Origin of the sequence: Limnohabitans sp. Rim8 (assembly GCF_945901735.1) — a bacterium.
In the GTDB taxonomy this organism is placed as follows: domain Bacteria; phylum Pseudomonadota; class Gammaproteobacteria; order Burkholderiales; family Burkholderiaceae_C; genus Limnohabitans_A.
On the sequence record NZ_CAMDLM010000029.1, the window covers coordinates 1 to 51,223 of the forward strand.

Consider the following 51,223-nt stretch of genomic DNA (forward strand, 5'->3'; position numbering starts at 1 on the left):
GGAAACCTTCATGGCCGCGCCCTTCAACCCACCTGCAGACGGCATCGCGCTGGACGGCCTGACCCGAGGCTGGGCCCACATCGAGCGTGCCACGCGCAACGGCCAAGACCGTGATGCCCGCCTGAACATGATGAGCGCCAGCATGCAAGGCGCCATGGCATTCCAGAAAGGCCTCGGTTGTGTGCACTCGCTCAGCCACAGTTTGGGCGGCGTGAATCCACGCCTGCACCATGGCACTTTGAACGCCATGTTTTTGCCTGCGGTGGTGAAGTTCAACGCCGCGGCTGAAAGCGTGCAAAAAGAAAACCGCCTCAACCGCATGGCCCAGGCCATGGGCTTGCACAGCGGCTCGGACATCCCCGACGCCATCCGGGACATGTGCGCCCGCTTGGGCCTGCCGGCAGGGCTGGGCGCGATGGGTGTGACCGAAAGTCTGTTTGACGCCGTGATCACCGGCGCGCTGGCCGATCATTGCCACAAAACCAACCCCCGCATCGCCTCGGCCGATGAATACCGCGACATGTTGCTGACCAGCCTTTAAGTCAGCCCTGTAGGAGCGGTCTCTGACCGCGAGTGGGTCCACTGGCTCATCTTTCGCGGTCGGAGACCGCTCCCACAAATAAACGCCCATCGGCTTGCCTGTAGGAGCGGTCTCCGACCGCGAAGCATTAGACCCAAATGGCATCCCAATGCGGGTATTGCCCCGTTTTGACCACCAAACCTGCCCTCACGGGATTGGACACCACATAGCGGGCCACTGACGGCAAGTCTTCCTCTTGACGGATGGCATGGTCATGAAAACCGTTTTGCCAAATGGATCTGCCGATGCGCAATGCGCTCAATGTTTTGACGTTGCGCATGCACACCGAAAGAGTCACTTGTGGGCCCAGCTGCATCAGCCAATGCAAGTGATCGGGCATCACCACAAAAGCCAGGGTCTTGGCGTGCTCAAGCCTTTGCTGATCGCGCAACACGCCAATCAATGTTCGGGCGTTAGGGAAATCATCAAACACCGGCACCCTGTTTTGGGTCACGGTGGTCAAAATGTAAATTTGGCCCGATTGCGAATGTCGCCCTGAACGCAGCCTGTGGGCATGCGCTTGTGAGTTCATTTTTACCCTCCCTGAGCAAAAATTGTGGCACAGCAGCTTATCTTTGAGCAATAAAGAATCCTCTATTTCACACTCAGAGGCTTCGTGAACGAGTGTTGGCCCAGACGGCATCTCGTCTGGATTTGGTGACTTTCGCGGTCGGAGACCGCTCCTACAAATCAAACGCCCATTGGCCCATACCCATCAAACGCCCATCGGCCCATACAAAACACTCATCGGTCCATACCCATCAAACGGCCATCGGCTCCTTCAGAGGCATCCGAACGGCCAAGCGGATTTCATGGGGTGGGCAAGCTTTTGCGTTGCCTTCGCGCCTTCGCTTTTTCAATGGCTTTGGCCTTGGCCAAATGCCCCCGCAAAGCCGCACCCCAGGCCGACTTGGCCCAGTGAACGGCCTCTTCTGGGGCATCAAAAACCGCATCCGGCGCAGCCCAATACGACAGCGCCACGACCTTGCCCTTCATGGCGTAAGTGAAGGGTGCCAGGCCCAATGCCTCAAACTCTGGGCGGTTGACTTCATCGGCCTTGAGGTACAGCCGCTGGTCCATCACGATGGCGAACATCAGGCCCTCGTGGTACAGACCATGCCCGCCAAACATGCGGCGGGCCGATACGGGGGCCCAATCTTCCAGCAGCTCTTGCACAAAGGGAATGAAATCGCTCATGAGCGGAATCGGTTTCAGGGCGCGTCGTGGCTGGGCATCTTGGCCCCCACATGCAACTCGCCCCGCGCTTCGGCCAGCTCGACCTGGCGCTGACGCTCAGCCAGTTTTTCCTTTTGTTCGGGCGTGCGCTGGTCATGACAATAGGCGCAGCTGACGCCCAACACGTAATGCGGTGACTGCTTGTCTTGCTCACTCAGCGGCCAGCGGCACGAGCGGCACAGCTCGTGGTGGCCCAACCCCAAGCCGTGGCCCACGCTCACGCGCTCGTCGAACACAAAGCATTCGCCTTCCCAAGTGCTTTGCTCAGGCGGGATTTCTTCCAAGTACTTGAGGATGCCGCCTTCGAGGTGATACACCTCGTCAAAACCGCGCATTTTCATGAGCGCAGTGGATTTTTCGCAGCGGATACCACCGGTGCAGAACATGGCCACTTTGGTCTTTTTGGCGGCTTCGCCTTGCAGGTTTTCCTGAGCGTCCAGCCAAGCGGGCAGCTGCACAAAGTTTTTGATGTTCGGGTTGACCGCGCCCTTGAAGCTGCCAATGGCCACTTCGTAGTCGTTGCGCGTGTCGATGACCACCACCTCCGGGTCGGCCAGCAAGGCGTTCCAGTCGGCCGGTTTGACGTATTGACCCACCGTTTTGTTCGGGTCCAGCTCGGGCACGCGCAAAGTGACGATCTCTTTTTTGAGCTTGACCTTCATGCGGGTGAAGGGCGGCTTGGGGCTCCACGATTCCTTGTGCGGCAGGCTGGTCAGTCGCGGATCGGCGTGTAAAAAGGCCAGCACCGACCTGACCCCGATTTCCGGGCCAGCAATCGTGCCGTTGATGCCCTCCTGCGCCAGCAGCAGCGTGCCCTTGACGTCGTGGGTCTCGCAACAGGCTTGCAAAGGCGCCTGCAAATCGACGAAGTCGGGCAGTTCGACGAATTTGTAGAGGGCGGCGGTGAGGAAAAGGGGTTCGGTCAACATGCCGTGATTATCCTCTTTGACATCAGGGTTATGTCGAATAAGTGGTCAAAACCACATCAGCAGCCTCTTGGCGCAGAGGAATCAGGGCTTGGTAGGCGGCAGAACCATGCCAAGCCTGCGCATCGTCCGCGGAAGGAAAACGGATCACCACAATGTCAGGGTGTGGGTTAACGCCCGAAAACGTTTGAACCTGTTGTCCTCGAAACACGAGTTCTCCGCCAAAAGGCTGTACCGTGGCCAGAACTTGTCCTCGGTATTGGGCCCATTTTTCTGAATTTTTAACCATCATTTGACCCACGACATAGGCTTCAGGCATAGGACTTCCTCACAAGGGTTGAACATGCAACAAACGGGGGGTTTGCAACCACGCCCCAAATTCATCCGCCAATTGCTGGCTGGCTCGGGCCGCCGCAGTCCACACCTTCACCCGGCCCGCCAAATCGCGGTCATAGGTCATGAAATCCTTTCGGTCGGGCAATTTCCCGTTCGGCAGGGTTTTGACCCACTCGGGGTTGGGGGCCAAGACGATGGTGTCGTCCAGAAAAGGCGTTGCGCCGTGTCGCCACTTGAGCGCTTTGTCCAGCCAACCGGGCACGACGTTTTGCTGAAAATGCGGGTACAGCACGATGGACCGATCAGGCCCCTTGATTGGCGAGGTCCAGTTCAGATGCAAGTGGTAATCGGTGATGCCACCATCCCAATACGCACCATCCGGTGCCCCAGGGATGTCGTGCACGGCTTTCAGGGCGAACGGGATCGAGCAGCTCGCCTGCAGCGCTGGCATGAAGTTGCCTTCAGTCAGGCCGACTGCGCGGGTTCGAAAGTCTTGCGCGTCAAAAGGTAAGCTTGCGCCCTGCCCTGAAAAAACCACCCGCTCCAGCCAGCCACCCAGGGCGCGGCGGCTCAAGGCGTTGCTCAAAAAAGCCCCGGCGTAGCCCAGCGGTGTGCCCAGCGGGTGTTCGCGCTGCAAAATGTGCCGCCCTCGCGAGGTGACAATGTGCAGTTTGTAGCGCGGATGGCTCAGCGCCTCAGCGATGCGGCCGCCGTAGAACGCTTGCAAGCTATGACCAAACGCCTCGCTCACCTGCCTAGCACTCACACGCTTTTGGCCCGGCAGCGGTTCGTATTGCTGGTGGATGTAGTCGTGCTCCAACCGTTCAAACGCCGAAACCGAATCATTCAAGCAAGCCGTGGCCATGCGCCACGCGCCAATCGATGCCCCCACCAGGTCCACGGCTTGGCTGCTTTGCGCCAGCCACTCGCCAAAGATGAAGCGGTCCAGAGGACCCAGAATCAGTCCTTTGGGGCCGCCCGCCGCACCCGGAATAACGCCAATGTGCTCAGGCCGCAATCCGTGTTCACGGATGTGGGCCAGGGCCTTGGGGCCTGCGTGGATGTGGAGGGCTTGCATGGGGCTTATTTCTTCAACCCTTGCAGTTTGGCAAAGGCACTGGCCATGGCCGAACCTGCCGCGGCGGGTGGCGAGGTGTATACCCCAACCGATCCTCCGCCACGCTGGCGGTTGTCCCGCCCGGCCCCTTCAAATTTATTGTCTCTGGGACCATCGCGTCTGGCGGGAGCGGCATCGAGCTTCATGGTCAAGCTGATGCGCTTGCGGGACACGTCGACCTCCAGCACTTTCACCTTGACGATGTCGCCGGTCTTGACCACTTCTCGGGCGTCGGTGACAAATTTGTTGGCCAGCTGGCTCACATGGACCAAGCCATCCTGGTGCACGCCCAGGTCAATGAACGCGCCGAACTGCGCCACGTTGCTCACGGTGCCCTCCAGCGTCATGCCTTCTTTCAGGTCCTTGATGTCTTCCACGCCATCGGCCAGGCGGGCGACCTTGAAGTCGGGTCGCGGGTCGCGGCCGGGTTTTTCCAGCTCGCCCAGAATGTCCTTGATGGTGATCGCGCCAAATTTGTCGCTGGCAAACAGCTCGGGGCGAAGGGTTTTGAGCACATCGCTGCGGCCCATGATCTCCTGGATTGGCTTGGCGATTTTGACAATGATCTGCTCCACCACCGGGTAGGTTTCAGGGTGAACGCCCGTCATGTCGAGTGGGTTGTCGCCACCCCGAATGCGCAAAAAGCCTGCGCTTTGTTCGAAGGTCTTGGCTCCGAGGCCTGTGACTTTCAGCAAGTCTTGCCGGGTCTTGAACACGCCGTTGGCATCGCGCCAGCGCACTACGGCCTTGGCCACGCTGCCCGACAAGCCCGACACGCGGGTGAGCAATGGGACGCTGGCCGTATTCAGGTCCACGCCCACCGAGTTCACGCAGTCTTCGACCACCGCGTCCAGGGTTTTGGCCAGCTCGCTCTGGTTCACGTCGTGCTGGTACTGACCCACGCCAATCGCTTTGGGGTCGATCTTGACGAGCTCTGACAGCGGGTCTTGCAGGCGGCGGGCAATGCTGGCGGCGCCGCGCAGGCTCACGTCCACATCGGGCATTTCTTGTGAGGCAAATTCACTGGCCGAGTACACCGAAGCGCCCGCTTCGCTGACCACGACTTTCTGAATCTCCACGCCGTCGCGCAGCTTGGCCAGTTGTTTGATGAGGTCACCGGCCAATTTATCGGTCTCGCGGCTGGCGGTGCCGTTGCCAATGGCGATCAGGTTGACGTTGTGCTTTTCGCACAGCTTGGCCAGAGTAAAGAGCGAACCCTTCCAGTCCTTGCGCGGCTCATGCGGGTAGACGGTGGCGGTGTCGACCAGCTTGCCGGTGGCGTCCACCACGGCCACCTTCACGCCAGTGCGGATGCCCGGGTCCAGGCCCATGACCACGCGGGGGCCTGCAGGCGCGGCCAGCAGCAGGTCGCGCAGGTTGTCACTGAACACTTTGATGGCGACTTTTTCAGCGTCTTCACGCAGGCGGGTGAACAGGTCGCGCTCAGTTGACAGGCTGAGCTTGACGCGCCAAGTCCAGGCCACGCATTTGCGGATCAGGTCGTCCGAGGGGCGCGCCGCATGGCTCCAGCCCAGGTGCATCGCGATTTTCCCTTCGGCAATGCTGGGTTTGCCGGGTTCTGGCTCGACGGGAAGAACAAGCTTGGCGTCCAGCATTTCGAGGGCCCGGCCCCGGAACACGGCCAGCGCACGGTGGCTGGGCACGCGGCCAATCGGCTCGTCGTAATCAAAGTAATCGCGAAATTTGGCGACGTCGGCGTTGTTCTCGTCCTTGCCGCCGGCCAGCTTGCTTTTGAACAGGCCCTCGTTCCACAGCCATTCGCGCAGGGCCTGCACCAAAGACGCGTCTTCGGCCCAGCGCTCGCTCAGCAAATCGCGCACGCCGTCCAGCACGGCGGGCGTGGTCGTGAAGTCTGCCCCTTCAATGGCGCCGGGGGCCAGCACAAAGGCCTGCGCTTGGGCGTGCGGGTCCAGCGTGGGGTTGGCAAACAACAGGACTGCCAAAGGCTCCAGCCCGGCTTCGCGGGCGATCATGCCCTTGGTGCGGCGCTTGGGCTTGTAGGGCAAATACAGGTCTTCCAGCTCTTGTTTGGTGAGCGCAGCGTCGATGGCGGCCAGCAGCTCTGGCGTCATCTTGCCCTGCTCGCTGATGCTCTTGATCACGGCAGCACGGCGGTCTTCCAGTTCGCGCAGATAGCCCAGACGCGACTCCAGCTCACGCAACTGGATGTCGTCCAAGCCATCGGTCACTTCTTTGCGGTAACGGGCAATGAAAGGGACGGTGGCGCCACCGTCCAACAAGTCCACGGCGGTCTTGACCTGGTCAGGGCGGATGCGGATTTCTGCGGCCAGTTGGGCCAGGATTTTTTGCATGTCTCAGGTCACATCCAGATGGGAGAGCGGGCAAGTTTGCCACAAGCCATCCGTGATCCTGTTGGAAGGTGACACCAAACTGTTAATTCTCAGTTTTCGTATTCATAAACCATCAAAAAATCAATTTAACAAATAAATTCGAAATTTAATTGACACGAAATGATAAAATTGTAAAATAAACGTAAATTCACAATGAAAGGAAATAAGGAGGTTCTTGATGAATTTGCTGTTTAAAAACCTATGGTTGACGATGAAGCATTGGTTCAGTCTGGCATCCATCGGAGCAGTCCTGCTGATTTTGGCAGGTTGTCAGACGATGGGTGGCGGTGAGATCCCTGCGTCAGAGTTTGACAAATTCACGCCCAAGACCGTGGACAAGAGGATCATGAAAGAGGTGAATCTGCGCTGGGAAGTCCGCGAAGATGTGGTTCAGTACTGTGCCAAATCCATCGGCATGGGCCGCGAGCAGGCCTACATCACCCCTCCAGTGGCCTGCGCAGTTTGGCATGTAGCCACCAAGGAGTGCGTGATCATCACAGGCAAACAAACCTCTCATGTGGCTTTGGGCCATGAAGTGCGCCACTGTTTTGAAGGCCACTTCCACAAATAAATCCTGGAGACTGAGAGCTTGGGGTGCTCAGTGCTTTGGCTTGCTCTGGCTCAAGTGCTGCGCAAGGCTTGGCGAAGCCCTTCGCCCACCTCGGGTTTGGCCGCAAAGGGATCGGGCGGGTTGTGGCCCATCACGATCGCTTCCATGCGGCTTTGCACGTTGCCCAGCCCCAGTGGGTGGTTTTACTGTGCATGGCCCGCTGTCGGTGCTGGGCACAAAGTCAGCGCACGTTAACCCTTGCCCGGATGTAGCGTAAATTAATAATCAATGCCCTGGCCGCAATTCGGTCCATGGCCGCGGGCCTGCCGGGCATAGCGTAGGGTGAGTTTTTGGGCATTGGCACCGACTCATGATGTGGATCATCGGCTTCAATCATGGCATCACTGAGAGCAGCTTGGTGCTGGCGACATTCCTTGATGAGTGCGTCAATGGTCGCAGCGGCCAACCTTTGATGGCCACTGGTGAGCGCGGGAATCAGTACATCAAACTGGCGATTCAATCGGACCTGCATTTCTACGTTGACATGTTCATATTTCAGCCATGTTTGTGTGTGGGCTTGCAAACTGCGGGCCAATTGCGCAGCGTTGTACGGATTGGGGATTGGAATGACGGGAGCCAGAACCGGAACCAAGACGTGATCACGACTTTGGATTTCTTGGATTTTGTTATTCCAAAATGGCGTCTCGGGCAAATGGTCCAGCCCCCAGGGCTCTTCGGTCGAACCGGTGAGCTTGGCTCTTGCCACGCCTGGCAATTCGGGCCTGAGCACCATGAAACCATCTTGTGAGCGACCTATGGCTATTCCATCCGGATCGCTGTCTTTGAGCCCCGGGGTCCAGACCAAACTGGTCTGGCCAACTTGCTCATCCACCCTGAGCGCGGCGGTCCAGCCCCTAGGGGCTTTGAGGATGCTTTTTTCAAAGTTGCGTTTGACTGCAAGTTGATCCCATTGCTGCTTATCTTCAATTTCGGGATCTTTGAATGCAGAGGCAGTCACTGGAGGGAGGTTTGGTACTTTGTAAATCAGTGGTATGCCCCAGATTCGGAATGAGTCCACCAGTTGTTTGGCGTCGCGCCGATTGGTCACCTTGTAGCGATAGACCCAAGTGCCCGACACTTGGCCACTGACGGTGCTTTGTATGGCTGGAGATACCGCATTTTGCTGAACGTAGGTTTTGCGGACCCATTGCAGCGTTTCCGGGTCTTGGTATTGCAAAAGCCAGGTGTTTTTGGCTGCATTGTTGACGCCGAGGGAAGTGCTTATTCCGCAGCGCCCACAGGATGGCCTTCGGCAGTGTGTGCAGATGCTAAAACATGGCGATCATCTGAATCAGGCAGCTCCAAGCCTACCGCCAACGCTGTACACGCAGATGTATGAACCACCCAATCGGTAGCCGGCTAACGCGCGCCCCTCACTCTCCACCGCAATAGATCCATCCGGTCCTGTCCGAAGAACGGCTCGTCCCTCAACACAAACAGCGGCACCCCCCAGTGCCCGGCGGCGCGCTGCTCCGTTTCATGGCGCTCAATGAGCGCGTCATAGGTCACCGGGTCTCGCGCGATGTCGCTTTCCATCTCAGCTAGGCTCATACCGGCGCGCGCAACCGCGTTGGCGAGATGACTGCCCGAGTTCCAGCCGTCGATTTGGCCGTCCCAGAGCATCGTCATCACCTCCTGCGCCAGCCCATGCGCGCGGCCGTGCGGCGTGGCCCACGCACCCAGGCGTGTTAGGCGTCGAATGTAGGGTTGTTCGGCCGAAATCGCGAGTGTGCCGTCGTCCTGAACGATCGGATCGGGCCGTGGACGTCGGAACGGGATACCGTGGTAGGCGGCCAAGCGTTGCGTATCGCGTAAAAGATAAGGCCGCTGCAGTGGCGCGTTGCGCTCAAAGTACGACGGCAGTCGGATCGCGAGCGGCGTCACGAACTTCACGTTCCAGCGGACTTCGCCTTCCGCCTCCATTTCCTTCATGCGCTTGAGCGCGATATAACTATAGGGGCTTCTAAACGAAAGGTAAACGTCCACGGTAGGCGCTGAAGCGGTCATCTGTTGTCCTTGTAAAAGCTGTAAAGACGGCGTGGGTTGTGTACGAGCACCTGCTCACGCGCCTTGGGATCGGGTACCCAGTCGGCGAGCAGGTCTAAAAGTTCGGCGACGTTCATCATCCGGTCCCAGTGTGCAACATGGGGCCAGTCGGAGCCCCAGACGCAACGCGTGGGGGCAGCGTCAAGACAGGCCTGCGCGAGCGGCAGGGTGTGATGCCACGGCGCGCTGTCTAGGCGGTACGCGCCCGATAGCTTGACCCAAGCACCGTCGGTCAGCAACGACAGCATGGTGCGCACGCCTAGCCCGTCGATTCCCTCGCGCGCCGGGTAGTGCCCCATGTGATCAATCACGATGGGTACGGGCAGCGCGGCTAGCGCCTGCGCATAAACCGCGAGCGTGCGGGCGTCCACCAGTAGTTGCAGGTGCCAGCCCAGTTCGCGTGCAAGCGCCCCGTAGTTATTCAGCTGCGAGAGGCCGATGCCACCACCATAGAGAACGTTGAGCCGCAGCCCCACCACGCCGGCATCTCGCGCCGCCTCGTACTCGGTAGAGGGCAGACCCAGCGGCATAACCCCGATGCCTCGCAAGCGCTTTGGGCGCCGACGCAATGTCTGGAGCATCAGCCGGTTGTCCGTGCCATGCACGCTCACCTGCACTAGCACGCCGTTCGCCATGCCGGTGTGGTCGAGCATGTCGAGGTGGCCGCCTCGGACGCGGCGGGTGGGGTGTATGAGCGCTCGTTGACGAAGGGATGCGCCCACGGCTGGCCAATCACGTGCGCGTGGCAGTCCACCGCACCCTCGGGCACTTCGAAGCGCGAAGGAGCGCGAGGATGGGGGTCGGGCGGCGGGCATGACGGTGCGGGCGGCGCGCTTGTAGGTACATGTTTCATGCCGCCTTCCTGTCGCCGCGCGATGCGGGCGGGCACTCAAGAAGCGCCTTGATCTCGCGCTCGATCATCCAGAGCCTATCCTGGCCCCAGGTAACCCAATCGCCAAGACGGTAAGTAGGTGCCGCGTATTGGCCGAGCTGCTCGAGCTCGGCGCGGTTTCCTGCGGCCCAGTCTCGCCAACTCTCGTCCGCAAGGTGGTGGCGCAGCGCGGTCCATTCCAGCCCCGCTCGCTCGACGAGCTGGCGCAAGCCCGCTTCGGTCGCAGTGTCGATGCCGTCAGCCCAAATGCCCTGCATCACAGATAGCAGGTACGGTTCGAGCCGGCCGGCTTCGCGCGCGGGCTCGACCAGCGCCATCGCTCGTTCCAAGCCAGTGCCATACGGGTCGCAAAAATTGCCAAAGCGCATGCCGTGGCGTAGCGCCTCGCGCGCCGGATCCGCCCGGAAATACGCGGCCTTGATGGCGGGGATGGTAAATCCCGCCATCTTCATCGGCAGGATCAGGCGTGGGATGATGCGCACTGGGTAGCGCCGCTGCAATTCAAAGCAGCGTTCGGCAGCGAGATACGCGTAGGGGCTGCGAAAGGAGCAAAAGAAATCTATCTCCAGCGGCAGAGCCTGCTTTGTTTCGGTGCCAGCGTCGCGACCGGCCGCTACGTCCCAAGGCCGGCGGCGCAGCAGACCCACGCTGGCGTCAGGCCGGCGCCGGCCCGCGGCGAGCAGGTCGTGCTCCAGGTGGGTGAGCCGGTCCACACCCCAATACCAGTTGTCGCCTAAGGCGATCATGGCGCTGTTGTAGTGGCCACTTTCGAGTTGCCGCTGTTGATGGGCCTCAAGCGCCGCATTCGCCTCGGATTCTGGCACGGCTCCTTCGCAAAGGGCCTTCACCCCGGCGGCATCGCCGGCAAAGAGCGCATCTCCCAAGCGCCGCGCCAGCGCGAGGTAGCTTGGCGCGTCGTGCTCGGCGGCCAGCAGCCGTCGGCTCGCAAGGGCTGTGAGCGCCTCGGGCGGCGGCTGCCCGTTGCTGGTAAAGTCGAGTTCGCAGTGCCGTGCGAGGTCGTGCGCGTCCCGAATCGCATGACTCGCGACGAGGTCGGGTCGCGGGAAATGCTCGCGGGGCGCAAGTGGGACAGTGATGCAGCGTAGCGAGACGTCGTAGACGGCGACTAGGCGCGGCAACATTTGCAACAGCAGGTGGCTCCAAGGGTCGTCCGGACGATGATGAAATCTCAACTCCACGCCAGGCTCACTTCAGCAGCAGCTGAGCGTCCCGCAGCACTAGGCGGTTGCGCGCGGCCTCGGCAAGCACGCCGGCCTTGAAGTCGGCGCCCGGCGCATACGCTCCTTGCACACCCAGCGTCTTGAGCGTAGCTAGGTACTGTGGCGCCTTCACGGCTTGCGCACACGCGGCCTCAAGCGTGTCACGTGCTCCCGCATCGGTGCCCTCCGGCGCGATGATGCCGCCCGAGACCGAGCGGATCACGGGGTATCCCAGTTCCGTGAGCGTCGGTGTGTTGGGTGAGGAGTCGACCCGTTTGTCCGCGGCCACAGCCAGTCGGCGTAGTTGGTGCGTCTCGGCCACTGCGCTGGTGCCGAAGTACGCCTCCACTTGCTTGCCCAGCAGCGCCATCACGGCCGGTGCCTCGCCCTGGTAAGGGATGTGCGCCATGTCAATGTTCGCCTTACTCGTGAAGTCGAGCGCGGCCAAGTGTGGCAGCGAGCCCCCGCCCACGGTCGCGTAGTTGAGCTTGCCGGGATGTTTTTTCGCAAAGTCGATCAGCGTCTTGGCGCTGTCAAAGGGTGACGCCGGCGCGACGAGCAGGTACACAGGCACGTCAAAAGTGCGGCAAACATAGTCCAGCGAGTCGATGCGGTAGCTGACCTCGCGCATCTGGGGCAGTGTCGTGAGTGCTGCAACTGCAACGAAGCCGGTGGTGTAACCGCTTTTGGGTGCCATGGCGACTGTGGACACGCCGATCGCGCCGCCGGCGCCGGCCTTGTTCTGAACCACCACCGGTTGCTTCAAGGCCTCAGACATGGCCTGTGCGAGCGAGCGGCCCATCATGTCGGTGAGGCCACCTGGCGGGAAATTCACAAACATGTTGACTGGCTGCATGGGAAAAGTCTGCGCGCCCGCGACGGCTGCGGATAAGGCCAGTGCGGCCACGCCGATTGAGGAAAAAATACGGTTCATGGGAGTCTCCTTTTTTACGGTAATGTTCTCCCGATTAGGGGAGATGGGCGATGAATTTTGTCGTGAGATAGGCTTGTAAGCCTTCGGTTCCGCCTTCGGAGCCGTAGCCGCTTTCGCGCACGCCCCCGAAAGGCGCCTCGGCCAGCGAGACGCCAAAGGTGTTGATGCCCACCATGCCGGACTGCAGGCCGTCGCCCACTGCACGCGCCGTGCGCGCGGAGTCGGTGAAGGCATAGGCGGCCAGGCCATAGGGCAACGCGTTGGCGCGCGACAGTGCTTCTTCAACCGTGTCGAACGCGGCCACCGGGGCGATGGGGCCGAAGGTTTCCTCGCGCATCATGCGCGCGCTGTCGGGCATACCCGTGACGAGTGTCGGCGAGAAAAAGTAGCCGCGCTCGCCGATGCGGGCGCCACCGGTCACGAGCGACGCGCCCTGCGCGAGCGCATCCTCGACAAAGCCGTCCATCGCCGCCAGCCGCCTGGCATTAGCCAGCGGCCCCAGCGTTGTGCCGCTGTCCAGGCCCGAGCCGACGACGGCGCGGCCTGCAAACTCGGCAAAGCGCTCGACGAAGCGCGCATGCACGCCGCGCTGCACGTAAAAGCGCGACGCGGCCACGCACACTTGGCCGGCGTTGCGCAGGCGCGAGGCCGCGCAGGCCTGCGCGACGGCATCGACGTCGCAGTCGTCGAACACCAGCACCGGCGCGTGGCCGCCCAGTTCCATGGTGCAACGCTTGGCACCGTGGCGCGCCGCGAGCGACGCCAGTTGCATGCCCACCTGGGTCGAGCCCGTGAAGGTGATCTTGCGGATCGCCGGATGGCGGATGAGAAAGCCAGACACTTCGGCCGGCACGCCGAAGACAACGTTGAGCACCCCCACAGGCAGGCCCGCGTCGACGCAGGCGCGCGCCAGCTCCAGTGCGGTGGCGGGCGTCTCCTCGGCAGGCTTGATGACGCAAGTGCAGCCTGCGGCTAGCGCACCGGCCATCTTGCGCGCCGGCGTGAGCGCGGGGAAGTTCCAGGGCGTGAATGCAGCGACCGGCCCGACGGCTTCATGCTGCACCCAGTGGCGTGCGTTGGGCTGGCGCGGCGGAATGACCCGGCCGTAAATGCGCCGCGCCTCTTCGGCGTACCACTCGAAAATTTCGGCGGCGCCGGTAACCTCGCCACGCGCCTCGGCCAGCGGTTTGCCTTGCTCCAGCGTCATCACATGGGCGATCAGCTCGGCCCGTTCGCGGATCAGCCGCGCGGCTTCCATGAGAATGCGCCGGCGCTCCATCGCACTGGTGCGCGACCAGGCGGGAAAGGCAGCCTGCGCGGCCTCGGCAGCGCGCGCTAGGTCGGCTTCGCACGCGAGCGGCAAGTCGCCGAGCGACGACTCGGTCGACGGGTCTATCACGGCTTCGGCGTGCGCGCCGCTGCCGCGCGTCCATTCGCCGGCGATGAGCATGCGCAGGTCGTGAAAGCGAGCCTGGGCCTGTGTCTTGAGGGAAGTAGGAGTGGTCATTGTTCTTGATGTGTCGCAGGAAAAAAAGGCGCTCGCGTTGTCAGGCGCGGGCGATGGGTAGCGGGCTGTCGTCGGCCAGGTCTTCCATCTCCTGCACGAGCTGGAACATGAGGCAAGCCTGGTCGGCTGCATGGCGCGGGTCGTCCCAGAGGTTGCTCATCTCGAGCGGGTCGTTGTGAAGGTCGTAGAGCAAGCCCCAGGCAACGCCCCGGTAGACGGTGAGGCGCCAGCGGTCGGTCACCAGAGTGCGCATGCGCACTGGGCGATCAAAGCCGAGAAAGACGCGCTGGTTGTCCTCCTCCACGACGATGCCCTGCCGCACCGAAGTCGCACGTTCCTCCACCAGCGGCAACAGGCTGCGCCCTTGCATACCATGCGAAGGCGCAAGGCCCGCACGCGCAAGGATAGTCGCGCCGATGTCCACCGTGCCGGCGAGCGCATCGCAGGCGACGTTGCGACGCGTGCCCTGTGGGTCGGCCCAGATAAACGGGACGCGGATCAGGCCGTCGTAATGGATCGGCCCCTTGAACATGAGCTGGTGGTCGCCCATGTAGTCGCCGTGATCGCTTGTGAATACCACCACGGTGTTGTCTGCCAGCCCCAGTCGCTCGAGCGTCGCGAGGATCTCACCGACGGCGTCGTCAATCATCGTGATGGAGCCGTAGGTGAGCGCGATGGCTTCGCGCACGTCCCTCTCGTTCACGGCTTGCAGCATCCATGAATCGCGGTCGGCGCGGCCTTCGTCGCGCTCGGCGATGAGGTGTGCAAGGGGTGGCGGCGGCACGCCGCGGCTGGCTTCAAACGCGGCGGGCAGTGGCATCTTCGCCGGATCGTACATGTCCCAGTAGCGGCCGGGCGGCGTGAACGGATGATGCGGGTCGTTGAAGGAGCAGTGCAGGAAAAATGGCTGTCCGCCCCCGCCCGCCTGATGCCGCTCGAGAAAGCCAAGCGCCTGCTCCTTGATGTACGAGGTGGAGTACAGCGCTTCGGGCACGGCCGTGCGCCAGGCCTGAAGCGCGCGGATGCTCTCTTGCGGCAGCGCGTTCTGCGGCCCGACGAGCTTGTCCGCGCCAGGGTGGCGCGCCTCGCGCCAACGCCCGTAGTGGCCGTGCGCACCGTCGGCATGCGACATGGTGAGATGCACCTCCTGGAAGCCGTAGTAGGGCAGCTTCAGGTCATGGTCCGGGTTGTCCTGCCAGCGGTTGATGCGCTCCTGGTCGTAGTCGCGCGGATCGGGGCCGTGCCACACGTCTTTTAGCGTGGGCGGAGGCGGTATTGCGCCCTCTGTACTTTTCTTCAGTATCGGGCCATCACCCAGCATGGGCTGCAGATGGATCTTGCCGCTGGAGGCCGTGTGGTATCCGGCCGCGGCGAGCAGCTCGACGAAGGTGGTTGCGTCCTGCGACAACGGGATGCCGTTCGAGCGCACGCGATGCACCGACGGCATGCGCCCGGTCATCAGGGTCGCGCGGTTGGGCATGCAGGCCGGGTTGGCCACGTAGAAACGGTTGGATCGCCAGCCGCGCCGGGCCAGCGAATCGATGTGGGGCGTTTGCACAATCGGATTGCCGTAGCAGCCCAAATGATCGGCTCGATGCTGGTCGGTGATGATTAAGAGGAAGTTGGTTGTCATGACGCAATACGGTGGTCGCCGTGAATGTTGTCCAGTGTGAGCGGGCAGTCGAGCACCTGCAACGTTGGCATGCTGCCAAAGCGCGCGCGGATCGCTTCGTTAAACGCAGGCGTGAAGAAGGCTTGCGCATCGCCGGGGCTGGCCCAGAGGTAGATGCCCCCAGCGAACAGGCTGCCCGGCTCTAGGTAGTAGTGCTTGGACAGCAGGCCCTGGGCGGCGCGGTAGCGCGGCAGGCTCTGCTCGAAGAGCGCGGCGATCTCGTCGCGCTTGATTGGCGCGGTGATTTCAAAACGGGTGATGGTCAGGTGCATGGGTCTTCTTATTGCAGAGGTGGTAGGGCGACAGTAAGCGCGGTTTCGAGTGCGAGCCCGACCGGCACCATCTTCGGAATCGTTACGTCGACAAACACGCGAAGGCGCTTGCGCAACGCGGCATCGACTGTGGCGGGCGCGGGCACGGGCATCATGACCGGGTGCACGCGTGCGATGGTGCGTGAGGTGTCGACGGTGAAGGCCAGCGCACGCGCGATGTCACACCGCGAATCCAGTTGCACGAGTGCCGCCTCCACATTGCCGAGCAGTGCAGGCCAGATCGCGAGATGTCGGTAAAGGCTAGCGACGATGGCGGGTTCATCCGGTTCACCGAGGCGGTTGAGGCGGCGAACCGTTTCGCTGTCAACCGGGCTCATCGCTGCCCAGGACGGAATCGCGGGTAGCGGGATTGCGGGACGTGTTGCCGCGCCGGCACTGCTTAGGAGCGCCGTGCCGGGGACCGGTGATCGGGCGCCTTCGTCTATCAGGTGGCGGAACGCCATCAGGTTGCGGCTGTTGTTGAGGTTGTAGACGTTTGCGAGCCGTGCGGCGCCAGCGAGGTCGGACGAATGACCGGGCACGAATTCGAAGGCCCTTGGCCATGCTTCGAAGGCTTGCTGCACGCGCTCGCGCAGCAAGTAGGCCTGCGCATCGATCTCACCCGACTTGAAATGCGGTCCAAGGTTGGCCCAGGCCCATTCAAGCGCACCCGGCACCGTTGCGAGATGCCGATAGACCAAGTTGACTAGATCGACACCCAGCACTGCGCGAATGTCGCTATAGAGCGCGGCCACCGAACCGGTCGCCGCGCTTTCTGCGATCTCGGCCAGCCCCTGCGACTGGTGTTCGTGGTTACTGTGCATTCGCGCCTACTTTTTTGATGAAGAACACAGTCGGATGTTAGGATTCAAGCTTCCAGCTGAAAAGAATATATTAAAGACCTATTCAATCTGTAAAACAGATCGATCATCAGCGTACACATGGACCACCGTCAACTTCGCTACTTCGCCAAGGTCATCGAGGCCGGTAACCTCACGCGGGCCGCAGCCGCACTGCATATCGCGCAGTCGGCCGTCAGCATGCACATGCGACATCTCGAGCAGGAGCTGGGCGTGGCCCTGCTGGTGCGCAGCCGCGCGGGCGTAAAGCCCACGGCCCAAGGCCAGTTGCTGTACGAGCATGCGCGAACCATCTTGCGGCAGTTTGAACAGGCGCGGCAGGAAGTGGTGTCACTGGGCAAGGAGCCGCACGGCGAAGTGGCCCTGGGCATCCCCGCCACCGTGGCGCCCGTGCTCGTGCGGCCGCTGCTCGAACATCTGCACCGGCGCGCGCCCAAGGTGACGCCGCACATCGTCGAGGCCATGAGCGGCTACCTGCTCGAATGGCTGCACAGCGGCCGATTGGATGCCGCCATCCTGTTCGACTCGCAGCAGCTCTCGGGCCTGCGCCGTACGGTATTGGGCGTAGAGAACATGTACCTCGTCGGCCCGCCAGACGCCTTTGCCGAAGGTCAGGTGGTGACGATGGCAGAGCTAACGCGCTACCCGCTCATCATTCCGGGTCGCATGCACGGCATGAACCTGCTGATCCGCCGAGCCGCGAGCCAGGCTGGTGTTACGCTGCATATCCGCGTGGAAGTGGATTCAGTTGCGGAGATGGTGAGCCTCGTCAAGGGGGGCTACGGCTATACCGTGCTTGCGCGCATGGGCTTTCACCGTGAACTGGAAGAAAGCAAGGTGAGCGTCGCACACATCGAAAGCCCGCAGATCGAACGCACGCTCATTAGCGCGACGGTCGAGTCACGACCGCTGACACAGGGCACGGTGTTGTTGATAGAGGGGGTGGAGACGATCTTGCGTGCTTTCACAAGTGGGCAGCGGTGGACTCATGGTGGGGACGGGTCTGACGCCCATTAAGCTTCCGTTTAGTAGCTCCCGGCGTGCCGCATCTTGAAAGACATAGGATTCCAAGCTGGCCATTTGGTCGCTGCCTCCGGCTGCACAAATTAGCTTTCATCCCCTCTAACTTCGCCTAGCGAATAGTCCTAGATCCAGGGATCCGCCCAAGCTGTAACCCTCAGACGAATTTAGGTTCTTGCCCGCCCGTTACGCCGACAGGCGACCGAACAACGTGACACTGGTCACGCTCGTGGCCTTGCCTATCATTTCCATGGTGATCACCTTCTTGCGCTCCTGCTGAAATATTCAGCAGAGCAGTTGAACACCCTGGTCAATTTTGAGTCGGCACTCCTAGGTTTAGATGGTCAGTTTTCGGTCGGCGTCAACACGTAATGGTGCAACAGCGAAAAAGGCACTTGGGCCGCCCGTTCTTCACAAAACTTTTTGTAGAAAGACTTCTGTTTACCCGCAGAGACTGGGTTCTGTGCACGGGTAAAAGAAATGTCTATTTCGCGCCCTTCCCGATGCCCCGCGTGGGGGGCTTTCCAGTCTGCTCGGATGTCGTAGCGACCGCCCCACGGCAGGCTTGCATCGTTCAAGGCCACAGTGCCCCAGCCATATTCCGAAAAAGCATCTATTAAAGTACGCAGATTCTTTCGGGAAAAATCAGTCAAATAATATTGATTGCGGTGATATCGGCCATTTCCCGCGTGTGTGTGGTCCACACTGGTCAAAGCATACACATACGAGCCATCTTGTTTTCGGGGAGAAATTGGCGAAATGGGCAACAGACCCGGCACTTTGACATCGATATTGGCACTGACCGTCGGGTTGGCACAAACGCCGCAGTTGGCCGTGATCGTGTGCGTGCCCGCCACATCTGGCGCTTTAACCCGAATTTGAATGTCGCCATTGGCATCGGTGAAACCGCTGTAACTGCTGAGTGTCCCCAATGGGCGCTGGTTGTCATGGTGTTCGTGCTGACCAGAATGGGCTAAGACATTGATGGCGAATGTAATAGGTACACCTGCAAGGGGTGCACCTGCCTTCTTGACGTTTGCAAGCAAGGGGGCATCTGTATAGCCAGATAAACCTAGGGGTTTCATACATGACCAGTACACCCCAGCCGATGCTCGGTTTCATGTGTTCCCTCTCTTTCACACCATGCTGCGCGACTGTGCAAAGTGAAAGCGATCAATTCAGACTGTTGATCAAGCTTTTCATCCAGACTGGAACATTTGCTCTGGTGCTCCATATTGGACGATGTTCACGGTGTCAATTTCTCATATCCAGAAAAAAAGTTAAAGAGAAAAAATCAAATTAATACCAAGGAATACACTTGATCCAAGGATGTCAAGTCCGGGTAGAGGGCACGCTTCGACTACTGATGCAAGGCCCGGCGCAGTCCTTCGCCCAATTCAGGCTTGGCGGCAAACGGGTCGGGCGGGTTGTGGCCCATCACGATAGCTTCCATGCGGCTTTGCACGTTGCCCAGCGCTTGCGGGTGGCTGTAGATGTAGAACTGGTCAGCCGCCACCGCATCGAACACTTTTTGCGCCACGTCGGCGGCCGAGACTTTGCCGCTTCCAACCGCTTTGTCGCTTTGCGCTTGGCCGATGAGTTGGCTGGCGGTAGGTTGTTCGGCAGGCAGGTCGGCTGGGCGGTTGCGGTGGCTTTGGCTGATGCCCGTGGGCACAAAATAAGGGCACAGCACGCTGGCGCTGACCTGATCAGACACCAGCTGCAAGTCTTGGTAGAGCGTTTCGGTCAAAGCCACCACGGCGTGTTTGCTCACGTTGTAGATGCCCATGTTGGGTGGCGTGAGCAAGCCGGCCATGCTGGCGGTGTTGACGATGTGGCCCCGGTAAGCCGGGTCGGCTTTGGCGGCTTCGAGCATCATTGGCGTGAACAGGCGCACGCCGTGCACCACGCCCCAGAGGTTGACGCCCAGCACCCATTCCCAATCGGCGACTGAGTTTTCCCAAACCAGGCCCCCGGCCCCCACGCCTGCGTTGTTGAAGACGAAGTGCGGTGCGCCAAAGCGCGCTTTGACGTCAGCGGCAAGTTGTTCCATGGCCTGCGCGTTCGACACATCCACCTTGCAGGCCAACACCTGAGCGCCTTGGGCGATCATTTCGGCAGCGGCTTTGTCCAGCGCGTCTTGCTGCACGTCCACCAGCACCAGGTTCATGCCCAGTTGGGCGCCAATGCGGGCGCATTCCAGACCAAAGCCTGAACCGCCACCCGTCAATACCGCAGTTTTGCCTTTGAAGTTGTCGATCATGCAGATGCCTTTTTGAGTGTGAACCCGACACGCGGGAAGTGAACATGCACCGTGCCCGCACGCTCATCGCTGCGGCGCAGGGTGAAACGGGTGCGTGTGGCTGCGACCAGCTCACCTTCGGTGGGCTCCAGGCCAAAGTGGTCGGCCGCGATCACCACGCGGTTGCCCAAGGCGATGGCGTGCTCGTCTTGAAACGTGTCGCTTTGCAGCGCGGTGGGTGTTGCACTGCGGGCCAACGCCAAGGCTTCGTCGGCACTGCATTTGCCAGGTGTGCCATGACCGATGGCTTTCATGCGGGTCATCCAGCTTTTGACTTCGGGCGTTGCATCCAAAATGCCCGCCAAGGCTGGCGTGCGGTCTTGCGTGAACCACAGCGGGTGGTAAACCGCAAAGTCGGCCACACCAGGCTGTGCGCCAAACAAAAAGTCTTGCCCGTGCAGCATGCTGGCGATCCGGCGCAAGTAGCTTTTGTAAGTGCCAGTAGCGTCTGAGGACGCCATGCGGGCCGCGCCACCGCGCATGGCCGTGCGATCGGCCACAAAGGCCTGCACGCCCTCGGCGGGCGCGCCTGCAAAGACCTGCGCCACACCCGCAGGCTGGAAGTTGTAGGCCATGGACGCCGTGAACAAGGCACTGTCGGCCCACTGCGCCACGATGCGTGCTGCACCTTTGACGGCATCAGGATAAATGGTGGGCGCGGGGGCCAAGTGCTCCAGCACATCGCAGATCAGTGCGGTGTCACAGTAAATGTCCGCACCGATCTGCAGAACCGGCGTTTTGCGGTAGCCCCCGGTGAGCGCCGTCAGATCGGGCTTGGGCATGATCATGGGAATGAACACGCTCTTCCAGGCCAGTTGTTTGTAGCCCAGGATCAGCCGGATCTTCTCGGCAAACGGCGAAGTCGGGTAATGGTGCAGGATCAGATCGGACATGGTGCAGGCCTCAGACCAGCTTGACCAATTGTTTGCCGAAGTTCTTGCCTTTGAGCAGGCCGAGAAATGCCTCGGGCGCCGCGGCCAGCCCTTGGGCCACCGATTCGCGGGGGCGCAGCTTGCCGGTACCGATCAGGGTGCCGAGTTCTTGCAGCGCTTCGGGCCAGATTTCCATGTGCTCGCTGACGATGAAGCCTTCGATCTTCATGCGGTTGATCAGGATCAACGCTGGGGTGGTCATGGGCAGCGGCGCGCCGTCATAGCCCGCGATCATGCCGCACACCGCGATGCGGGCAAACGCATTGGTGCGCAGCATCACCGCATCCAGCACCATGCCGCCGACGTTTTCAAAGTGGCCGTCGATGCCGTTCGGACAGGCTTCGCGCAGCGCCTTGGACAGCGAGATGTAGTCCTTGTGCTCCTTGTAGTCGATGCAGGCGTCAAAGCCCAGCTCATTGACCACGTAGTCGCACTTGTCCTTGCCACCGGCAATGCCGACCACACGGCAGCCGCGTGCCTTGGCTAAAGCACCGTAAGCACTGCCCACCGCGCCGCTGGCCGCGCTGACGGTGACGGTCTCACCCGCTTTGGGCGCGATGATCTTGCACAGGCCATACCAAGCGGTCACACCGGGCATGCCCACCGCGCCCAGGTAGTGCGACAGCGGCACATGGGTGGTGTCGACCTTGCGCAAAGCACCGATCACGTTGCCATCAACCACGCTGTATTCCTGCCAGCCGCCCATGCCCACCACCGGGTCACCTGCTTTGAACTTGGGGTGCTGGCTCTCTACCACTTCGCCCACGGTGCCACCGATCATGACTTGCCCCAGAGGCTGGGGCACCGCGTAGCTCTTGCTTTCGTTCATGCGGCCACGCATGTAAGGGTCCAGGCTCATGAAGTGGTGCTTGACCAGCACTTGACCGTCTTGCAATGCCGGAATGTTGGTTTCAATCAGTTTGAAGTTGGCCACAGTGGCTTCGCCCTGGGGGCGGTTGTCGAGCACGATTTGGTGGTTGATGGGCATGGTGTTTTCCTGGTTGATCAATGGTGAAATGGTCTTACATCACGGTCAGAGACCGCTGCTACAAAAATGGGGTATCGCGATCGAAAACCGCGCTTGCCAAACAACCCGTAGGAGCGGTCTCCGACCGCGAAAGCGTAAAAAAAGGGCATAGGGCTCAGTCGGTGGCGGGTTCTTGCGCCAAGCGCGGAGCCACGTATTTGAAGGTGCCGGTCGCCGTGGCGCACAACTGGCCTGTGCCGTCGAAGATGCGGCCCTCGGCGAAGGCCATGCTGCGGGTGCGGTGCTGCAGATGTCCTTTGCCCACCAGCGATTCGCCAGTTGGCACTTTGGCGGGGCGCATGAAGCTGGTTTTCATCTCGATGGTGACCACGCCCATCTCGGGGTCCACACTGCGTGCTGCAGTGGCCATGATCACATCCAGAAAAGTCATGACCGCACCACCGTGGGTGACGTCAAATGAATTGAGGTGTTCGGGGCGCGGCGCGAAATGCAGCTCGGACTCTCCGCCTTCGAACTTTTCCAAGGTGAAGCCCAGGTGCTCCACGAACGGAATGTGGGAGCCAAAAGGGATGCTCATGTCCAGACTCAAGTGGCGCTCAGCCGCCAATGATGGCGCTCACGCCACCGTCCACCGCCAGCCATTGGCCGGTGATGTGCTTGCCAGCCTCCGAGGCGAACAAGACCGCCAAGCCCTTAAGGTCCTCGTCATCGCCCAAACGGCGCAGGGGCGCGGCTTGCGCCATCTTGTCGGCCCCGATGGTGTCCAGCAGGCCTTGGCTCATCCTGCTGGGGAAAAAACCAGGGCAAATGGCGTTGACAGTGATGCCGTGCTCGCCCCACTCTCCCGCCAATGCGCGGGTGAAGTTGATGACGGCACCCTTGGAGGTGTTGTAGGCGATGGTTTTCATCGCGGCCGGGTTGCCGGCCAGACCGGCGATGGACGCCACATTCAAAATGCGGCCCTTTCCTCGCGGGATGAAGCTTTGTTTAGCCACTTCTTGCGACAACAGAAAATAGCCGCGCACGTTCAGGTTCATGACCTTGTCCCAAGCGGCCACGGGGTGGTCTTCGGCGGGGGCACCCCAGGTGGCGCCAGCGTTGTTGACCAGGATGTCGATGGGCCCCATGCGTGCCATGGTTTCAGTGGCCAAAAGGCGGATGTCTTCTTCTTTGCCGCAATCGGCAGCGATCCAGCGGGCATCAATACCGGCAGCTTGCAGCTCGGCTGCGGCTTCTTCCAGGTCGGCCGCCTTGCGCGAGCTGAGCATGATCTTGGCCCCGGCTTCGCCCAGGGCGTGGGCCATTTGCAAGCCCAGGCCGCGCGAGCCACCGGTGACCAGGGCCACCTGTCCAGTCAGATCAAAAAGTTGTTGAACAGTGCGTGCCATGCCGGAGCTCCTTTTATTCGACGATGAAATCCATGCAGCGGCGCTCGTGCAAGAGCGCTTTCATGAAAGGCTTGATGGCCAGATGATCGGGGTGATTCTGGTAAGCCGCTAGCACCTGCGCGTCATCCAGCAGCATGTGCAGCACCAAATCATTCGTGCAGTCCATGCCGGGTGAGGCCGTGGCTACTTCAAAAGCGCGGATGCCGGGCACGACCTGCGCACACGACAGCAACAGGGATTTGGCTTTTTCGAGATTGGCAGCCTTGTCGGCCCCTTCCGCCTGCGCGTGCAGGTTCCACATCACGATGTGCCGGATCATCAAAAGGCCTCCTCGGGCAAGTCGGCGCAAGTCGGGTCCCGGCTGGACACCACATTGAGCCAAGCGCCGATCTTGGGCAATTCGTAGCGAAAGAAATAACGGCAGGCGGCGCGGCGGCCCTGCGCGGCAGGGGTCTCGTTGCCCTCCAAGCTGGACGCGACATCGAGCCAGATCCAGGCGATCACGGTGTGGCCAAAGGCTTGCAAATACGGCACGGCATTGGCCAGGGCCTGGGCGGGTTCGGCACCATCCCAAGCTTGCTGGGTGGCTTGGCCGACTTGCTTCAGGGCAGCGCCCAAGGCCGCAGCTTCAGGCCCCCAGCTGCCTTCAGCCCTGGCTGCCGTGGCCAGCATGCGTTCGGCCAGCAGTTGCAAGCCACGTCCGTTTTCCATCAGCACCTTGCGGCCGAGCAAGTCCATGGCCTGAATGCCATGCGTGCCTTCGTGGATCATGTTCAAGCGGTTGTCGCGCCAGTACTGCTCCACCGGAAAGTCGCGCGTGTAACCGTAGCCGCCGTGAATCTGGATGGCCAAGCTGTTGGCTTCCAGGCACCACTCGCTGGGGAAACTTTTAACGATGGGCGTGAGCACTTCGAGCAGCAAGCGCGCCTCATCGGCGTCTTCAGGCGCACCGGTGTGCAGTTCATCCACCAAGCGGGCGCAGTACAAGGCCAGGGCCAAAGCGCCCTCGCTGTAGGCCTTTTGCGCCAGCAGCATGCGCTTGATGTCGGCGTGTTCGATGATGCGAACCTGCGGGCGGCTGGCGTCTTTGCCCCCTGCCCCGCTGGGTCGGCCTTGCGGCCGGTTTTTGGCGTAGTCGAGGCTGGCGTAGTAACCCGCCATGCCCAGCATGGTGGCGGCCATGCCCACGCCGATGCGGGCTTCGTTCATCATGTGGAACATGCAGCGCAGGCCCTCCCCGGGTTTGCCAACGAGGTAGCCCACGGCACCGCTTGCGGCGCCGGACCCGCCACGCACGGGGTACTTGCCCTCACCAAAATTCAGCAGTGTGTTGGTCGTGCCGCGCCAGCCGCATTTGTGGTTCAGGCCCGCAAGGGCCACGTCGTTGCGCTCGCCGGTGAGTTGGCCCTGTGTGTCAAGCAATTTTTTGGGCACGATGAACAACGAGATGCCTTTGACGCCCGGCACCAATTGGCCATCGGCACCGGGGATCTTGGCCAGCACCAAGTGGATGATGTTTTCACTCAACTCGTGTTCGCCTGACGAAATCCACATCTTGTTGCCCTTGAGGCGGTAGCGTGGCCCCAATGGGTCAGCTTCAAAGCCTTCACCATCGGGTGTGGCACGGGTCGTCACATCGCTCAGCGACGAACCGGCTTGCGGTTCGCTCAGGCACATGGTGCCCGAAAAGCGCCCATTGAATTCGTTAGCGGCAAACACCTGCTTTTGCAAATCGGTACCATGCACCATCAGCAAATTGGCGTTGCCACTGGTCAGCATGCCCGAACCGATGCTGACCGAGGCCATCGCAAAAAAAGCATTGGCTGCAGCCTCCACCGTATAAGGCAGTTGCATGCCTCCAATCTCGTAGTCTTGCGCAGCGCTCAGCATGCCCGATTCGGCATAGGCCTTGTACGCATCGTGCGTAGCCTGCGGCAAGATGACTTTTTCGCCGTCAAAGTGCGGCTCTTGCGTGTCCACCAGGCGGTTGAACGGGGCGTATTTCTCCCGCGCAATGCGCTCGCAGGTATCGAGCACGGCGTCAAAGGTTTCGCGTGAATGGTCGGCAAAGCGCTCGCGGCTTTGCAGGCTTTCGACCTTCAACCAGTCGTGCAGCAAGAAATCAACGGTGGGGCGAAGTGACATGGCAAATGGGTGGTTGAGGGTTTAGGTTCTTCCAGTTATGGGAAGTGGGTTGTGGGTTGAGCTTTGAGCGTTCAGCGTTCAGCGTGAATACAAAGACTCACGCACAACACTCAACGCAGCACGCTCAACGCTCAACGCTTAACGCAGCACGCTCAACGCTCAACGCTCAACGCAGCACGCTCAACGCCAAATCACAGCACTTCAAAAATGCCACACGCGCCCATACCGCCGCCAATGCACATGGTCACGGCCACACGCTTGGCACCACGGCGTTTCCCTTCGATCAGTGCGTGGCCCGTCAGGCGTTGGCCCGACACACCGTAGGGGTGACCCACCGCGATCGCGCCGCCGTTCACGTTCAAACGGTCGGCTGGGATGCCCAGCTTGTCGCGGCAGTACAGCACCTGCACGGCAAACGCTTCGTTGAGCTCCCACAGGTCAATGTCTTGCACGGTCAGACCCAAACGCGCCAGCGCCTTGGGCACGGCATACACGGGGCCAATGCCCATCTCGTCAGGCTCGCAACCGGCCACAGCAAAGCCCAGGAAACGACCCAAGGGCTTGAGACCGCGTTGCTCGGCCAGTTTCTCGTCCATCAACACGCAAGCACCCGCGCCGTCCGAGAACTGGCTGGCGTTGCCCGCTGACACCAGCCCGCCAGGCAGCGCAGAGCGCAGGCCGCTGATGGCTTCTACGGTGGTGCCTTCGCGCAGGCCTTCGTCCACGCCCACAGTCACTTGCTTGGTGGTCATGCCCATGACCTTGTCGATCACGCCTTGCGTGACGGTGATGGGGGCGATTTCGTCGTTGAACAAACCGGCAGCTTGTGCAGCGCAGGCCTTTTGTTGGCTGGCCGCACCATAAGCGTCCATCACATCGCGACCGATTTTGTAGCGTTTGGCCACTTGCTCGGCGGTTTGCAGCATGTTCCAGTAGATCTCGGGCTTCATCTTGGCCAGGGCCAAGTCCTGCAGCATGTGGGTGTTCGCTTCTTGCTGTACGCAAGAAATGCTCTCCACACCGCCAGCCACATACACCTGGCCTTCACCCGCGATGATGCGCTGCGCCGCCAGCGCAATGGTTTGCAGGCCCGACGAGCAAAAGCGGTTCACGGTCATGCCAGAGACCGATATGGGCATGCCGGCCCTGAGGGCGATTTGGCGAGCGATGTTGGCACCCGTGGCCCCTTCAGGCGTGGCGCAGCCCATGATCACGTCTTCGACTTCGGCGGCATCAATGCCAGCGCGGGCCACGGCATGTTGTACCGCATGGCCGCCCAAAGTGGCGCCGTGGGTCATGTTGAATGCGCCCTTCCAGCTCTTGGCCAGAGGGGTGCGGGCGGTCGATACGATAACGGCGTTGGTCATTTTGAATCCTTGGTTTGGCTCGTTGAGCGTTGAGTGTTAAGCGGCGGTCAAGCAGTTAACTGGTCTTATGAAACTGGACAACGAACACTCAACTCTGAACGCTCAGTTGAATGTTTTGCCTTCGGCCGCCAAGCGCACCAACAAAGGTGCGGGTTGCCAGAATTGGGCGTCGTCGAGTGGGTTCTTGGCAAAGCGCTTCATGGCTTCGACCACGTTGAACAGCCCAATCGTGTCGGCGTAGTTCATCGGGCCACCGCGCCAGAACGGGAAGCCATAGCCGGTGATGTAGACCATGTCGATGTCGCTGGCCTTGCTGGCGATGCCTTCTTCCAAGATGTGGCAAGCCTCGTTGACCAATGAATACACCAAGCGCTGCACGATTTCTTCGTCGGAAATCTTGCGGGGCGTTAGCCCCAAAGCGGCGCGGTGTTTTTCGATCATCTCGACCACCACGGCGCTGGGAATCGCGTCACGTTTGCCGGCTTGGTAGTCGTACCAGCCTGCGCCCGTCTTTTGGCCGTAACGCCCCATTTCGCACAGCAAGTCAGCGGTTTTGCTGTATTTGAGGTTGGGTTTTTCGGTGTAACGGCGCTTGCGAATCGCCCAGCCGATGTCGTTGCCAGCCAAGTCGCCCATGCGGAAGGGGCCCATGGCAAAGCCGAATTTCTCAACCGCCTTGTCCACTTGGGCTGGGGTGCAGCCTTCTTCGATCAGGAAACCGGCTTGACGGCTGTACTGCTCAATCATGCGGTTGCCGATGAAGCCATCGCACACGCCCGAGACCACCGAGGTTTTCTTGATTTTCTTGCCAATGGCCATCACGGTGGCCAGCACGTCTTTGCCGGTCTGGGCGCCACGTACCACTTCGAGCAGCTTCATCACATTAGCCGGGCTGAAGAAGTGCATGCCGATCACGTCTTGAGGGCGTTGGGTGAAGCTGGCAATCTGGTTCACATCCAAGGTGGAGGTGTTCGAGGCCAAAATCGCACCAGGCTTCATCACTTCGTCGAGCTTCTTGAAGACAGCTTCTTTCACGCCCATCTCCTCAAACACGGCTTCGATCACCAGATCGGCTTGGCCAATGTCGTCGTAGCTGAGCGTGGTGCTCAGCAAGGCCATGCGCTGCTCGTATTTGTCTTGCTTGAGCTTGCCTTTTTTGACTTGGGCTTCGTAGTTCTTGCGGATGGTGGCCACGCCACGGTCCAGCGCGTCTTGCTTCATCTCCAGCATCTTGACCGGGATGCCCGCATTCAAGAAGTTCATCGAAATGCCACCGCCCATGGTGCCAGCACCGATGACGGCAATCGACTGGATGGCCCGCATGGGGGTGTCTGCCGGCACGTCCGGGATCTTGGACGCCGCACGGTCGGCCATGAAAATGTGACGCAGTGCGCGGCTTTCGGGAGTGAACATGAGGTTGGTGAAAATTTCACGCTCCAAAACCATGCCCTCTTCGAATTTCTTTTTGGTGGCCGCTTCGACGGCGTCCACGCACTTTTCAGGCGCAGGCAGGTTTTTCGCCATGCCTTTGACCATGTTGCGGGTGAACTGGAAGTACGCATCGCCTTGCGGGTGCTTGCAAGGCAGGTTTTTGACCAAGGGCATGGGCGAACCATCGGCGTGGGCTGCGGCCACTTTGCGGGCCATGGCCAAGGCTTCTTCTGGCAGGCTATCGGCCGATTGGGCCATCGCATCAAACAGCTTTTGGCCAGGCAGCATGGCCAGCATCTCGCTCATGATGGCCTCGCCGCTGACGATCATGTTCAGCGCCGCTTCGACACCGATCACGCGGGGCAAGCGCTGCGTGCCGCCCGCGCCGGGGATGAGACCCAGCTTGACTTCAGGCAAGGCAATGGAAGTGCCCGGCGCGGCAATGCGGTAGTGGCAACCCAAAGCCAACTCCAAGCCACCGCCCATGGCGACCGAGTGGATGGCCGCCACAACCGGCTTGGCCGAATTTTCGCAAGAGCGGATCACGCTCAGCAAATTGGGTTCCTGCGTCGCCTTGGGCGAGCCAAACTCACGGATGTCCGCACCGCCCGAAAAAGCTTTGCCGCCACCGGTGATGACGATGGCTTTGACGGCCGCGTCGTTGTTGGCTTTTTCCAGCCCGTCGGTGATGCCGACGCGGGTGGACAGACCCAAACCGTTGACGGGTGGATTCATCAGGGTGATGACCGCGACATCGCCATGCACTTTGTATTCAGCTGTCATGCTGGACTTCCTTTGCGTGATAAATTAAAAAAGAACGACCGTTCGTTTTTGAACATTGTAGACATAAAAAAACCCTGCACGGCAAAAAATTGTCGCACCAGAGACGGGGCTAAGTTTGGATCAAACCTCCAACCATTCCTTGCGAATGTAGGTGTTGGCCCGCAGCTCGTCGGGCGTGCCCATGAAGACAATGGCACCATGGCCCATGACCAAGGCGCGGTCCGAAATGCGCATGGCAATCGTCAGTTTCTGCTCGATCAGCAACACCGAGACCCCTTTGGCTTTGAGGCTGAAAAGAAATTGGCCGACAAGCTCGACAATTTTGGGCGCCAGCCCCTCGGTGGGTTCGTCGATGATGATGAGATCGGGGTCACCCATCAGGGTTCGGCACAGCGTGAGCATTTGCTGCTCACCGCCCGAAAGCACCCCGGCTTCGTTGTGTTCGCGTTCTTTGAGGCGCGGAAACATGGCGAACATGTCGTCAAACGACCAACGGCCGTTTTGCCCATTGCGTTTTTGGCCCAATTGCAGGTTTTGGCTCACCGTCAGCTTGGGGAAAATCTCGCGGTTCTCGGGCACATAACCTACCCCCAGGTGGGCGATCTCATAGGCTTTTTTGCCCTGAATGGGCTGGCCTTTCCAGTCGATGCGGCCTTCGCACTCGACCAGACCCATGATGGCCTTGGCGGTCGTGGATCGGCCTGAGCCGTTGCGCCCAAGCAAGGCCACGATCTCGCCCTGCCCCACCTCAAAATTGACGCCATGCAACACATGGCTTTTGCCGTAAAAGGCATGAAGGTTGTCGATTTTCAGCATCAGTGGACTCCTGCTTGGCTGTCTGCGACCGGAGAGCCCAAATAAGCCTCCTGCACTTTGGCATTGGCCCGCACCGCCTCAGGCGTGTCAAAGGCGATGACTTCGCCGTACACCACCACCGCGATCTTGTCGGCCAGGCCAAACACCACGCCCATGTCGTGCTCCACGGTGAGCAGGGTTTTGCCCACGGTGACGTCCTTGATGAGCTGAATGAAACGCGAGGTTTCGCTCTTGCTCATGCCGGCCGTGGGCTCGTCCAGCAAGATCACATCCGCGCCACCCGCGATGGTCACGCCGATTTCCAACGCCCGTTGCTCGGCATAGGTCAGGTTGACCGCCAGCACGTCGCGTTTTTTGTCCAGATGGATCATCTCCAGCAACTCGTCGGTGCGTTCGTTGGCGTCTTTCAGGCCCGACAGGAATTTCCAAAAGCTGTATTTGTAGCCCAGGCTCCAGAGCACCGCGCAGCGCAGATTTTCGAACACGCTGAGCTTGGGGAAGATGTTGGTGATCTGGAAGCTGCGCGACAGCCCCATGCGGTTGATTTCGTATGGCGTCTTGTTCTGGATGGTCTGACCAGCCAGCAAAATATCGCCACTAGAGGGGCCAAAGCGGCCACTGATCAGGTTGAACAGTGTCGACTTGCCCGCGCCGTTGGGGCCGATCACAGCCACACGCTCGCCTGCATGGACGGCCAGATTCACGCCACGGATGATTTCGGTCTTGCCGAAATTCTTGCGCACGTCCCGGAGTTCTAAGGCGTAACTCATAAGGCCGTTTCCCTTCGCTTGATTTCTTTTTCGATGTCGGTCTGGATCACGCCCCAGTCGCGGGCGAATTGTCGCCTGGCCAGCTCGAACAGACCCAGGCCCGTCAGCATGACAAACGCCGAGCCGAACCAGCTGTCCAGGCTCTTGGCATTGAGGGTGGCGCCCATGAACTTGACCGTGTCCCCCAGGGCCGAATTGAGCTGCAGGTGGTAGACCATCTCGATCATGGCTCCCGCCCCCGCCAGCATGACGGTGGCCGTGAGGCCCAGGCCCAGGTAACTGGTCCAGATCTGGCGCAATTTGCCAAACTTGGCCACCCGCAGGTTCATCATGATCAGGCTGGCAATGCCGCCGGGCGCGTACATGACCATGAACAAGAACACCAGGCCCAAGTACAGCAGCCAGGCTTTGGTCAGTTCGGACAACAGCACAAAAGCGATGATCATCAGCACCGCCCCGATGATGGGGCCAAAGAAGAAGGTCGCACCGCCCAAAAAGGTGAACAGCAAATAAGCGCCAGAGCGCCCTGCCCCGACCACCTCGGCCGTCACGATCTCGAAGTTGAGTGCACCCAAACCACCCGCGATGCCCGCAAAAAAGCCCGAGATGATGAACGCCATGTAGCGCACGCGCTGGGTGTTGTAGCCGATGAACTCGACCCGCTCGGGGTTGTCGCGCACCGCATTCAAAATGCGTCCCAGCGGCGTTTGCGTGAAGGCGTACATGAGCGCCACACAAACAAAGGTGTAGGCGGCAATCAGGTAATAAACCTGGATTTGCGGGCCGTAGGTGATGCCAAAGAAAGGCTGACCCGCCACCCGGTTGCCTGACACACCCGCCTCGCCCCCGAAAAACTCTGAAAACATAAGCGACATGGCGAACACCAACTCGGCCACGCCCAGTGTGATCATGGCGAAGGTGGTGCCCGATTTGCGGGTGGTGACCCAACCGAGCAAGATGGCAAAGCCCATGCCGGTCAAGCCGCCAACGATGGGCAGCAAACTGACCGGAATGTTCAATTGGCCGCCGCTCACCGAATTGAGCGCGTGGATGGCCATGTAAGAACCCAGTCCGGTGTAAACCGCATGGCCAAAACTGAGCATGCCGCCTTGGCCCAGCAGGATGTTGTAGGACAGGCAAGCGATGATGGCGATGCCCATTTGCGCCAGCATGGTGGTCGACAGGTTGCTGGTGAACACCAAAGGCGAGACCACCAGCACCAGCGCGAACAGGCTCCAGATGACCCAGCGGCCGACGTTGTAGGGTTTGAATTTGTAAACAGCAGCCATGTCTTCAAGTCTCGCGTGTACCCAACAGACCCTTGGGCCGGAAGATCAGAATCAGCACCAAAAACAGGTAGGGCAAGATGGGCGCCACCTGGGACAAGGTGAGTTTGGCAAAGGAGTTTTCTTGGGTGGCTGCCGACAAAGCCCAGCCCATGTCCTTGGCCAATGTGAGAAAAGAGTAGTCAATGGCCACAGCAAAGGTCTGGATCACACCAATCAGCACCGAGGCCAAAAACGCGCCAGACAAAGAGCCCATACCACCCACCACCACCACCACAAATATGACCGAGCCAACAGTGGCGGCCATGGCCGGCTCGGTCACAAACGTGCTGCCGCCAATCACACCCGCCAAACCGGCCAAACCTGTACCTGCACCAAACACCAGCATGAACACGCGGGGTACGTTGTGCCCCAGCGACTCGACCATTTCGGGGTGGGTCAATGCGGCCTGAATGACCAAACCAATGCGGGTGCGCGTGAGCAACAGCCACAAAGACACCAGCATGAGCAGCGCCACCAGCATCATGAAGCCCCGCGTGGCAGGAAACGGCGAGCACACCACACGGATGGTCGCATCGGCTGCACTGCACATGTCGGCAGGCGCGGCACCCCAGATGAGGCTCAAGCCATGGGTCGAGTGATTGATCAAGGTGAAAGCTGAACTGCGCAAAATTTCGGGCGGCGGAAAATCTACCGCTGTTCGGCCCCAAACCAACTGAACCAACTCCAGCACCACGTAGGACAAGCCAAAGGTGACGAGCAATTCAGGCACATGGCCAAAGGGGTGGACCTTGCGCAGCGTCAGGCGCTCGAACAAGGCACCACAGGCCCCAACGAGCAGCGGGGCAATGACCAGCGCAGGCCAAAAACCGACCCACTGCGAAAGGGTGTAGCCAAAATAGGCACCCACCATGTAGAAGCTGGCGTGCGCAAAGTTGAGCACACCCATCATGCTGAAGATCAGCGTCAGCCCGGAGCTGAGCATGAACAACAACAGCCCGTAACTGAGGCCGTTGAGCATGGAGATGATGAAAAACTCCATCACAAACCTTCCAGACCCTTGGGGTCTAAAGCATTACCGAAAGTGGAATTGCGCATGCAAATCCGGTCTCAATGGGGCCGAAAACCCATAAAAAAGCCCGATGAACCCTCAGGTGATCGGGCCTTGGCCCATCCGCCCAACCCTGAGCCACCCTTTCGGGTCGCTCAGAGATGGGCGGCGGCAGGCGTCGCGCCTCAACCAGGACGCTTCATCTGGCAGCTGGTGGGCGTGCTGGACACATACGATGGGAAATCTTTCACGGGCGCCAGCGTCATGCCGGTGTTTTCCGGGCTGTAGGGGAACTTTTTGTCCGCTTTTTGCCAGACGGTCATGTACAGAGGTTGCTGCAACTGATGGTCTGCTTTGCGGATTTCGACTTCGCCGTTGTGGGTCGAGAATTTCAGACCGGACAATGCCGCGGCCACTTTGACCGGATCGGTGGACTTGGCTTTGGCCATGGCATCACCCAGCGCCTGGTAAATCCTCACCACGGAGTGGGTGTAGAAGTCGTCGTTGAACTTTTGTTTGAATTCGGCGGACCATTTGTCCATTTGGCCGCCCATGTTGTAGTGGCCATAAGCGATCTGGTAAACGCGGCCAGCACCGCCTTGGCCCAAAGCGGTGGGCGTTCCCGTGACGCCGGTGTAATAAGTGTAGAACTTGCCATTAAAGCCACCTTCGTTGGCCGCCTTGACCAGCAGCGCCAGGTCAGAGCCCCAGTTGCCAGTGATCACAGTGTCGGCACCCGAAGCTTTGATCTTGGCGATGTAGGGCGAGAAGTCGCGCACCTGGGCCAGGGGATGCAGGTCTTCGCCCACGATCTTCACGGCCGGCATCTTGCGCGCAATGTTTTCCTTGGCAAACTTGACGACCTGATGGCCGTGCGAGTAGTTCTGGTTGAGCAGGTAAACGTTCTTGATGTCTTTCTGATCCTTCATGAAGGTGGTCATGGCCTCGATCTTCATGGAGGTGTCCGCGTCAAAGCGGAAATGCCAGTAGCTGCACTTGCTGTTGGTGAAGTCTGGGTCGACCGCAGAATGGTTCAGGAAGATGATTTCCTTTCCGGGGTTGCGCTCGTTGTGCTTGTTCACGGCCTCAATCAGGGCGCCCGCAACCGATGAGCCGTTGCCTTGGGTGATGTAGCGCACGCCTTGGTCCATGGCGGCCTTGAGCGCGTTCAAGCTTTCAGCGGGGCTGAGCTTGTTGTCGATGCCGATGACTTCGAACTTGACACCGGCTGGGTTGGTTTTGCTGAATTTTTCGGCAAAAAACTGGAAGCTCTTGAGCTGGTTGCTGCCCACGGGGGCCATCAGGCCAGACAAGGGGTCGATCCAAGCAATTTTGACGGTTTCGCCCTTTTGCGCATAGGCGCCCAAGGAGCAGGCAGCCAAGGCGGCTGCGGCGATCAAACGGGTGGTGGTTTTCATTCAAGGTCTCCTGCGTTGTGAATCTGAACACGTTTAGCGTAACCGCTGAAATCACGAATGGGCTCGGGGTTTGCACCTAAGGCATATCACCCAAGCGACTGCCCTGCACAACTTGTCTGAGCGCGGGCTTGCTGGGCATCAAAGTCCGGGCAAAACGTAGTCGGCCAATTGCTCGCGCAATTTGGTCTTGAGCATCTTGCCGGTGCCGCCCAAAGGAATGGCGTCGACAAAGACCACATCGTCCGGAATCTGCCACTTGGCGGTCTTGCCTTCGTAAAAAGCGATCAGCGCTTCACGCGTGACCTCGGCCCCGGGCTTCTTGACCACGCACACTATCGGGCGCTCATCCCATTTGGGGTGGCGCATGCCGATGCAGGCGGCCATGGCCACGGCCGGGTGGGCCATGGCGATGTTTTCCACATCGATCGAGCTGATCCATTCGCCGCCGGACTTGATCACGTCTTTGCTGCGGTCGGTGATTTGCATGAAGCCATCGGTGTCGATGGTGGCCACGTCACCCGTTGGGAACCAACCGTCCACCAAGGGGTTGCCGCCTTCTTGTTTGTAGTACGACTCAATGACCCAGGGACCTTTGACCAGCAGATCACCTGCGGCTTTGCCATCGTGCGGCAAGGCTTTGCCCTCGGCGTCCACGATCTTCATGTCAATGCCGAAGATGCAGCGGCCTTGCTTCATGCGCAGCTTCATTTGCTGTTCGGCTGGCAGGCTCAGGTGCTTGTTTTTCAGGGTGCAGACCGTGCCCAGCGGGCTGAGTTCGGTCATGCCCCAGGCGTGCAGCACATCCACGTTGTAGTTCTGACGGAAGGCGTCGATCATGGCGGGCGGGCAAGCCGAGCCGCCAATCACGGTGCGGCCAAGTGTGCTGAACTTCAGGCCTGCGGGTGCCATGTGGCCCAGCAGCATTTGCCACACGGTGGGCACGCCGGCCGCAAAGGTCACGCCCTCGGCCTCGATCAACTCGTAGACCGACTTGCCGTCCAGCGCAGGGCCAGGGAACACCAGTTTGGCCCCCGCCATGGCCGCGCTGTAGGGGATGCCCCAGGCGTTGACGTGGAACATGGGCACGACCGGCAAGATGGCATCGCGGGCAGAAATGCACATGGAGTCGGGCAAAGCAGCGGCGTAAGCGTGCAGCACGGTGGAGCGGTGGCTGTACAAAGCGCCCTTGGGGTTGCCGGTGGTGCCGCTGGTGTAGCACAAGCTGCAGGCGGTGTTTTCATCGAGCTGCGGCCAGGCGTAGGTGCTCGGCTGCTGGCCCATCCAGGCCTCGTAACTCACCAGGTTCGGGATGCCGGTGTCCGCAGGCAGCTTGCCTGCGTCGCACAAAGCCACATAGTGGGTGATGGTTTTGCAATGGCTGTGCAGCGCCTGCACCAAGGGCAAAAACGTCATGTCAAAGCACAACACCTGGTCTTCGGCGTGGTTGGCGATCCAGGCCATCTGCTCCGGATGCAGGCGCGGGTTGAGGGTGTGCAGCACGCGGCCCGAGCCGCTCACGCCAAAGTACAGTTCCAGGTGGCGGTAACCATTCCAGGCCAGCGTGGCGATGCGGGTGCCCTGAGGCAGATTTTGCGCATCCAGTGCGTTGGCCACTTGGCGCGAACGGCGGGCCACTTGGGCCCAATCACTGCGGTGGATGTCACCTTCGACGCGACGCGAAACGACCTCGCTGTCGCCATGGTGTTGTTCGGCAAATTCAATCAACGCAGAAATCAAAAGCGATTGCTGTTGCATCAGTCCCAGCATGGGGTGTCTCCTGTCAGGTGGGTGGTTCTCAATCGGTTCATTGTGCACCCGAGTTCCACGCCAGTCGGGCCTAAAACCCGCCAAACCGCGGGTGCTTGTCAAGGGCGTGACAATCCATCCCCATGTCATCTTCCCCTTTGGCCCCGCCCGTCAGTCATCCGCACGACTTGCCTGTGTTGCACTGGACGCACCGCCTGGCCCAACTGGGTCCCCGATTTTTCACCCCCTTGCAGCCCACACCCGTGGCCGCGCCGCGCTGGGCCGCGCGCAACGAGGCTTTGCGCGCCGAGTTGGGCTGGCCCAACGCGCTGTTTGACGACGATCACTTGCAAGCCTTTGCGGGCAATGCGCTGATGGTCGGCTCTCAGCCGCTGGCCACGGTTTACAGCGGGCACCAGTTTGGCCAATGGGCAGGCCAGCTGGGCGACGGCCGCGCCATCTGGCTGGGTGAAGCCCAATCGGCGCAAGGCCCACAAGAAATCCAACTCAAGGGCGCGGGCCGCACGCCCTATTCGCGTGGCGGCGATGGCAGGGCCGTGCTGCGCTCCAGCATCCGCGAGTATTTGTGCAGCGAAGCCATGCACGGTTTGGGTATCCCGACCACCCGGGCCCTGAGCTTGGTGGCTTCACCCGAGCCCGTGCGGCGCGAAACGGTGGAAACCGCCGCCGTGGTGGCCCGCGTGGCCCCCAGCTTTTTGCGTTTTGGGCACTTCGAGCATTTTTCGGCCCAAGGCGACACGGAAAGCCTGCGCGTTTTGGCCGACCACGCCATGACCCACCACCTGCCCGAATGCCGCGAGCGCGCTGCGCTGTGGCAGGGCAATCTGTATGCAGCCTTGCTGGACGTGGTGCAAGAACGCACGGCCAAACTGCTGGCGCAGTGGCAGGCGGTGGGTTTTTGCCACGGTGTCATGAACACCGACAACATGAGCCTCTTAGGCCTGACGATCGACTATGGCCCTTTCCAGTTCATGGACGGCTTTGATCCCGGTCACATTTGCAACCACTCGGACCACCAAGGTCGCTACGCCTATGGCCGCCAGCCGAATGTGGCTTACTGGAACCTTTACTGCCTGGCCCAGGCCCTGGCCTCTTTGATCGACGACCAGGAGATGACGCTGCAGGTGCTGGAGGGTTACAAGACCCTGTTCCCGCGCTGCCTGGGCGACGCCATGCGGGCCAAACTGGGACTGGTGGGCGAATTGGCCCACGAATCCGAGCGTGAAGCCGACTGGACTTTGGTCGAAGACGTGATGCAGCTCATGGCCGCAGAAAAAGTGGACTTCACGGTGTTCTGGCGACAACTGAGCCAAGCGGTGGTGCAGCAATCGACAGCTTCTGCTTTGACCGATGCGGGCTGGAGCGCCGTGACCGACTTGGTATTGGACCGCCCTCGCCTGCTGGCCTGGCTGGCGCGCTACACCGAGCGGGCAGGTCAAAGCCACTTCGCGGCCATGGGCCAGCAGATGCTGCGCACCAACCCCAAGTTTGTGCTGCGCAACCACCTGGCCGAAATGGCCATCCGCCAAGCCCAGGCGGGCGATTTTTCAGAAATTGAGACCTTGCACAACTTGTTAAAGTCCCCCTTTGACGAGCATCCAGGCTTTGCAGCCTATGCCGACCTGCCGCCCGACTGGGCGGGTCAACTGGAAATCAGCTGTTCATCATGACCAAAATTGAAAAATCCGCACAAGCGTGGCGCGAGCTGCTGGCCGCCAAAGACGCTGAGCCTGTGGCCTTTGCCGTCACACGCCAAGCCGCCACCGAGCGCCCCTTCACCGGCAAATACGAAGGCCACTGGTCCAAAGGCACTTACAGCTGCATCTGCTGCGATGCGCCCTTGTTCAGCTCCGACACCAAATTCGACGCTGGCTGCGGCTGGCCCAGCTTTTCGCGAGCGGCCAGCGACAACGCCATCGAAGAGCGTGTGGACGTCAGCCATGGCATGCGCCGGGTCGAAACCGTCTGCGCCCAGTGCGGCGCGCACTTGGGCCATGTGTTCGAGGACGGCCCCGCCCCCACGGGCTTGCGCTACTGCATGAACTCCGCTTCGTTAGACTTCAAGCCTTCCTGACCGCATTCGGCCGCGCCCTGTTGACGCGGCCCACTCACGCCCCACATGAAACTCATCCTCGACTTTTTCCCCATCCTGCTGTTTTTTGGCGCGTACAAGATGGCCGACATCTACACCGCCACGGCGGTGCTGATGGGTGCGACCGTGCTGCAAACGGCCATGATCTACAAGATGGACGGCAAACTGCAGACCATGCACAAGATCACGCTGGTGCTGGTGCTGGGCTTTGGTGCCTTGACGCTGGGCTTGCACGACGAGCGCTTCATCAAGTGGAAACCGACCTTGCTGTATTCGGGCCTGGCGATTGCCCTGGCCGTGGCGCACTGGTTTTTGAAGAAAAACTTTTTGCACATGCTGCTGGGCACGCAACTGCAACTGCCCCACGCCGTGTGGAACCGCCTGAACCTGTCGTGGATGCTGTATTGCCTGTTCATGGCCGCCATCAACGCCTATGTGGCCCACTACTTCAGCACCGAAGACTGGGTGAACTTCAAGCTCTGGGGTTATGCCTTCCCCTTGGTCTTCATCCTGGGACAGGGCTTGTACATCTCGCGCTATTTGCCCAAAGACGAGGACAAGCAGCCATGATCCAAGCCACTTTGCCCCTGAGCGAACAAATCCACGCCCGTTTGAGCGAACGCCTGCAACCCACCGCGCTGCGCGTGATCGACGAAAGCGCCCAACACGCGGGCCACATGGGGGCCAACGACAGCGGCGTGGGCACCCACATGCGGGTGTGCATTGCTTCGCCTTTGTTTGTCGGCATCGGCCGCGTGCAGCGCCATCGCCTTGTGTATGATGCGCTGCAAGATTTCATTGATCAGGGCTTACACGCCCTGGCCATCGAGCTGATCTGAAACCGGGCGGTCACCCTTTGGTGACAGCCCCTTTTTTTGAACCCTTGACCCACACCTGACACCCCGTCTCTTAGGAAAACACGATGAAAAAGCAACTGCTCAGCGCCGCTTTGGTGGCCTTGCTGGCGTCCCCCGTTCTGGCGCAAAACCTGGCTGTGGTCAACGGCAAACCTGTGCCGACTTCGCGCGTCAAAGCGCTGCAACAGCAAGTCGAGGCCTCAGGTCGCCCCGTCACCCCTGAAGTGCTGGACCAAATCAAGCAAGAGCTGATCGCCCGCGAAGTCTTCATGCAGGAAGCCCGCAAACGTGGCCTGGACGCCAGCGAGGACTACAAAACACAGCTGGAACTGGCCCGCCAGACCATCCTGATCCGCCAGCTGTTTGCCGACTTCCAGAAGAAAAACCCGGTGACTGACGCCGACATCAAGGCCGAATATGACAAGTTCGTCAAAGAAAACGGCGGCAAGGAATACCGCGCCCGCCACATCTTGGTGGAGACCGAAGCCGATGCCAAGGCCCTGATCGCCGACATCAAAAAAGGCGGCAACTTTGAAGAATTGGCCAAGAAAGCCTCCAAAGACCCAGGCTCTGGTGCCAACGGTGGCGACCTCGATTGGGCTGCTGCGGGCAGCTACGTGGCCGAATTTTCCGGTGCCATGGTCAAACTGGACAAAGGCCAGATGACCGATACGCCTGTGAAGACCCAGTTTGGCTTCCACATCATCCGCGTCGACGATGTGCGCGACGCCCAATTGCCCAAACTCGAAGAAGTCAGACCCCAGATTGCCCAGCAGTTGCAACAACAAAAGCTGAGCGCTTACCAAGAAGGTCTGCGCAGCAAAGCCAAGATCCAGTGATCGGGTCTTGGCTCACTTGAAAAACGCGACTTCGGTCGCGTTTTTTGCTTGGGCGGTGGTCGCAAGGAAAGTGCGTTGACACACCGAAGATGTCGGACCTGAAGGCACCGACCTACGAAAAACGGCATGCCCCCGCATTGGCGCGACGCACCCCGTAGGTCGGGCCTTTACGGTCCGACAGCCATCCCTTCGCGAAGCGACATTTTCAAAAGGCGGTGGCGCACCGAAGATGTCGGACCTGAAGGCACCGACCTACGAAAAACGGCATGCCCCCGCATTGGCGCGACACGCCCCGTAGTTCGGGCCTTTACGGTCCGACAGTCATCCCTTCGCGAAGCGACATTTTCAAACAGCGGTGGTGAACAACGTCGGACCATAATGCACCGGCCTACGAAAAACGACATCCCCCGGCGAGCAAGCTGGGATAATCCCGAGCCATGCAGCCTCACCACCTCGAACTCCTCGCCCCCGCCCGCACCTTTGACATTGGCATCGAAGCCATCAACCATGGGGCCGACGCGGTCTACATTGGCGGCCCTTCTTTTGGGGCGCGCTCCGCGGCCGACAACAGCCTTCAGGACATTGCCAAGCTGGTGCAATACGCCCACCGCTTTCACAGCCGCATCTTTGTCACGCTCAACACCATCTTGCGCGACGACGAATTGGAAGGCGCGCGCACACTGGCCTGGCAGCTCTACGACGCAGGCGTGGACGCGCTGATCATCCAGGACATGGGCTTGCTGGAGATCGACATGCCACCGATCCAACTGCATGCCAGCACCCAGACCGACATCCGCACGCCCGAAAAAGCCAAGTTTTTGCAAGACGCGGGGTTGAGCCAGATCGTGCTCGCCCGAGAGCTGACGCTGCCGCAGATCAGCGCCATCCGTGACGTGATCGACACCGAGCGGACGGTGATCGAATTCTTTGTGCACGGCGCTTTGTGCGTGGCCTACAGCGGCCAGTGTTTCATTAGTCATGCGCACACCGGGCGCAGTGCCAACAGGGGCGATTGCTCGCAAGCTTGCCGCCTGCCCTACGAGGTCAAAGACGCACAAGGCCGCATCGTGGCGCACGATAAACATGTGTTGAGCATGAAAGACAACAACCAAAGCGAAAACCTGCGCGATCTGGTGGATGCGGGCATCCGCAGCTTCAAAATCGAAGGTCGCTACAAGGACATGGCCTATGTGAAAAACATCACGGCCCATTACCGCAAGCTGTTTGACGAGGTGCTGAACGAGCGCCAAAACTCCTCAAATCCGCTGGCTGCCGCTTCGCATGGCCACACCACCTTCAGCTTTGAGCCCGATCCGAACCAGAACTTCAACCGCGAGTTCACCGACTATTTTGTGCAAGGCCGCAAGGATGACATTGGTGCTTTTGACACACCCAAAAACCCCGGCCAACCCATTGGCTGGGTGAGCAAGGTGACGGCTGAGCACGTCGAGATCACCACCGACGACCCGACGACCGAGCTGCACAATGGCGATGGCCTGTGCTACTACGACCTGCAAAAAGAATTGGTGGGCTTGCAGATCAACCGCGCCGAAGCACAAAAAGCCAAGGGTGTTTGGCGACTGTTTCCCAAAGACCCGATGGACGGTTTCAAAGACTTGCGCAAAGGCGTGCAAGTCAACCGCAACCGCGACATGAGCTGGGTGCGCACGCTGGACAAAAAATCCGCCGAGCGGCGCATGGGCGTTTGGATGCAATTGGTCGAAACCGAGAATGGCCAAGGTGAAGGTCTGCAACTGACCCTGACCGACGAAGCGGGCCACACCAGCATGGCGCAACTGGCCATCGCTTGGCAAGCCCCAAAAGAAGCCACCCAAGCCCAAGGCAAACTCAAAACCGCTTTAGGCAAACTGGGCGACACCCTATTCGAGCCGCTGGATGTGCAAGTGGCCCTGCCCCGCCCTTGGTTTGTGCCGCCCTCACAGCTCAACGCCCTGCGCCGTGACGCCGTGCATGCGCTTGAAGCCGCACGCGCCCAAGGCCTGCACCGACTGCCTCGTGCGGTGCCGGTGGAGCCGCCTGTCGCTTACCCCGAAGACACGCTGAGCTACCTGGCCAATGTGTTCAACCAAAAAGCCCGCGACTTTTACGCCAAGCATGGCGTGAAGGTGATCGATGCCGCCTACGAAGCGCAAGAAGAGTTGGGCGAAGTCAGCTTGATGATCACCAAGCACTGCGTGCGCTTTAGCCTGAGTCTGTGCCCGAAACAAGCCAAAGGTGTGACCGGCGTGCAAGGCACGGTGAAGGCCGAGCCCATGCAGCTGATCAATGGCAAAGAAAAGCTCACCCTGCGCTTTGACTGCAAACCCTGCGAAATGCATGTGGTGGGCAAGATCAAAAAATCGGTTTTGAACGCCGTGCCCGAAAGCCCGCTGCAGTTTTACAAATCACGGCCCGTGGTGGGTTTGCACTGAACAAGCTTCAGCGGCGCATTTTGCGCACCCACTGCAGCACCCCTACCAACACCGCCCCCGCGAACAAGCCCGCCAAGCCGCCAGCCAGGTTGCTGACCAGCGCACCGCCAAAAGCCAAGCCCTCGGCCCAGTGTTCCACCGCATGCCCCAGCGCAGGCACGCCGTGCAACAAGATGCCACCCCCCACCAAAAACATGGCGGCTGTGCCCAGCACCGACAGGGCTTTCATGAGCCAGGGTGCAAACACCAAGAGGCCCCGGCCCACGGCCTGTGCGGCGGCGTTGCTTTTTTGGGTCAGGTAAAGCCCTGCGTCGTCCAGCTTGACGATGCCGGCCACCAAGCCATACACCCCCACGGTCATGACCAACGAAATGCCCACCAGTACCGCGACTTGCTGCGCAAAGCTGGCCGCAGCCACAGTGCCCAGGGTGATGACGATGATTTCGGCCGACAAAATGAAGTCGGTGCGCACCGCGCCTTTGATTTTGTCTTTCTCAAAAGCCACCAGATCGACCTCGGGATTGGCTACGGCCTGCAACCGTTCGGCATGGTCAGCTTCAGTGGCTTCGCGGCTATGCAACCAGACGTGCAGCAGTTTTTCGGCCCCTTCAAAGCACAAAAACAAACCACCCAGCATGAGCAAGGGCGTGATCAACCACGGGGCGATGGCGCTGATGGCCAAAGCGGTGGGCACCAAGATGGCTTTGTTCAGAAGCGAGCCTTTGGCCACGGCCCAGACCACCGGCAGTTCGCGGTTGGCTTTGACGCCTGAGACCTGCTGGGCGTTCAGGGCCAGGTCGTCGCCCAGCACCCCGGCGGTTTTTTTGGCGGCCATTTGTGTCATGGCCGCCGCATCGTCAGCCGCTGCGGCGCTTTGGCGGGCAGCCACTTTGGTCATGGTGGCCACATCGTCAAGCAAGGTGGCGATGTCGTCGATCAGGGTCAGCAAACTGGAGGCGGCCATTGGGTGTCTTTTTAAGGGTTTTCAAAAGCGCGTCAGCGCAAGAGGTTTTGCAGGGCTTGGCCCTTGCCGTCACGGTAGACATCAAAGTCTCGGTCTATCGACACCACGTGGCGAATGCCCAGGCGTTCGGCGGCTTCGGCCACCGAGGCGTCGGCCAAGTCCAGCGGCAAGTCGGCAAAGCGCTGGCAGATGGCCAGCACGCTGGTCAGGCTCCAGTCGGCCGGCGCATCAAGTTGCACCGCGCCGCGCTGCACCCATTGCAAAAAGTCCAGCGCCGCCCCGTTGTGGATGCGCCGTGCCAGTAAGGCACACACCTCGGTCAAAACAGGCCAGGTGCTGTGCAAGCGCACTTGCGGGTGGGCCTGCAACCAGGCCACGGTGGGCGCGTGCCATTTGTCGCTGCGGTTGAACAAGGCCAACAAGGGGCCGCTGTCAATGAGGGCGTCTTGCACAGGCAGCTGATGCCAAAACGGGGCATGCGGTTCTTGCGCGGTCAAAGCCTCCGGGGGGGTGGCCAGTTGGGCGCTCATGTCCGTCGCCCCTGTTTGTCCTCCCAAACGTCAAGCAACTGGCTTTTGCGGTTTTGGGCCAGATCCATCGGGCCACTGAATCGCCCAAAAACGCCCTCGCCCAATGCAAATGCCGAGGCGGTAACCGCAGGCTGGGCAAGGTAGGCGGTCAGGGCGTCGCGCATGACTTCGCTGATGCTGCGGCCTTCTTGGGCGCAGCGCTGGCGCAAGGATTTTTCAAGAGGGTCTGGTAACTTGACGGTGGTGGTCATGGCGGCATCTCCGAGTAATAAAATTATTATTACCGATCCAGGCGCTCACGTAAAGCGCTGCATCAGTCCAACCAATTCCACGAGTCAAGGCTATACGCACCATCGGGTTGCCGCCACACCTTGGCCTTGACTTGACGAGGTGTGCCATCCATTGTCACTTGGAGATGCAGTTCAAAGTTGAGACCTGCCACCACTTGCTGGCGCGCTTGCTTCACGTCTTTGTAAAGTACCCTCGCCTTGTTTTGAACCGCGAAAGTTTGCACCGCAAAGCGGGCCGCTTCTTGCACAGTGGCGTCGAAGGGGTCGGTGGGCGACCATCCGCCCGGCACAGGGTAAGTCGCTGAAGGCGCAATGGAGGACGAAGCGCCCGGATGTGCCGACATTGGCACGACGGCGGGTACATCAGGCTTGCAAGCGATCAACAGCCCCAGCATGAGAACAGACAGGGATTTTGGCCGCATGTCCAAGCCCCCTGTTCAGCCCAGCGGCTTGAAGAGTTCGTTTAAGTCCGACTCGCCAAACAGCGGTTCTTTGCGCTGCACCGCCCCCGAATACATGTCTTGCGCCAGTTGGGCTTTGCGCTCTTGAAGGGCCAACATGCGTTCCTCAATGGTGCCTTGGGCCACCAGTTTGAGCACCCACACGCTTTGGGTTTGGCCAATGCGGTGGGCCCGGTCGGTGGCTTGGTTTTCGACAGCGGGGTTCCACCACGGGTCGTAGTGGATCACGGTATCGGCTTGCGGCAGGTTCAACCCCACGCCGCCCGCTTTCAGGCTGATGAGAAACAGCGGCACCTCGCCGCTGGTGAACCGGTCAATGATCGTGTCGCGGTTTTTGCTTTGGCCTGTGAGCTTGACCCAGGGGATGCCCAAGCGCAGCAGCTCTTGCTCGATCAGGCTGAGCATTTGGGTGAACTGCGAGAACAGCAAAATTTTGCGGCCCTCGGCCACCATCTCGGGCAGCATGTCGAGCAACTGCTCGAGTTTGGCCGATTGCTGCACTTGGCTGGCCGCGCCCAATTTGAGCAAGCGCGGGTCGCAACAGACTTGGCGCAGCTTGAGCAGCGCATCCAGAATGGTGATTTGCGATTTGGCCAAACCTTGCGCATTCAAGGCGTCACGAACGGTTTTTTCCATGCCCAAACGGATGGTTTCGTACAGATCGGCTTGCTTGCCTTGCAGGGGCACCGGCATGAGGGTTTCGATCTTCGGTGGCAACTCGCTGGCCACCACATCCTTGGTGCGTCGGAGCATGAAGGGCGTGATGCGCTTGCGCAATTGGTCCATTTTCTCGCTGTTGCCCTGGCGCTCAATGGGGTTGCGAAACAGCACACCAAAACGCTTTTGGCTGCCCAGAAAACCGGGCATCAAAAAGTGGAACAGGCTCCACAGCTCACCCAAGTGGTTCTCCATGGGCGTGCCCGACAAACACAGGCGGTGACGGGCCGGGATGTCGCCCACCGTTTGCGCCGCATGGGTGTTGGCGTTCTTGATGTTTTGCGCTTCATCGAGCACCAGCAAATGCCAGTCGGTGGCCAGCCACAGCTCGCGGTCACGGTGCAGCAAAGAGTACGGCGTGAGCACGATGTCAAAACCACTGAGGTCTTGCGCGGCCCCATGCCGCAGCAGACCATGGTGAATGTGGGTGCGCAGACTGGGACAAAAGCGGGCCGCTTCGCGTTGCCAATTGCCCAGCAAGCTCACCGGGGCCACGATCAGGGCCGGATGCGTCAGGCGACCAGCCTCTTTTTCGGTCAGGATGTGCGCCAGGGTCTGCAGAGTTTTGCCCAAGCCCATGTCGTCGGCCAGGATGCCGGCCAGTTGGTGCTGCCGCAAAAACTGCAACCAGTTCAGGCCCTGATGTTGGTAAGGCCGCAAGGTTGCTTGCAAACTGGTGGGCACGCTCACCTCGGGCAAGCTTTCAAGGCCACGCATTTGCTGCAACAAATTCATCAGGCTTTGGGCACCCGCCCAGGCCACACCCTGGCCCAAGGAGGCGGCGGTGCGCAAGGCTTCCAGGCGTGACAAGCGCAGCCCATCTCCGCTCCAATCGCGTCCGCGCTCGGAGACCAACTCCATCAGGGTGTTCAGCCAAGGTTCGATCTTGGCGGTGGGCAACTTCACAAAGCCCTGGCCTTGCAGCTCGGGCAGGTACAAAAACGGCGGCAAAGTGGCGCTCTCTCCCTCGGCGTTGCGCACGCTGATGCGGGCCAAAGCCGTCAAAATGGTGGGCACCCAAGGCAAGATGTTGACACGCTGGCCATCGATGTCCATGCCCAGCGACAAATCAAACCAGGGGGAAGTTTCGGGCGTTTCGGCGTTGCCCGACAGGTCGATGTGCACATCGTCGGCCTCGCGCAGCCAAGTGACCTCGCCTGATACAAACCGCACGTCCAGGCCCGCTTGGCGCAGGGGCGCGAAGTCTGTTTCCAGCCATTCCAACCACTGCTGAGATCTGCTGGGAGGCAAGCCCAGCATGTTCCCTTCGAAAGCGACCATGCCCAAGGCCTCCAAGGCGGTCCAGGCTTTGAGTTCGCCAGGCAAGTCGCGCACCAGCATGCGCGCTTGCGTGCCATGACCGAGCAGGACGCGTTGGGCGGTCCCCGTCCAAAAGCCGCTGTGACCGGCGTAATCAAAGGTCAACTCGGCCATGAACAGGCCGTGTGTGTCACGCTCACGGGGATGGACCGGTGCGATGTCGAGCACGGCACGGGCTGGGACATCCCGGATTTCGGGCGTTTGCGCGATCACGGGCGGCAGGGGCACGGGCCCCAAACGCGCCATCAACTGGTTCTGGAACTTGAACACCACGCTTTCAGGCAGCACGGGCGCATTGGACATCACCTGCAGCTCGTTGGCGCTCAGGCCTTGTGTATTCAGGGGGCCGCAGTGGCCTTGCAGCGTGTCCATGTAAAAAGGCGGCTCGTTCAGGCCATAGAACACACCCGCACGCTGGGGTTGCATGCTCAGCTTCCAGCCGCCGGGCAAATTGTCTTGCGCAGGCACTTCCTGCCAAGCGCCGACCAAAGCTTCGGCAGCGTCGCTCCACTGCAGGCTGACCGCCGCCTCGGCAGACATCAGGCGGCCGGTCTGGCTGCACAGCTTGAGCAGCAGTTGCCCGGGCATGCCGTGCAGTTTGACCTCTCCCTGAAACCCATAAGAGCTGAAACTGCTGGCCGCCGGACAGGCTTTCATCAGGTCAAAAATATCCCGGTCCAGCGGGCTGCTGCTGACCCAGATCGGGTCATGCGGCGAGGGTTCGTTGCTGACTTTCTTGGGTTTGGCCCACTCGCCATTGCGCTTTTGTGCGGCCCGCTTGACGCTCAGGTGGAACAAGGGCTTGTGCCCCAAATAGGCCACCGACAACAGGTAGAGAAACTGGTCCTGACTGGCCCCGGGCAAGCTGTAAGCGGCCGGACCGTTGGCGTTTTCTAGCCGGGTCAGCCATTCGCGGGCCTGGTATTCGGCATGGCTCAGAGCCCGCTCTTTTTCCATCTGGTTGCGGCGCACCTGCACCTCGGGCGAAGGCCCGTCGCTGCCCCATTCGTCGAGCAAAGCCAGGCCTTGCATGGACGCCAAAATGCCCAAGGCCGCGCCGTGTTTGCAATAACGCCCGACCGGGCAGGTGCAGCCGCTGCGCCATTCACTCAGGTTGCCGCCTGGGCTGACGCGCAGCTCGGCGTTCACGGTGTAGGGACGCGCCTCGCTGCCTTCCACCTGGCCTTGCAAACGCCAGCCTTCGCCGTCGGGCGTGAGCTGCGAAGAAATCACCTTGTTTTGCAGGTACAGCGTGGTGCCACGCGACCAAGCACCCTGGTCAAAGTAAAAGGCCAGTTGAGAAGGGGGGAACCACTGCCGTGGCGTGTCGGACTTCATGCGTTCACGGACTTAGCCCACCCACTTGCGGGCGTTTTGCCACACGCGCAGCCAAGGGCTGGTGGCGGCGATATCGCCGCTCGTCCAGCTCATCTGCACGTTGCGAAACACCCGTTCGGGGTGCGGCATCATGGCCGTAAAACGTCCATCGGCAGTGGTCACGGCCGTGAGGCCGCCCGCGCTGCCATTGGGGTTGAACGGGTACTGCTCAGTCGCTTGGCCATGGTTGTCCACAAACCGCATCGCGCCAATGGCCTGCGCTGGATTGCCCCGGTGCTTGAAGTTGGCAAAGCCTTCACCGTGCGCCACGGCAATCGGCAAGCGGCTGCCCCCCATGCCTTGCAAAAACAGGCTGGGCGATTCCAGCACCTCGACCATCGACAGACGCGCTTCAAAGCGCTCGCTCTGGTTGGTCGTGAAGCGCGGCCAGTCTTGCGCGCCGGGGATGATGTCGGCGAGTTCCGCAAACATCTGGCAGCCGTTGCACACGCCCAGACCGAAGGTCTCGGTGCGGCCAAAGAAGCCTTTGAACTGCTCGGACAGTTGCGGGTTGAAGGTGATGCTGCGCGCCCAGCCGATGCCTGCGCCCAAGGTGTCGCCGTAGCTGAAACCACCACAAGCCACCAGGCCCTGAAAGTCGGCCAAGTGGGCACGGCCAGACTGCAAATCGGTCATGTGCACGTCGTGCGACTCGAAGCCCGCTTTGTGGAAGGCGTAGGCCATTTCCACATGGGAGTTGACGCCCTGCTCGCGCAGGATGGCCACTTTGGGGCGCGACAAATTCAAGAATGGCGCGACCACGCTCTCTGCCGGATTGATGGCCGGGTCAAAGCTCAGCGCCACGTGCATGCCGGGGTCGCTGGCCAGACCTGCGGCGGCGTGTTCGGCATCGGCACAAGCCGGGTTGTCGCGCTGCTGGCAAATCTTCCAGCTCACGCTGTCCCAGACCTGGTGCAGGTCTGGGAGCTTGGCGACAAACACCTCTTTGGTGTCGCGCCAGATGCTGAGTTCGCCTACGCCTTTTTGGATGGTGGAGTTCGATGGACGGGTCTTGCCAATCACATGCGTGTGCTTGGACAAGCCGTGTTCGCGCAGGGTTTGCAGCACCGCATTGCGCTCTGCCGTGCGCACCTGCAGCACCACGCCCAACTCTTCGCTGAACAGGGCTTTGAGCGTAAGTTCTTCGCGGCGGGCGCTAACCTGCCCTGCCCAATTCTTGGCGTCGCCGTGGTCAGCGCGGCTGTCGGTGATGCCGTCGCCCTCCGTCACCAGCATGTCCACATTGAGGGCCACACCCACATGGCCCGCAAAAGCCATCTCGGCCACAGCAGCCAACAGGCCGCCGTCGCTGCGGTCGTGGTAGGCCAGAATTTGGCCCTTGGCGCGCAAGGCGTTCACGGCATGGACCAGGCTGACCAAAGATTGCGGGTCTTCGAGGTCAGGCACCTGGTCGCCAAACTGTCCCAACACCTGACCCAGCACACTGCCGCCCATGCGGTTGCGGCCTTGGCCCAGGTCGATCAGCAACAAGCTGGTGTCGCCCTCTAGCGCATCGAGCTGCGGAGTCAGCGTGCCACGGACATCGGGCAAGCTGGCAAAGGCGGTGATGATCAGGCTCACGGGCGAGGTGACCTTGTGTGTCTGACCGTTGTCGGTCCACTGCGTACGCATCGACAAACTGTCTTTGCCCACGGGGATCGAGATGTCAAGCGCTGGGCACAACTCCATGCCCACGGCCTTGACGGTTTCGTACAGCGCGGCGTCTTCGCCCGGCTCGCCGCAAGCGGCCATCCAGTTGGCCGACAGCTTGACTCGGGGCAGCTCAATCGGCGCGGCCAGCAAATTGGTGATGGCCTCCGCCACGGCCATGCGGCCAGAGGCAGCGGCGTTGAGCGAGGCCAACGGCGTGCGCTCGCCCATGCTCATGGCTTCACCGGCAAAGCCTGCGTAGTCGGCCAGGGTCACGGCCACATCGGCCACGGGCACTTGCCAGGGGCCAACCATCTGGTCGCGGTGCGTCAGGCCCCCCACGGCCCGGTCACCAATGGTGATCAAAAAACGCTTGGAAGCCACGGTGGGGTGGCTCAGCACGTCGATCACGGCCTTTTGCAAGGACACGCCAGTCAAGTCCATGGCGGGCGACTGGCGCGCCACGGTCTTCACATCGCGGTGCATCTTGGGTGGCTTGCCCAGCAGCACGTCCATGGGCATGTCGACGGGTGATTCTTGGCCTTTGTCTTCCAGCACCAGTTGGCGCTCGTCGGTCGCCACACCGATCACGGCAAACGGGCAGCGCTCGCGTTCGCAAAAGGCTTTGAACTGCGCCAAGGACTCGGGCGCGATGGCCATCACGTAGCGTTCTTGGCTTTCGTTGGACCAAATTTCTTTGGGCGACAAGCCAGATTCTTCAAGCTGCACGGCGCGCAAATCGAAACGTGCGCCACGGCCCGCGTCGTGGGTCAATTCAGGAAAGGCGTTGGACAAACCGCCTGCACCCACGTCGTGGATGGCCAAAATTGGATTGTGGGCCCCTTGCGCCCAGCAGTGGTTGATGACCTCTTGCGCACGGCGCTCGATCTCGGGGTTGCCGCGCTGCACCGAATCAAAATCCAGTTCGGCCGCGTTGGTGCCGGTGGCCATGGAACTGGCCGCACTGCCGCCCATGCCAATGCGCATACCGGGGCCTCCCAGTTGGATCAGCAAGCTGCCCGCCGGGAATTCGATCTTTTGGGTTTGCTCGGCGTCGATCTGACCCAGACCGCCCGCGATCATGATGGGCTTGTGGTAACCACGCACCACGCCGTCCACCGTTTGTTCGTATTCACGAAAGTAGCCCAACAAATTGGGGCGACCAAACTCGTTGTTGAACGCCGCGCCACCCAGCGGTCCTTCGGTCATGATCTGCAGCGGGCTGGCGATGTGCTCGGGCTTGCCACCCGCTTGGTCGGACATACCCCCCCAAAGTTTGGACACGGTGAAACCGCTCAAACCCGCCTTGGGCTTGGAGCCGCGACCGGTCGCGCCTTCGTCACGGATCTCGCCGCCTGCGCCCGTGGATGCGCCAGGGAACGGCGAAATCGCGGTCGGGTGGTTGTGGGTTTCCACCTTCATCAGCACATGGTGCAGGGCTTGTTCTGATTGGTAAGCCGCACCCTGCTCACCGGTTCTAGCCACAAAGCGCTCAATGTTGTGGCCTTCCATCACCGAGGCGTTGTCTGAATAGGCCACCACCGTGTGCTGAGGGCTTTGCTGGTGCGTGTGGCGGATCATGCCGAACAGGCTCTTGGGCTGGGCCACGCC

46 protein-coding genes are annotated in these 51,223 nt (G+C 60.6%); 9 read left to right on the top strand and 37 right to left on the bottom strand.

The annotated features are described in order from the left end of the window. Positions 1 to 541, top strand: a 541-nt coding sequence (locus Q0O99_RS13585) for an iron-containing alcohol dehydrogenase (protein WP_293752428.1), incomplete at its 5' end; no start/stop codon positions are given. Between the two features lie 127 nt (positions 542 to 668). Here the strand turns inward: Q0O99_RS13585 and Q0O99_RS13590 are convergent. The 6 genes from Q0O99_RS13590 to Q0O99_RS13615 form a co-directional block, all read right to left on the bottom strand. Next, entirely contained in the window at positions 669 to 1,112 is a 444-nt protein-coding gene (locus tag Q0O99_RS13590) for a transposase (protein WP_293752430.1), read from the bottom strand. Between the two features lie 278 nt (positions 1,113 to 1,390). Further along, the gene (locus tag Q0O99_RS13595) at positions 1,391 to 1,777 is read right to left on the bottom strand and encodes a TfoX/Sxy family protein (RefSeq protein WP_293752432.1); all 387 of its coding nucleotides are present in this window, start codon (positions 1,775 to 1,777) and stop codon (positions 1,391 to 1,393) included. 14 nt (positions 1,778 to 1,791) lie between these two features. Continuing rightward, positions 1,792 to 2,745 (bottom strand): rhodanese-related sulfurtransferase, encoded by a 954-nt coding sequence (locus Q0O99_RS13600; RefSeq protein WP_293752434.1) that lies wholly within the window; start codon positions 2,743 to 2,745, stop codon positions 1,792 to 1,794. A gap of 28 nt (positions 2,746 to 2,773) precedes the next feature. Continuing rightward, a complete protein-coding gene (locus tag Q0O99_RS13605) occupies positions 2,774 to 3,061 on the bottom strand; it encodes a DUF1330 domain-containing protein (RefSeq protein ID WP_293752436.1) in 288 nt (95 codons plus the stop codon). Between the two features lie 9 nt (positions 3,062 to 3,070). Continuing rightward, positions 3,071 to 4,156 (bottom strand): phospholipase, encoded by a 1,086-nt coding sequence (locus tag Q0O99_RS13610; RefSeq protein WP_293752438.1) that lies wholly within the window; start codon positions 4,154 to 4,156, stop codon positions 3,071 to 3,073. Positions 4,157 to 4,161: 5 nt separating this feature from the next. Then, positions 4,162 to 6,528 carry a Tex family protein gene (locus tag Q0O99_RS13615; protein WP_293752440.1) on the bottom strand — a complete coding sequence of 789 codons (2,367 nt, stop codon included), beginning with the start codon at positions 6,526 to 6,528 and terminating at the stop codon, positions 4,162 to 4,164. Positions 6,529 to 6,745: 217 nt separating this feature from the next. On the opposite strand from Q0O99_RS13615, the gene Q0O99_RS13620 reads away from it, so the two are divergent. Then, on the top strand, positions 6,746 to 7,138 hold the full coding sequence (locus Q0O99_RS13620; RefSeq protein ID WP_293752442.1) for a hypothetical protein: 393 nt from the start codon (positions 6,746 to 6,748) through the stop codon (positions 7,136 to 7,138). Positions 7,139 to 7,358: 220 nt separating this feature from the next. On the opposite strand, the gene Q0O99_RS13625 is transcribed toward Q0O99_RS13620, so the two are convergent. From Q0O99_RS13625 to Q0O99_RS13665, 9 genes are all read right to left on the bottom strand, one after another. Further along, positions 7,359 to 8,354, bottom strand: coding sequence for a hypothetical protein (locus tag Q0O99_RS13625; RefSeq protein WP_293752444.1), 996 nt, complete (start codon positions 8,352 to 8,354; stop codon positions 7,359 to 7,361). 182 nt (positions 8,355 to 8,536) lie between these two features. Beyond that, entirely contained in the window at positions 8,537 to 9,184 is a 648-nt protein-coding gene (locus Q0O99_RS13630) for a 2-hydroxychromene-2-carboxylate isomerase (RefSeq protein WP_293752446.1), read from the bottom strand. Further along, the gene (locus Q0O99_RS13635) at positions 9,181 to 9,876 is read right to left on the bottom strand and encodes an amidohydrolase (RefSeq protein ID WP_293752448.1); all 696 of its coding nucleotides are present in this window, start codon (positions 9,874 to 9,876) and stop codon (positions 9,181 to 9,183) included. Before Q0O99_RS13635 ends, Q0O99_RS13630 begins: the two co-directional genes overlap by 4 nt. A 196-nt stretch (positions 9,877 to 10,072) precedes the next feature. Continuing rightward, complete coding sequence (locus tag Q0O99_RS13640) at positions 10,073 to 11,314, bottom strand: DsbA family protein (RefSeq protein WP_293752450.1); 1,242 nt, start codon at positions 11,312 to 11,314, stop codon at positions 10,073 to 10,075. A gap of 7 nt (positions 11,315 to 11,321) precedes the next feature. Then, complete coding sequence (locus tag Q0O99_RS13645; protein ID WP_293752452.1) at positions 11,322 to 12,269, bottom strand: tripartite tricarboxylate transporter substrate binding protein; 948 nt, start codon at positions 12,267 to 12,269, stop codon at positions 11,322 to 11,324. 34 nt (positions 12,270 to 12,303) lie between these two features. Further along, positions 12,304 to 13,776, bottom strand: a complete 1,473-nt coding sequence (locus tag Q0O99_RS13650) for an NAD-dependent succinate-semialdehyde dehydrogenase (protein WP_293752454.1) — start codon at positions 13,774 to 13,776, stop codon at positions 12,304 to 12,306. A 40-nt stretch (positions 13,777 to 13,816) separates the two neighbouring features. Further along, the gene (locus Q0O99_RS13655; RefSeq protein ID WP_293752456.1) at positions 13,817 to 15,409 is read right to left on the bottom strand and encodes a sulfatase-like hydrolase/transferase; all 1,593 of its coding nucleotides are present in this window, start codon (positions 15,407 to 15,409) and stop codon (positions 13,817 to 13,819) included. After that, a complete protein-coding gene (locus Q0O99_RS13660; protein ID WP_293752458.1) occupies positions 15,406 to 15,720 on the bottom strand; it encodes a hypothetical protein in 315 nt (104 codons plus the stop codon). The genes Q0O99_RS13655 and Q0O99_RS13660 overlap by 4 nt, the downstream gene beginning before the upstream one ends. An 8-nt stretch (positions 15,721 to 15,728) precedes the next feature. Continuing rightward, positions 15,729 to 16,583 (bottom strand): hypothetical protein, encoded by an 855-nt coding sequence (locus Q0O99_RS13665; protein ID WP_293752460.1) that lies wholly within the window; start codon positions 16,581 to 16,583, stop codon positions 15,729 to 15,731. 117 nt (positions 16,584 to 16,700) lie between these two features. Between Q0O99_RS13665 and Q0O99_RS13670 the strand changes: the two genes are divergently transcribed. Continuing rightward, the gene (locus Q0O99_RS13670) at positions 16,701 to 17,636 is read left to right on the top strand and encodes a LysR family transcriptional regulator (RefSeq protein ID WP_293752462.1); all 936 of its coding nucleotides are present in this window, start codon (positions 16,701 to 16,703) and stop codon (positions 17,634 to 17,636) included. Positions 17,637 to 17,983: 347 nt separating this feature from the next. Here Q0O99_RS13670 and Q0O99_RS13675 read toward each other — a convergent pair whose 3' ends face one another. The 16 genes from Q0O99_RS13675 to Q0O99_RS13750 form a co-directional block, all read right to left on the bottom strand. Next, complete coding sequence (locus tag Q0O99_RS13675) at positions 17,984 to 18,685, bottom strand: hypothetical protein (protein WP_293752464.1); 702 nt, start codon at positions 18,683 to 18,685, stop codon at positions 17,984 to 17,986. Positions 18,686 to 18,999: 314 nt separating this feature from the next. Next, entirely contained in the window at positions 19,000 to 19,902 is a 903-nt protein-coding gene (locus Q0O99_RS13680) for an SDR family oxidoreductase (protein WP_293752466.1), read from the bottom strand. After that, positions 19,899 to 20,834 carry a glutathione S-transferase family protein gene (locus tag Q0O99_RS13685; protein ID WP_293752468.1) on the bottom strand — a complete coding sequence of 312 codons (936 nt, stop codon included), beginning with the start codon at positions 20,832 to 20,834 and terminating at the stop codon, positions 19,899 to 19,901. Before Q0O99_RS13685 ends, Q0O99_RS13680 begins: the two co-directional genes overlap by 4 nt. A gap of 10 nt (positions 20,835 to 20,844) precedes the next feature. Continuing rightward, positions 20,845 to 21,861 (bottom strand): NADP-dependent oxidoreductase, encoded by a 1,017-nt coding sequence (locus Q0O99_RS13690; protein ID WP_293752470.1) that lies wholly within the window; start codon positions 21,859 to 21,861, stop codon positions 20,845 to 20,847. Positions 21,862 to 22,015: 154 nt separating this feature from the next. Then, a complete protein-coding gene (locus Q0O99_RS13695) occupies positions 22,016 to 22,438 on the bottom strand; it encodes a PaaI family thioesterase (protein WP_293752472.1) in 423 nt (140 codons plus the stop codon). A 19-nt stretch (positions 22,439 to 22,457) separates the two neighbouring features. After that, positions 22,458 to 23,249 carry an SDR family oxidoreductase gene (locus tag Q0O99_RS13700; protein ID WP_293752474.1) on the bottom strand — a complete coding sequence of 264 codons (792 nt, stop codon included), beginning with the start codon at positions 23,247 to 23,249 and terminating at the stop codon, positions 22,458 to 22,460. A 13-nt stretch (positions 23,250 to 23,262) separates the two neighbouring features. Next, the gene (locus tag Q0O99_RS13705) at positions 23,263 to 23,568 is read right to left on the bottom strand and encodes a Dabb family protein (protein ID WP_293752476.1); all 306 of its coding nucleotides are present in this window, start codon (positions 23,566 to 23,568) and stop codon (positions 23,263 to 23,265) included. Then, complete coding sequence (locus Q0O99_RS13710) at positions 23,568 to 25,394, bottom strand: acyl-CoA dehydrogenase (RefSeq protein WP_293752478.1); 1,827 nt, start codon at positions 25,392 to 25,394, stop codon at positions 23,568 to 23,570. Before Q0O99_RS13710 ends, Q0O99_RS13705 begins: the two co-directional genes overlap by 1 nt. 191 nt (positions 25,395 to 25,585) lie before the next feature. Beyond that, positions 25,586 to 26,761 carry an acetyl-CoA C-acyltransferase gene (locus Q0O99_RS13715; RefSeq protein ID WP_293752480.1) on the bottom strand — a complete coding sequence of 392 codons (1,176 nt, stop codon included), beginning with the start codon at positions 26,759 to 26,761 and terminating at the stop codon, positions 25,586 to 25,588. Positions 26,762 to 26,863: 102 nt separating this feature from the next. After that, entirely contained in the window at positions 26,864 to 28,975 is a 2,112-nt protein-coding gene (locus Q0O99_RS13720) for a 3-hydroxyacyl-CoA dehydrogenase NAD-binding domain-containing protein (RefSeq protein WP_293752482.1), read from the bottom strand. A gap of 120 nt (positions 28,976 to 29,095) precedes the next feature. Beyond that, positions 29,096 to 29,791, bottom strand: coding sequence for an ABC transporter ATP-binding protein (locus Q0O99_RS13725; RefSeq protein ID WP_293752484.1), 696 nt, complete (start codon positions 29,789 to 29,791; stop codon positions 29,096 to 29,098). Beyond that, the gene (locus Q0O99_RS13730) at positions 29,791 to 30,561 is read right to left on the bottom strand and encodes an ABC transporter ATP-binding protein (RefSeq protein ID WP_293752486.1); all 771 of its coding nucleotides are present in this window, start codon (positions 30,559 to 30,561) and stop codon (positions 29,791 to 29,793) included. The genes Q0O99_RS13725 and Q0O99_RS13730 overlap by 1 nt, the downstream gene beginning before the upstream one ends. After that, a complete protein-coding gene (locus tag Q0O99_RS13735; protein ID WP_293752488.1) occupies positions 30,558 to 31,850 on the bottom strand; it encodes a branched-chain amino acid ABC transporter permease in 1,293 nt (430 codons plus the stop codon). The genes Q0O99_RS13730 and Q0O99_RS13735 overlap by 4 nt, the downstream gene beginning before the upstream one ends. A gap of 4 nt (positions 31,851 to 31,854) precedes the next feature. Continuing rightward, positions 31,855 to 32,889, bottom strand: coding sequence for a branched-chain amino acid ABC transporter permease (locus Q0O99_RS13740; RefSeq protein ID WP_293752490.1), 1,035 nt, complete (start codon positions 32,887 to 32,889; stop codon positions 31,855 to 31,857). A 194-nt stretch (positions 32,890 to 33,083) separates the two neighbouring features. Then, positions 33,084 to 34,316 carry a branched-chain amino acid ABC transporter substrate-binding protein gene (locus Q0O99_RS13745; protein WP_293752492.1) on the bottom strand — a complete coding sequence of 411 codons (1,233 nt, stop codon included), beginning with the start codon at positions 34,314 to 34,316 and terminating at the stop codon, positions 33,084 to 33,086. A 138-nt stretch (positions 34,317 to 34,454) separates the two neighbouring features. Next, positions 34,455 to 36,083 (bottom strand): 3-(methylthio)propionyl-CoA ligase, encoded by a 1,629-nt coding sequence (locus Q0O99_RS13750; protein WP_293752494.1) that lies wholly within the window; start codon positions 36,081 to 36,083, stop codon positions 34,455 to 34,457. A 122-nt stretch (positions 36,084 to 36,205) separates the two neighbouring features. Here Q0O99_RS13750 and Q0O99_RS13755 point away from each other — a divergent pair, with 122 nt between their 5' ends. From Q0O99_RS13755 to Q0O99_RS13780, 6 genes are all read left to right on the top strand, one after another. After that, complete coding sequence (locus Q0O99_RS13755; protein ID WP_293752496.1) at positions 36,206 to 37,753, top strand: YdiU family protein; 1,548 nt, start codon at positions 36,206 to 36,208, stop codon at positions 37,751 to 37,753. Continuing rightward, positions 37,750 to 38,157, top strand: a complete 408-nt coding sequence (msrB, locus tag Q0O99_RS13760; RefSeq protein ID WP_293752498.1) for a peptide-methionine (R)-S-oxide reductase MsrB — start codon at positions 37,750 to 37,752, stop codon at positions 38,155 to 38,157. The genes Q0O99_RS13755 and msrB overlap by 4 nt, the downstream gene beginning before the upstream one ends. A gap of 45 nt (positions 38,158 to 38,202) precedes the next feature. After that, on the top strand, positions 38,203 to 38,745 hold the full coding sequence (locus tag Q0O99_RS13765; RefSeq protein ID WP_293752500.1) for a septation protein A: 543 nt from the start codon (positions 38,203 to 38,205) through the stop codon (positions 38,743 to 38,745). Further along, a complete protein-coding gene (locus tag Q0O99_RS13770) occupies positions 38,742 to 39,014 on the top strand; it encodes a BolA family transcriptional regulator (RefSeq protein ID WP_293752502.1) in 273 nt (90 codons plus the stop codon). The genes Q0O99_RS13765 and Q0O99_RS13770 overlap by 4 nt, the downstream gene beginning before the upstream one ends. A gap of 83 nt (positions 39,015 to 39,097) precedes the next feature. Beyond that, complete coding sequence (locus Q0O99_RS13775) at positions 39,098 to 39,871, top strand: peptidylprolyl isomerase (RefSeq protein WP_293752504.1); 774 nt, start codon at positions 39,098 to 39,100, stop codon at positions 39,869 to 39,871. Positions 39,872 to 40,308: 437 nt separating this feature from the next. Further along, a complete protein-coding gene (locus Q0O99_RS13780) occupies positions 40,309 to 42,303 on the top strand; it encodes a U32 family peptidase (RefSeq protein WP_293752506.1) in 1,995 nt (664 codons plus the stop codon). Between the two features lie 7 nt (positions 42,304 to 42,310). Here the strand turns inward: Q0O99_RS13780 and Q0O99_RS13785 are convergent, their stop codons facing one another. The 6 genes from Q0O99_RS13785 to purL all read right to left on the bottom strand — a co-directional run. Beyond that, a complete protein-coding gene (locus Q0O99_RS13785; RefSeq protein WP_293752508.1) occupies positions 42,311 to 43,267 on the bottom strand; it encodes a DUF808 domain-containing protein in 957 nt (318 codons plus the stop codon). A gap of 32 nt (positions 43,268 to 43,299) precedes the next feature. After that, positions 43,300 to 43,797 carry a PIN domain-containing protein gene (locus tag Q0O99_RS13790; protein WP_293752510.1) on the bottom strand — a complete coding sequence of 166 codons (498 nt, stop codon included), beginning with the start codon at positions 43,795 to 43,797 and terminating at the stop codon, positions 43,300 to 43,302. Further along, the gene (locus tag Q0O99_RS13795) at positions 43,794 to 44,048 is read right to left on the bottom strand and encodes a CopG family transcriptional regulator (protein WP_293752512.1); all 255 of its coding nucleotides are present in this window, start codon (positions 44,046 to 44,048) and stop codon (positions 43,794 to 43,796) included. Before Q0O99_RS13795 ends, Q0O99_RS13790 begins: the two co-directional genes overlap by 4 nt. Positions 44,049 to 44,110: 62 nt before the next feature. Next, complete coding sequence (locus tag Q0O99_RS13800) at positions 44,111 to 44,509, bottom strand: cystatin domain-containing protein (protein WP_293752514.1); 399 nt, start codon at positions 44,507 to 44,509, stop codon at positions 44,111 to 44,113. A 15-nt stretch (positions 44,510 to 44,524) separates the two neighbouring features. Beyond that, positions 44,525 to 47,923: a DEAD/DEAH box helicase gene (locus tag Q0O99_RS13805; protein ID WP_293752516.1), complete on the bottom strand. Its 3,399-nt coding sequence runs from the start codon at positions 47,921 to 47,923 to the stop codon at positions 44,525 to 44,527. Between the two features lie 12 nt (positions 47,924 to 47,935). Continuing rightward, positions 47,936 to 51,223, bottom strand: a 3,288-nt coding sequence (purL, locus tag Q0O99_RS13810) for a phosphoribosylformylglycinamidine synthase (protein WP_293752518.1), incomplete at its 5' end; no start/stop codon positions are given.

Coding starts and splice junctions, on each gene's coding strand:
- Q0O99_RS13655 (WP_293752456.1), bottom strand. CDS start 15,409: ATGACAACCAACTTCCTCTTAATCATCACCGACCAGCATCGAGCCGAT.
- Q0O99_RS13795 (WP_293752512.1), bottom strand. CDS start 44,048: ATGACCACCACCGTCAAGTTACCAGACCCTCTTGAAAAATCCTTGCGC.
- Q0O99_RS13645 (WP_293752452.1), bottom strand. CDS start 12,269: ATGAACCGTATTTTTTCCTCAATCGGCGTGGCCGCACTGGCCTTATCC.
- Q0O99_RS13725 (WP_293752484.1), bottom strand. CDS start 29,791: ATGCTGAAAATCGACAACCTTCATGCCTTTTACGGCAAAAGCCATGTG.
- Q0O99_RS13635 (WP_293752448.1), bottom strand. CDS start 9,876: ATGCTCGACCACACCGGCATGGCGAACGGCGTGCTAGTGCAGGTGAGC.
- msrB (WP_293752498.1), top strand. CDS start 37,750: ATGACCAAAATTGAAAAATCCGCACAAGCGTGGCGCGAGCTGCTGGCC.
- Q0O99_RS13775 (WP_293752504.1), top strand. CDS start 39,098: ATGAAAAAGCAACTGCTCAGCGCCGCTTTGGTGGCCTTGCTGGCGTCC.
- Q0O99_RS13745 (WP_293752492.1), bottom strand. CDS start 34,316: ATGAAAACCACCACCCGTTTGATCGCCGCAGCCGCCTTGGCTGCCTGC.
- Q0O99_RS13665 (WP_293752460.1), bottom strand. CDS start 16,583: ATGCACAGTAACCACGAACACCAGTCGCAGGGGCTGGCCGAGATCGCA.
- Q0O99_RS13660 (WP_293752458.1), bottom strand. CDS start 15,720: ATGCACCTGACCATCACCCGTTTTGAAATCACCGCGCCAATCAAGCGC.
- Q0O99_RS13765 (WP_293752500.1), top strand. CDS start 38,203: ATGAAACTCATCCTCGACTTTTTCCCCATCCTGCTGTTTTTTGGCGCG.
- Q0O99_RS13770 (WP_293752502.1), top strand. CDS start 38,742: ATGATCCAAGCCACTTTGCCCCTGAGCGAACAAATCCACGCCCGTTTG.
- Q0O99_RS13715 (WP_293752480.1), bottom strand. CDS start 26,761: ATGACCAACGCCGTTATCGTATCGACCGCCCGCACCCCTCTGGCCAAG.
- Q0O99_RS13755 (WP_293752496.1), top strand. CDS start 36,206: ATGTCATCTTCCCCTTTGGCCCCGCCCGTCAGTCATCCGCACGACTTG.
- Q0O99_RS13605 (WP_293752436.1), bottom strand. CDS start 3,061: ATGCCTGAAGCCTATGTCGTGGGTCAAATGATGGTTAAAAATTCAGAA.
- Q0O99_RS13735 (WP_293752488.1), bottom strand. CDS start 31,850: ATGGCTGCTGTTTACAAATTCAAACCCTACAACGTCGGCCGCTGGGTC.
- Q0O99_RS13590 (WP_293752430.1), bottom strand. CDS start 1,112: ATGAACTCACAAGCGCATGCCCACAGGCTGCGTTCAGGGCGACATTCG.
- Q0O99_RS13750 (WP_293752494.1), bottom strand. CDS start 36,083: ATGCTGGGACTGATGCAACAGCAATCGCTTTTGATTTCTGCGTTGATT.
- Q0O99_RS13685 (WP_293752468.1), bottom strand. CDS start 20,834: ATGTCCGATCTGATCCTGCACCATTACCCGACTTCGCCGTTTGCCGAG.
- Q0O99_RS13800 (WP_293752514.1), bottom strand. CDS start 44,509: ATGCGGCCAAAATCCCTGTCTGTTCTCATGCTGGGGCTGTTGATCGCT.
- Q0O99_RS13670 (WP_293752462.1), top strand. CDS start 16,701: ATGGACCACCGTCAACTTCGCTACTTCGCCAAGGTCATCGAGGCCGGT.
- Q0O99_RS13790 (WP_293752510.1), bottom strand. CDS start 43,797: ATGAGCGCCCAACTGGCCACCCCCCCGGAGGCTTTGACCGCGCAAGAA.
- Q0O99_RS13695 (WP_293752472.1), bottom strand. CDS start 22,438: ATGAGCATCCCTTTTGGCTCCCACATTCCGTTCGTGGAGCACCTGGGC.
- Q0O99_RS13615 (WP_293752440.1), bottom strand. CDS start 6,528: ATGCAAAAAATCCTGGCCCAACTGGCCGCAGAAATCCGCATCCGCCCT.
- Q0O99_RS13620 (WP_293752442.1), top strand. CDS start 6,746: ATGAATTTGCTGTTTAAAAACCTATGGTTGACGATGAAGCATTGGTTC.
- Q0O99_RS13600 (WP_293752434.1), bottom strand. CDS start 2,745: ATGTTGACCGAACCCCTTTTCCTCACCGCCGCCCTCTACAAATTCGTC.
- Q0O99_RS13720 (WP_293752482.1), bottom strand. CDS start 28,975: ATGACAGCTGAATACAAAGTGCATGGCGATGTCGCGGTCATCACCCTG.
- Q0O99_RS13650 (WP_293752454.1), bottom strand. CDS start 13,776: ATGACCACTCCTACTTCCCTCAAGACACAGGCCCAGGCTCGCTTTCAC.
- Q0O99_RS13680 (WP_293752466.1), bottom strand. CDS start 19,902: ATGATCGACAACTTCAAAGGCAAAACTGCGGTATTGACGGGTGGCGGT.
- Q0O99_RS13690 (WP_293752470.1), bottom strand. CDS start 21,861: ATGCCCATCAACCACCAAATCGTGCTCGACAACCGCCCCCAGGGCGAA.
- Q0O99_RS13610 (WP_293752438.1), bottom strand. CDS start 4,156: ATGCAAGCCCTCCACATCCACGCAGGCCCCAAGGCCCTGGCCCACATC.
- Q0O99_RS13710 (WP_293752478.1), bottom strand. CDS start 25,394: ATGTCACTTCGCCCCACCGTTGATTTCTTGCTGCACGACTGGTTGAAG.
- Q0O99_RS13705 (WP_293752476.1), bottom strand. CDS start 23,568: ATGATCCGGCACATCGTGATGTGGAACCTGCACGCGCAGGCGGAAGGG.
- Q0O99_RS13780 (WP_293752506.1), top strand. CDS start 40,309: ATGCAGCCTCACCACCTCGAACTCCTCGCCCCCGCCCGCACCTTTGAC.
- Q0O99_RS13740 (WP_293752490.1), bottom strand. CDS start 32,889: ATGGAGTTTTTCATCATCTCCATGCTCAACGGCCTCAGTTACGGGCTG.
- Q0O99_RS13805 (WP_293752516.1), bottom strand. CDS start 47,923: ATGAAGTCCGACACGCCACGGCAGTGGTTCCCCCCTTCTCAACTGGCC.
- Q0O99_RS13595 (WP_293752432.1), bottom strand. CDS start 1,777: ATGAGCGATTTCATTCCCTTTGTGCAAGAGCTGCTGGAAGATTGGGCC.
- Q0O99_RS13700 (WP_293752474.1), bottom strand. CDS start 23,249: ATGGCACGCACTGTTCAACAACTTTTTGATCTGACTGGACAGGTGGCC.
- Q0O99_RS13630 (WP_293752446.1), bottom strand. CDS start 9,184: ATGACCGCTTCAGCGCCTACCGTGGACGTTTACCTTTCGTTTAGAAGC.
- Q0O99_RS13730 (WP_293752486.1), bottom strand. CDS start 30,561: ATGAGTTACGCCTTAGAACTCCGGGACGTGCGCAAGAATTTCGGCAAG.
- Q0O99_RS13785 (WP_293752508.1), bottom strand. CDS start 43,267: ATGGCCGCCTCCAGTTTGCTGACCCTGATCGACGACATCGCCACCTTG.